The sequence below is a fragment of the Curvibacter fontanus genome (assembly GCF_054780335.1).
Window position 1 is genome coordinate 1 of sequence record NZ_BAAGWN010000039.1, and the last position, 43,384, is coordinate 43,384.

The 43,384-nt window shown below is 67.3% G+C and carries 40 protein-coding genes; 18 read left to right on the top strand and 22 right to left on the bottom strand.

From position 1 onward, the window contains the following. Positions 1 to 133: 133 nt before the first annotated feature. Positions 134 to 511, top strand: coding sequence for a hypothetical protein (locus tag ACYVH8_RS13710; RefSeq protein ID WP_460489368.1), 378 nt, complete (start codon positions 134 to 136; stop codon positions 509 to 511). Positions 512 to 880: 369 nt separating this feature from the next. Here the strand turns inward: ACYVH8_RS13710 and ACYVH8_RS13715 are convergent, their stop codons facing one another. The 6 genes from ACYVH8_RS13715 to msrA all read right to left on the bottom strand — a co-directional run bounded on the left by ACYVH8_RS13715 (position 881) and on the right by msrA (position 6,294). Beyond that, positions 881 to 2,896: a TonB-dependent receptor gene (locus tag ACYVH8_RS13715; protein WP_460489369.1), complete on the bottom strand. Its 2,016-nt coding sequence runs from the start codon at positions 2,894 to 2,896 to the stop codon at positions 881 to 883. Between the two features lie 72 nt (positions 2,897 to 2,968). Continuing rightward, on the bottom strand, positions 2,969 to 3,346 hold the full coding sequence (locus ACYVH8_RS13720; RefSeq protein WP_460489370.1) for a hypothetical protein: 378 nt from the start codon (positions 3,344 to 3,346) through the stop codon (positions 2,969 to 2,971). Positions 3,347 to 3,371: 25 nt separating this feature from the next. Continuing rightward, a complete protein-coding gene (locus ACYVH8_RS13725; protein ID WP_460489371.1) occupies positions 3,372 to 3,875 on the bottom strand; it encodes a DUF3299 domain-containing protein in 504 nt (167 codons plus the stop codon). Positions 3,876 to 3,878: 3 nt separating this feature from the next. After that, positions 3,879 to 5,090 carry an ABC transporter permease gene (locus tag ACYVH8_RS13730; protein WP_460489372.1) on the bottom strand — a complete coding sequence of 404 codons (1,212 nt, stop codon included), beginning with the start codon at positions 5,088 to 5,090 and terminating at the stop codon, positions 3,879 to 3,881. Beyond that, on the bottom strand, positions 5,087 to 5,743 hold the full coding sequence (locus ACYVH8_RS13735) for an ABC transporter ATP-binding protein (protein WP_460489373.1): 657 nt from the start codon (positions 5,741 to 5,743) through the stop codon (positions 5,087 to 5,089). The genes ACYVH8_RS13730 and ACYVH8_RS13735 overlap by 4 nt, the downstream gene beginning before the upstream one ends. Continuing rightward, entirely contained in the window at positions 5,740 to 6,294 is a 555-nt protein-coding gene (gene msrA, locus ACYVH8_RS13740) for a peptide-methionine (S)-S-oxide reductase MsrA (protein WP_460489374.1), read from the bottom strand. The genes ACYVH8_RS13735 and msrA overlap by 4 nt, the downstream gene beginning before the upstream one ends. A 186-nt stretch (positions 6,295 to 6,480) precedes the next feature. Between msrA and ACYVH8_RS13745 the strand changes: the two genes are divergently transcribed. From ACYVH8_RS13745 to ACYVH8_RS13770, 6 genes are read left to right on the top strand one after another with little or no spacing between them, the layout of a single operon-like run. After that, positions 6,481 to 7,173 carry a TetR/AcrR family transcriptional regulator gene (locus tag ACYVH8_RS13745; RefSeq protein ID WP_460489375.1) on the top strand — a complete coding sequence of 231 codons (693 nt, stop codon included), beginning with the start codon at positions 6,481 to 6,483 and terminating at the stop codon, positions 7,171 to 7,173. A 5-nt stretch (positions 7,174 to 7,178) separates the two neighbouring features. Beyond that, a complete protein-coding gene (locus ACYVH8_RS13750; protein WP_460489376.1) occupies positions 7,179 to 8,324 on the top strand; it encodes an efflux RND transporter periplasmic adaptor subunit in 1,146 nt (381 codons plus the stop codon). Between the two features lie 3 nt (positions 8,325 to 8,327). Further along, positions 8,328 to 11,588 (top strand): efflux RND transporter permease subunit, encoded by a 3,261-nt coding sequence (locus ACYVH8_RS13755; protein ID WP_460489377.1) that lies wholly within the window; start codon positions 8,328 to 8,330, stop codon positions 11,586 to 11,588. Positions 11,589 to 11,630: 42 nt separating this feature from the next. Then, positions 11,631 to 12,296, top strand: coding sequence for a protein-L-isoaspartate O-methyltransferase family protein (locus ACYVH8_RS13760; protein ID WP_460489378.1), 666 nt, complete (start codon positions 11,631 to 11,633; stop codon positions 12,294 to 12,296). Positions 12,297 to 12,318: 22 nt separating this feature from the next. Continuing rightward, positions 12,319 to 12,663 carry a rhodanese-like domain-containing protein gene (locus ACYVH8_RS13765; RefSeq protein ID WP_460489379.1) on the top strand — a complete coding sequence of 115 codons (345 nt, stop codon included), beginning with the start codon at positions 12,319 to 12,321 and terminating at the stop codon, positions 12,661 to 12,663. 42 nt (positions 12,664 to 12,705) lie between these two features. Further along, positions 12,706 to 14,103: a TolC family outer membrane protein gene (locus tag ACYVH8_RS13770; RefSeq protein WP_460489380.1), complete on the top strand. Its 1,398-nt coding sequence runs from the start codon at positions 12,706 to 12,708 to the stop codon at positions 14,101 to 14,103. A gap of 121 nt (positions 14,104 to 14,224) precedes the next feature. On the opposite strand, the gene ACYVH8_RS13775 is transcribed toward ACYVH8_RS13770, so the two are convergent. From ACYVH8_RS13775 to ACYVH8_RS13785, 3 genes are read right to left on the bottom strand one after another with little or no spacing between them, the layout of a single operon-like run. Then, the gene (locus ACYVH8_RS13775; RefSeq protein WP_460489381.1) at positions 14,225 to 15,499 is read right to left on the bottom strand and encodes a 3-deoxy-D-manno-octulosonic acid transferase; all 1,275 of its coding nucleotides are present in this window, start codon (positions 15,497 to 15,499) and stop codon (positions 14,225 to 14,227) included. Then, positions 15,499 to 16,512: a lipopolysaccharide heptosyltransferase I gene (gene waaC / locus ACYVH8_RS13780; protein WP_460489382.1), complete on the bottom strand. Its 1,014-nt coding sequence runs from the start codon at positions 16,510 to 16,512 to the stop codon at positions 15,499 to 15,501. Before waaC ends, ACYVH8_RS13775 begins: the two co-directional genes overlap by 1 nt. A gap of 19 nt (positions 16,513 to 16,531) precedes the next feature. Further along, positions 16,532 to 17,914, bottom strand: a complete 1,383-nt coding sequence (locus ACYVH8_RS13785) for a phosphomannomutase/phosphoglucomutase (protein ID WP_460489383.1) — start codon at positions 17,912 to 17,914, stop codon at positions 16,532 to 16,534. Positions 17,915 to 18,017: 103 nt separating this feature from the next. Here ACYVH8_RS13785 and ACYVH8_RS13790 point away from each other — a divergent pair, with 103 nt between their 5' ends. Continuing rightward, a complete protein-coding gene (locus ACYVH8_RS13790; RefSeq protein WP_460489384.1) occupies positions 18,018 to 18,188 on the top strand; it encodes a hypothetical protein in 171 nt (56 codons plus the stop codon). Between the two features lie 4 nt (positions 18,189 to 18,192). Here the strand turns inward: ACYVH8_RS13790 and ACYVH8_RS13795 are convergent, their stop codons facing one another. From ACYVH8_RS13795 to ACYVH8_RS13815, 5 genes are all read right to left on the bottom strand, one after another. Beyond that, on the bottom strand, positions 18,193 to 19,044 hold the full coding sequence (locus tag ACYVH8_RS13795; RefSeq protein WP_460489385.1) for a GIDE domain-containing protein: 852 nt from the start codon (positions 19,042 to 19,044) through the stop codon (positions 18,193 to 18,195). An 84-nt stretch (positions 19,045 to 19,128) separates the two neighbouring features. Next, complete coding sequence (locus tag ACYVH8_RS13800) at positions 19,129 to 19,704, bottom strand: LemA family protein (protein WP_460489386.1); 576 nt, start codon at positions 19,702 to 19,704, stop codon at positions 19,129 to 19,131. 122 nt (positions 19,705 to 19,826) lie between these two features. Further along, positions 19,827 to 21,404, bottom strand: coding sequence for an alkyl hydroperoxide reductase subunit F (gene ahpF, locus ACYVH8_RS13805; protein WP_460489387.1), 1,578 nt, complete (start codon positions 21,402 to 21,404; stop codon positions 19,827 to 19,829). Positions 21,405 to 21,575: 171 nt separating this feature from the next. Further along, positions 21,576 to 22,139, bottom strand: coding sequence for an alkyl hydroperoxide reductase subunit C (gene ahpC, locus ACYVH8_RS13810; RefSeq protein ID WP_460489388.1), 564 nt, complete (start codon positions 22,137 to 22,139; stop codon positions 21,576 to 21,578). A 313-nt stretch (positions 22,140 to 22,452) separates the two neighbouring features. Then, positions 22,453 to 23,184, bottom strand: a complete 732-nt coding sequence (locus tag ACYVH8_RS13815; RefSeq protein WP_460489389.1) for a hypothetical protein — start codon at positions 23,182 to 23,184, stop codon at positions 22,453 to 22,455. A 129-nt stretch (positions 23,185 to 23,313) separates the two neighbouring features. On the opposite strand from ACYVH8_RS13815, the gene ACYVH8_RS13820 reads away from it, so the two are divergent. The 3 genes from ACYVH8_RS13820 (at position 23,314) to ACYVH8_RS13830 (ending at position 26,362) form a co-directional block, all read left to right on the top strand. Continuing rightward, the gene (locus ACYVH8_RS13820; RefSeq protein WP_460489390.1) at positions 23,314 to 24,081 is read left to right on the top strand and encodes a YdcF family protein; all 768 of its coding nucleotides are present in this window, start codon (positions 23,314 to 23,316) and stop codon (positions 24,079 to 24,081) included. Positions 24,082 to 24,140: 59 nt separating this feature from the next. Further along, the gene (locus ACYVH8_RS13825) at positions 24,141 to 24,602 is read left to right on the top strand and encodes a hypothetical protein (protein WP_460489391.1); all 462 of its coding nucleotides are present in this window, start codon (positions 24,141 to 24,143) and stop codon (positions 24,600 to 24,602) included. Positions 24,603 to 24,760: 158 nt separating this feature from the next. Beyond that, positions 24,761 to 26,362: a GGDEF domain-containing protein gene (locus ACYVH8_RS13830; RefSeq protein ID WP_460489392.1), complete on the top strand. Its 1,602-nt coding sequence runs from the start codon at positions 24,761 to 24,763 to the stop codon at positions 26,360 to 26,362. 15 nt (positions 26,363 to 26,377) lie between these two features. On the opposite strand, the gene ACYVH8_RS13835 is transcribed toward ACYVH8_RS13830, so the two are convergent. Beyond that, positions 26,378 to 27,685: a hemolysin family protein gene (locus ACYVH8_RS13835; protein WP_460489393.1), complete on the bottom strand. Its 1,308-nt coding sequence runs from the start codon at positions 27,683 to 27,685 to the stop codon at positions 26,378 to 26,380. A 226-nt stretch (positions 27,686 to 27,911) separates the two neighbouring features. Next, on the bottom strand, positions 27,912 to 30,521 hold the full coding sequence (locus ACYVH8_RS13840; RefSeq protein WP_460489394.1) for a CHASE2 domain-containing serine/threonine-protein kinase: 2,610 nt from the start codon (positions 30,519 to 30,521) through the stop codon (positions 27,912 to 27,914). A 154-nt stretch (positions 30,522 to 30,675) separates the two neighbouring features. Here ACYVH8_RS13840 and ACYVH8_RS13845 point away from each other — a divergent pair, with 154 nt between their 5' ends. Continuing rightward, complete coding sequence (locus tag ACYVH8_RS13845; protein WP_460489395.1) at positions 30,676 to 31,527, top strand: symmetrical bis(5'-nucleosyl)-tetraphosphatase; 852 nt, start codon at positions 30,676 to 30,678, stop codon at positions 31,525 to 31,527. A gap of 90 nt (positions 31,528 to 31,617) precedes the next feature. Here ACYVH8_RS13845 and ACYVH8_RS13850 read toward each other — a convergent pair whose 3' ends face one another. After that, positions 31,618 to 33,042 (bottom strand): DEAD/DEAH box helicase, encoded by a 1,425-nt coding sequence (locus ACYVH8_RS13850; protein WP_460489407.1) that lies wholly within the window; start codon positions 33,040 to 33,042, stop codon positions 31,618 to 31,620. 181 nt (positions 33,043 to 33,223) lie between these two features. On the opposite strand from ACYVH8_RS13850, the gene ACYVH8_RS13855 reads away from it, so the two are divergent. Both ACYVH8_RS13855 and ACYVH8_RS13860 read left to right on the top strand, forming a co-directional pair. Then, positions 33,224 to 34,138: a delta(1)-pyrroline-2-carboxylate reductase family protein gene (locus tag ACYVH8_RS13855; RefSeq protein WP_460489396.1), complete on the top strand. Its 915-nt coding sequence runs from the start codon at positions 33,224 to 33,226 to the stop codon at positions 34,136 to 34,138. A gap of 133 nt (positions 34,139 to 34,271) precedes the next feature. Beyond that, a complete protein-coding gene (locus tag ACYVH8_RS13860; RefSeq protein ID WP_460489397.1) occupies positions 34,272 to 34,466 on the top strand; it encodes a HigA family addiction module antitoxin in 195 nt (64 codons plus the stop codon). Between the two features lie 9 nt (positions 34,467 to 34,475). Here ACYVH8_RS13860 and yfcF read toward each other — a convergent pair whose 3' ends face one another. From yfcF to ACYVH8_RS13885, 5 genes are read right to left on the bottom strand one after another with little or no spacing between them, the layout of a single operon-like run. After that, on the bottom strand, positions 34,476 to 35,108 hold the full coding sequence (gene yfcF, locus ACYVH8_RS13865; protein WP_460489398.1) for a glutathione transferase: 633 nt from the start codon (positions 35,106 to 35,108) through the stop codon (positions 34,476 to 34,478). Between the two features lie 41 nt (positions 35,109 to 35,149). Then, complete coding sequence (locus ACYVH8_RS13870; protein ID WP_460489399.1) at positions 35,150 to 35,647, bottom strand: GNAT family N-acetyltransferase; 498 nt, start codon at positions 35,645 to 35,647, stop codon at positions 35,150 to 35,152. Next, on the bottom strand, positions 35,644 to 35,934 hold the full coding sequence (locus ACYVH8_RS13875) for a type II toxin-antitoxin system TacA family antitoxin (protein ID WP_460489400.1): 291 nt from the start codon (positions 35,932 to 35,934) through the stop codon (positions 35,644 to 35,646). Before ACYVH8_RS13875 ends, ACYVH8_RS13870 begins: the two co-directional genes overlap by 4 nt. 47 nt (positions 35,935 to 35,981) lie before the next feature. Beyond that, positions 35,982 to 36,557, bottom strand: coding sequence for a dCTP deaminase (gene dcd / locus ACYVH8_RS13880; protein WP_460489401.1), 576 nt, complete (start codon positions 36,555 to 36,557; stop codon positions 35,982 to 35,984). 43 nt (positions 36,558 to 36,600) lie between these two features. After that, complete coding sequence (locus ACYVH8_RS13885) at positions 36,601 to 37,509, bottom strand: LysR family transcriptional regulator (protein WP_460489402.1); 909 nt, start codon at positions 37,507 to 37,509, stop codon at positions 36,601 to 36,603. A 93-nt stretch (positions 37,510 to 37,602) separates the two neighbouring features. On the opposite strand from ACYVH8_RS13885, the gene ACYVH8_RS13890 reads away from it, so the two are divergent. The 4 genes from ACYVH8_RS13890 (at position 37,603) to ACYVH8_RS13905 (ending at position 43,155) form a co-directional block, all read left to right on the top strand. Then, positions 37,603 to 39,852 carry a thiamine pyrophosphate-dependent enzyme gene (locus ACYVH8_RS13890; protein WP_460489403.1) on the top strand — a complete coding sequence of 750 codons (2,250 nt, stop codon included), beginning with the start codon at positions 37,603 to 37,605 and terminating at the stop codon, positions 39,850 to 39,852. Between the two features lie 102 nt (positions 39,853 to 39,954). Then, the gene (locus ACYVH8_RS13895; RefSeq protein WP_460489404.1) at positions 39,955 to 41,646 is read left to right on the top strand and encodes an indolepyruvate oxidoreductase subunit beta family protein; all 1,692 of its coding nucleotides are present in this window, start codon (positions 39,955 to 39,957) and stop codon (positions 41,644 to 41,646) included. 20 nt (positions 41,647 to 41,666) lie between these two features. Continuing rightward, positions 41,667 to 42,656, top strand: a complete 990-nt coding sequence (locus tag ACYVH8_RS13900; protein ID WP_460489405.1) for a Bug family tripartite tricarboxylate transporter substrate binding protein — start codon at positions 41,667 to 41,669, stop codon at positions 42,654 to 42,656. 52 nt (positions 42,657 to 42,708) lie between these two features. Next, on the top strand, positions 42,709 to 43,155 hold the full coding sequence (locus tag ACYVH8_RS13905) for an acyl-CoA thioesterase (RefSeq protein ID WP_460489406.1): 447 nt from the start codon (positions 42,709 to 42,711) through the stop codon (positions 43,153 to 43,155). Positions 43,156 to 43,384: the final 229 nt, after the last annotated feature.

Genomic DNA, 43,384 nt, shown 5'->3' on the forward strand with positions numbered 1-43,384 from the left:
GGCTGACGTTGCCGCGCTGCACGGGGAAGCAGTGTTCGATGCGTTTGAATTGCTCGGGTGTGATCTCCATGCCTGCAGTTTCGCATTCGATGACTCTCGACACAATTAGTGTTAACACGCCCTAGCGTACGCAATGCACGAGCATTCCGTCGTTCGAATGGTCGGTTACGTCATGGGCTACTTCGCTGAGAACGGCAAACCGGTTCCTCCTTGGAGCTTGGTCCTCAATTTCAACCACTCTCACCGCACCCTTCCACTCCGACCAGAGCATTTCACACCCGACGGTAACAATGTCACACCCACCCTCATCCGCGAAGTAGAGGAAATCGATCCGGGTTGGCACGTCAAGAGCGGAGAGCCCGTGTTTGAAGAAGCAGCCACAAAGAAGCGCCTGAAGATCAGCGATCACATACCAGGACACATCGACATACAAGCCATGCTCGATAGCATCGATAAACGACGTGAGCCTACCTTCTATTCGGTTATGGATGAAGTGTTTGGAAAAGACTGATGCTGTGCGCAGCAAGAGAGCTAACTCCGACGGTGAAGCGCAAAACTCCACAACTCAAGAACAAGGGCACGCGATAGCGTGCCCTTGTTGTATCTGTATTCGGTTTCCGGCATTCCCCCACCCTTGTGTCTGTGCCGAGAAGCGCAGCGGCAGGCGGATCAAGAGACGCGCATGTTTGAGCGCAGCGAGTTTGCGCGGATCCCGCCTGGCGCGAGCATCGCAGGTTGCCCCGGCATAGCCGGGGTCACAGACACCAGGGTCGCCTTTCTTTCGGTTACCTTGCTTTGGCGAAGCAAAGAAAGGTGACTCGCCCGCCGGGGCGAGTCCCGGCTTGCCTCGAAAGCCAGGCGAGCCTCAAAGCAGAAAAGCTCAGAAGCTCAACTGCAACCCCACCTTCAAACTCCGCCCCGGCAACGGCACCCTCCCCGGCGCCGTCTGCGTCAGGATGGACGAGGACGAGTAAGCCAGGGTATCGCCGATATTGTCCAGGCGCGCGTACCAAAGGGCCGGCAAGCCACTGACCTTGTCACGCAAACTCAGCGCCGCGTTCCACAGCGTGTAGCCCCCGGTGGCCAGCTGGCCCTCGGGCACGCGGTCCTGCGCGGCGTAGCGGTCCACCCCCAGGCGCGCCCCCCAGGCGGCACGGCTCCACTGCAACGTGGCGCCCACGCGGTGCGGGGCGATGCGCGGCAGGGGCTGGCCGGTGCTGGTGTTGTCGGCCCGCACGGTGTCGGCGCGCAGGGCCAGGTCCAGCTTGTGCTGCGCATCCAGCAGGCGCAGGCTGCCGCTGGCCTCGGCGCCGATGAACCGCGCCTGCACCTGGGTGTAGGTGTATTGCGGCGGTGTGGTCGTGAGATCGGTCCCTTCGAGCGAGATGTAGTTGCTGAACTGGTGCTGGAACAGCTGCAGCTGCGCACGGTGGGCGCCGCGCTTCCAGGCCACCCCCATATCGACGTTGGTCGAGCGCTCCTTGCCCAGATCAGGGTTGCCGATCTCCCGGGCCTTGGTGGCCACGTGCTCGCCGTTGGCGTAGAGCTCGTAATGCTTGGGGGCGCGCTCGTTCCACGACAGGTTGGACGTGAGCTGCCACTCCGACGCCACGCTCCACAGCGCGCCCAGGGCATAACTGCCCGGGTTGAAGCTGCGTGTTGCGGGCGTGAAACGCGCCACGCCGGGCGTGCCGAAGGACTCGACCTGCACCGACTCCAGCCGCGCCCCGGCACTGAGCTTGCCCCAGGCGGTGGCCAACTCCTCGTGCGTGAAGGCTGCGCCGCTGCGCGTGCGGCTGTAGGGCGCGTAGGCCTCCGTGCCGTCGGCCGAGAACTCGCTGTCCTCCAACTGCAGACCGATCACACCGTCGAGCGCCCCCAGACGGGCGTGGCGGGCCTGCAGGCGCAGATCGTTGCCCTGGGTCTTGAACAGGGTGCCGGGCACACCGGCGTTAAATTCGGTGTGCTGGTAGTCGTTGCGGCTGAACTGGGCCTTGACGCTCTGCAGCCACCCACCCAGATCACGCAGTTCGCCTTCCAGGGCCAGGCGGCCGGAGCGCATGCGGATGTCCACCTCGTCCTCGGCCACCGAACCGTAGTGGGTGGTGTAGGTGGAGAGCGAGGCGCCCAGGTAACCCCGGTCGAAGAACAGCGTGCCCCCCAGCGCCCCACCCGCGCTCTCGCTGGCCGAGTTGCAGATACGGCGCGCCGTGCTCGTGACACCACCGCGCGTGCAGGACAGATCGATGGGCACGGCCACGTCCTCCGTCTTGCGCGACATGGCGTCGACGTGCAGGGTGTAACGATCGGTCCCCCCGTCCAGCAGCACCGTGCCGCCCCGCTCCCGGTTGCCGCTGACCAGGCCGGCGTCGATCTTGCCGGTCACGCCGCCGGCCGCGTCGAACAGGGGCTCGCGCTGGATACGCCCGTCGATCACATTGACCACGCCACCCACGGCGCTGCCGCCGTACTGCAGCGCGCCCGGGCCGCGCAGCACTTCGACGCGTTCGATCAGCAGCGGGTCCAGCGTGACCGCGTGGTCGTAGCTCAGGCTGGACAGGTCTTCGCTGGCCCCGCCGTTGTTGAGGATGCGGATGCGGTCGCCATCCAGACCGCGGATCACGGGCCGGCTGGCATTGGGGCCGAAATAGGTGCTGCTCACGCCGGGCAGGCCGTTGAGGGTCTCGCCCAGGGTGGGCTGGCTGCGCAGCAGCAGCTCGGTGCCCGAGAGCTGTTCGGTCGGTGTGATCAGCTCGGTGGCGCCCAGCGGGTTGCCGGTCACCACCACGGGCGCCAGCATGGCGCCCTCCTGGGCCCAGGCACTGCAGGCCAGGAGCGTCAGCGTCGCCAGCGTGCTGCGGCGGAAAAAATCAGGGGTCTTGTGTTCGTGTTTCATCGTCGTCTCGTTGAATTCAACAGGAAGCACCGCGCGGCCTTGAAGCCGGCGCGGCGGATCAGCTACGTGGATTCAGCGGGACGTGGGGGGTGCGCGCGCCGCGAAGGCGGCGCAGGGGCGCGGCTGCAGGGTTTGCAGGACGACCCAGGCCGGCACCAGCGGCAGGGCCAGGGCCGGCGCCGCCAGCACCGGCAGCAGCGGGCCGCCCTGACCCAGCTGGTCATAGAGGCGGCACTTGCTCTCGTCACTGGCGGGGGCCAGCAGGTGGGACAGCAGATCCTGCGCGGGCTGGGCCTGCGCCAGGACGGCCGGGCTGTTGTGCGCCACATGGGCATGCAGCACACCGTGCGCCAGCCCCAGCAACTGGGCCCACAGCAGCGCCAGCACGAGCAGCACCACGCCCGGCAGATGCCGGAGCGGGGGGCGATGCAGAGGACGGGCGCGTGACATGGGAAGGATGGGCAAGGGGCTGTGATTATTTCACCGCCACGGCGTCGGTGATGCGGTAGTACAGGCCGTAGGGATCGTCACGCAGCACGGCCAGGCGGCCCTGCACCACCAGAGGCTCCATGCCGTACCTGATGGGCGTCTTGCTCTTCACCTCGATCATGCTCTCGGGTCCGCCGGGCAGGCAGAAGGAGCAGGACAGCGGCACCGAACTCAGCAGAAAGTGCGTCTGTTTCTCGCCCGGCTCCAGCGGCATCATGAAACCCTGCACGCGCTGCGGTTTGCCGTCCAGCGCCAGGATGGGCGCCGGGAAAACCGGCAGCACGCGGTTTTTCTCGACCTTGGTCTTCACTTGGGTCAGGAAGGCCCAGGACAGCACGTCGGCACGCTCTTTCAGGGGCGCAAAGGGGCTGTCGGGGCTGTGCACACCGGCGCCACTGCCGCTGGGGATGCCGCCCTGGACGGGCGCATCCAGCTGGGCCTGGGCCAGCGTGGCAGCGAACAGGGCGATGACAGTAAGCAGGTAGCGCATGGTTTATCTCGAATTCAGCCATTGTCCCGCTTCTGTGCGGTAAGCGCCCAGCGCGGGCAAAAGAGCGGCCAGGGTCGCCACGGTCAGTGCCAGGGCCGGCACCCAGAGTTCCACGGTCAGCCAGAGCCAGCCCGTCATGGACAAGGATTGCTCCAGCGCCAACAAATAGCCTAGCAGGCCTGTCAAGAGGTGGCCCCCCAGCAGGCCCAGCACCGTGGCCAGACCGGCCAGCCAGAAGGCCTCGCACAGCAGCAGCGCGGCCAGGCGCTGCGGTGGCGCGCCCAGCATGCGCAGCAGGGCCAGGTCCGCGCTGCGCTCGCGCACGGCGCTCCACAAGGCGATGAACACGCTCAGCCCCGCCGTCAGCAGCAGCACCGCTGCAAAGCCGCGCAGCACGTCGGCGCCCACCCCCACCAAACGCAGCAATCGCGTGATTTCCAGCGCGGGGGCGGCGGCCTGCAGATTGGTGCGGGTGTTCACGTAACGCGGGAAAGTCGCCGCGGCCAGGGGGCTGCGGTAGCGCACCAGGGCCAGGGTGATCTCGCGTTTTTCATCTTCGTCTGCCGCGTCGTGGTCCTCGTGTTGGCCGTGCGCGACGTCGTGCACCTCCCACACCGATTCGGTGGCGGTGAGCAGCAGGCGATCGAGCACGCAGCCGCAAGGCGCCAGCACACCGACCACCTGGTAGGGATGGCTCACATGGCCGGGCGCATCGCCACCGTCGACCAGGCCGTGCGCTCCCGCAAAAGCCTGGCCCGGCTGCAGGCCGGTCGCCTGCGCGGCCTGGTGGCCCAGCACCACCTCCATGGCCTGCCGCCAGAGCCGGCCCTGCGCGACCTGCGCGCCGTAGTGCGCGGGGTAGTCCTGCGTGGTGCCGACGATGCGAAAGCCGCGGTAACTGTCGCCCAGGCTCAAGGGGATCAGCTGCGCCACGCGGGTGTCCCGGGCCAGGGCCTGCGCCTCGCGCAGCGGGATATTGCCCGGCGGCACATCGAGATGGAAGACACCGGCAAGGATGAGCTGCAGCGGGCTGCCCTTGGCGCCGACCACGACGTCGATGCCGGCAAGATCCCTCTCGAAGGCCCGGTCCAGCTGCGCACGCGTCAGCAGCACCAGGGTGATGGCGGCCAGGCCCAGCGTGAGCAGCAGCAGATTGAGCACCGTGGCCAGGGGCCGGGCCCACAGATAGCGCCAGGAGAGGGCCAGGGTTTTCATGCGACAGCCCCCCGGGCCGCGTCCAGATCCAGCAGTTGCGCCTGCGGCAGCGCCTGGACCACACGGGCATCGTGCGTGGCGATCACCAGCGTGGCGCCGCAACGCTGTGCCGTGACCTGCAGCAGGGCCAGGGCTTCACGCGCGGCCGCATCGTCCAGGCTGGCCGTGGGCTCGTCCGCCAGGATGACCTGGGGATGCAACAGCACGGCGCGCGCCAGCGCCACACGCTGCGCCTGCCCGCCCGAGAGCTGCTGCGGTCGCCGTGCCGCCAGCTCGGCCACACCGAGGGCCTGCAAGGCAGAGGCCATGGCAGGCGCATCGAGCTTCAGGCCCGCCGCGAAATACACCAGCTCCAGGTTGCCGGCAACGGTGAGCGCCGGACTCAGGTGCAGCTTCTGCGGCAGGAAACCGATGTGGCGCGCGCGCCAGGCATCCCCCTGCGGCGGCGTCAGGGCAGCCAGCCCCTGGCCGGCCATCTCGATCTCGCCCTGCGCGGGCCGCATCAGGCCGGCGGCCAGCGCCAGCCAGCTCGACTTGCCGCTGCCCGAGCGCCCGCGCAGCAGCAGCACGCCGCCCTGCGGCACCGTGGTGTCGGGAAATGTGAGCCGCCCGCCGCCCGGGTACTGGCAGGCCAGCCCCCGGCTGACGATCACGCGCCGGCCTCCGGCTTGAGCAGTTCCTTGAACTGCTTGCGGAACTTGGCCACCTTGGGGCCGACGACGAAGGAGCAGTAGCCCTGGTCCGGGTGCTGCTTGAAATAGTCCTGGTGGTAGGCCTCGGCCGGCCAGTAGTTGGCCAGCGGCAGCACCTCGGTGACGAGGGGCGCGCCGAAAGTGCCGGCCTGCGCCAGCTCGGCCATCAAGGCCCTGGCCTCGCGCTCCTGCTCGGGCGCCGTGAAATAGACGCCGCTGCGGTACTGCGTGCCCACGTCGTTGCCCTGGCGATTGAGCGTGGTCGGGTCATGGGTGGCAAAAAAGACGCCCAACAGCTGTCGCACACTGACCTGTGTTGGGTCGTAGCCCAGACGCACCACCTCGTTGTGTCCGGTCTGCCCGCCGCAGACCTGCTCGTAGCTGGGCCGCTGCACATGGCCGTTGCTGTAGCCGCTTTCGACATCGATCACGCCGCGCACCCGGTCGAACACGGCCTCGGTGCACCAGAAACAGCCGCCGCCAAGGACGAGGATGGGATGGTCATGGGACATGATGTAGTTCGCAGGTGGCAGGAGACTGCATCTTAATCAGGACGCCCCGACCCGCCCTTTACTCCGGCTTTACCGTTTCCGGACCGGCTTCTCACATCGGGCAGGCAGGATGCGACTTGACGGCCCCGGGGCTGCCGGATTACATTAATAACCCGTCAGTCATTAGTACCTGCTCAGGCCCTCGCCATGATCGCCAGAATCTTCTCCGATACCTGCGCCAAGGTGCAGGCCAAACGCGAACGCCGCAAGGAAGCCCGCCCGGGCGAGTTGCTGGCCGCCGCGCTGGAACTCTTTGTCGAGAAGGGTTATGCCGCGACGCGCTCGGAGGAAGTGGCGCGCCGCGCCGGCGTCTCCAAGGGCACGCTTTTTCTCTACTTCGCCAGCAAGGAAGAACTGTTCAAGGCCGTGGTGCGCGAGAACATCGCCGGGCGCTTTGCCGAGTGGAACGCCGAGTTCGAGGTCTACCCGGGCAGCACGGCCGAGATGCTGCGCTACGCCATGATGATGTGGTGGGAACGCGTGGGCAACACCCCGGCGGCCGGCATCACCAAGCTCATGATGAGCGAGGCCAGCAACTTCCCCGAACTGGCCGCCTTCTACCAGCAGGAAGTCATCGAGCCCGGCCACGAGTTGATCCGCCGCATCCTGCAACGCGGCATAGACCGCGGCGAATTTCGCCCCATCGACACCGAGCTCGCCATCTACACGGTGCTGGCACCCATGATCTTCCTGATGTCCTGGAAGCACTCCTTTGGCGCCTGCGCCTGCCCTTCCACGATACTGCATCCCGAAAAATACCTCGAACTGCAGGTGCAGACTCTGCTGTACGGCCTGTGCGCGCCGGCCAGCAAGGGCACGCCCTTGGCCCAAGGAAAGTGAAGAAGATGAAACGCTGGATCAAATGGGGCCTGATGGGCCTGGTCGTCGCTCTGCTGGCCCTGGCCGTCCTGCGCGCCCTGGGCGCACGCAAGACCCAGCAGGCCGCGCTGGCCGAGCAGACCGCACGCGGCACGCAGACCGTGATCGAACTTGGCGCCGGTGACCTGCTGCCGCTGCAGATGCAGGACATGCTGCGCGGCCTGCCGGTCTCGGGCACGCTCAAGGCGGCCAACTCGGCTTTTGTGAAGGCGCGCGTGCCGGGCGAGTTGCAGGGCCTGCGCGTGCGCGAAGGGGACGCCGTCAAGGCCGGCCAGGTGATCGCACGCATCGACCCCGCCGAATACGAGGCTCGCCTGCGCCAGGCCCGGTTGCAGGCCGACGCGGCCAAGGCGCAGATCGACATCGCGCAGCGCCAGTACGACAACAACAAGGCCCTGGTCGACCGGGGTTTCATCTCCAAGACCGCGCTGGACACCTCGCTGGCCAATCTGAACGCGGCCCGCGCCAGCTACGAGGCCGCCGTGGCCGCCGCCGACGTGGCGCAAAAGAGCGCTGCCGACACCGTGCTGCGTGCGCCCATGGGCGGCCTGATCTCGCAGCGCCTGGCCCAGCCCGGCGAGCGCGTGGCGGTGGACACGCGCATCGTCGAGATCGTGGACCTCTCTCGCATGGAGATCGAGGCGGCGCTCAGCGCGGCCGACACGGTCGGCGTGCGCGTGGGCCAGCAGGCCCTGCTGCAGGTCGAAGGCTACGCGCAGGCGGTGCCGGCGCGCGTGGCCCGCATCAACCCCAGCACCCAGGCCGGCAGCCGCAGCGTGCTGGTCTACCTGCAGCTCAAGTCGGTGCCCGGCCTGCGCCAGGGCCTGTTTGTGCAGGGCACGCTGGGCACGGAAAAGCTCAAGGCCCTGGCCGTGCCGCTGCAGCTCGTGCGCACCGACAAGCCCCGGCCCTATGTGCAGGTGGTCGAGAACCAGCAGGTGCGCCACGCCAGCGTCAGCCTGGGCGCGCGCGGCCAGGCCAGTGGGCAGGACATGGTGGTCGTGAGCGGCCTGCCCGAAGGCAGCCTGGTGCTGGCCGGCACGGTCGGTCCGCTGCGCGAGGGCACGGCCGTGCGCAGCGCCGCCGCGGCGCCGGCTGCACAGGGTCGCTGAGGCATGTGGTTCACCCGCGTCAGCCTCAAGAACCCGGTCTTCGCCACCATGGTCATGCTGGCCTTTGTGGTGCTGGGCCTGTTCTCCTACCAGCGCCTGCAGGTCGACCAGTTTCCCAATGTGGACTTCCCCGTGGTGGTGGTCAGCACCGAATACCCGGGCGCCGCCCCCGAGATCGTCGAGAGCGAAGTCACCAAGAAGATCGAGGAAGGCGTCAACTCCATCGCCGGCATCAACGCGCTGACCTCGCGCAGCTACGAGAACCAGTCGGTGGTGATCATCGAGTTCCAGCTGCACATCGACGGCCGCAAGGCCGCCGAGGACGTGCGCGAGAAGGTGGCCGCCATCCGCCCCAGTCTGCGCACCGAGGTCAAGGAACCGCGTGTGCTGCGCTTCGACCCGGCCAGCCGCGCCATCTGGTCGCTGGCCGTGCTGCCTGAACCGACAGCCCCCACGCTCGCCACTGCGTGTGCTTCGCTGCCCCCCGAGGGGGCGCGCGCTTGCTTGGAGCGGTCCGGCGCGGCGCGCCAGCCAGGCCCCCGACCCAGCGCGGTGGAGCTCACGAGCTGGGCCGACCAGGTGCTCAAGAAGCGGCTGGAGAACGTGCGCGGCGTCGGCGCCGTGACCCTGGTGGGCGCGACCAAGCGCGAGATCAACATCTACATGCGCCCCGCGGCGCTCGAAGCCTACGGCATCACGCCCGATCAGGTCGTGGCCGCCGTGAAGAGCGAAAACCAGGAACTGCCGGTGGGCGCCGTGCGCTCCAGCACGCAGGAACTGGCGGTGCAGGTCGACGCGCGCATGCAGCGCCCCGAGGACTTCGGCCGCATCATCGTGGCGCGCAAGGGCGGAACCCCGATCCGCCTGGCCCAGCTGGCCACCGTACAGGACGGCCCGCAGGAGGTCGAGACCCTGGCCCTGCACAACGGCCAGCGCACCCTGCTGATGTCGGTGCAGAAGGCGCAGGACGAGAACACCATCGCCGTGATCGACGGCCTGACGCGCACCGTGGCCGAGATGAAGAGCCAGCTGCCCCCGGGTGTGCGCCTGGAGCCCATCCAGGACGGCTCGCGCCCGATCCGCGTCGCGGTGGACAACGTGCGCCGCACCCTGATCGAAGGCGCCCTGCTGACGGTGCTGATCGTCTTCCTCTTCCTGAACTCCTGGCGTTCCACCGTCATCACCGGCCTGACGCTGCCGATCGCGCTGATCGGCACCTTCCTCTTCATGTACTGGTTCGGCTTCACCATCAACATGATCACGCTGATGGCGCTGTCGCTGTGCGTGGGCCTGTTGATCGACGACGCCATCGTGGTGCGCGAGAACATCGTGCGCCATGTGCAGATGGGCAAGACGCCCTACGAGGCCTCGCTGGACGGCACGCAGGAGATCGGTCTGGCCGTGCTGGCCACCACCTTCTCCATCGTCGCGGTGTTCATGCCCATCGGCTTCATGGGCGGCATCATCGGCAAGTTCTTCCACGAGTTCGGCATCACCATCGTGGCGGCGGTGCTGATCTCGATGTTCGTGAGTTTCACGCTGGACCCCATGCTGTCCTCGCTCTGGCACGACCCGAGCATCGACGGGCACGGCAAGCACCGCGAGCCCGTGACCTTCTACGACAGGACCATCGGCCGTGTCACCGGCTGGTTCGACCGCGCCACCGAAAGCCTGGCCGAGGGCTACCAGAGCATCCTGCGCTGGTCACTGGTGCACAAGCTGGCCACGCTGGGCATCGCCTTCGCCATCTTCGTGCTCAGCATCGTCATGGTGCCGCTGCTGGGGACCGAGTTCGTGCCCAAGGCCGACTTCTCCGAAACCACGGTCAGCTTCTACACACCGGTGGGTTCGTCCATCGAGGTCACCGAGACCAAGGCCCGCCAGGTGCAGGACATCCTGCGCGAGTTCCCCGAGGTGCGCTACTCGCTGGCCACGATCAACACCGGCAATGCGCTCGGCAAGAACTACGCCAGTGTCTATGTGCGCCTGATCGACCGCAAGGAACGCACGCGCAATGTGGACCAGATCTCGGCGCTGCTGCGCGAGCGCCTCAAACGGGTGCCGGGCATCACGGTCACACACGCCGGCCTGCTCGATGCCGTGGGCGGCCAGAAGCAGATCGAGTTCTCCCTGCAGGGCAGCGACCTGCAGGAACTGGAACGCCTCAGCCAGCTGGTCACGGACAAGATCCGCGACATCCCGGGCCTGGTGGATCTCGATTCCAGCGTCAAGCCGGGCAAGCCCACCATTGCCGTGCAAGTGCGGCGCGAGGCCGCGTCCGACCTGGGCCTGAACGTGAACCAGATCGCCGGCGCCCTGCGCATCCTGGTGGCCGGCCAGACCGTGGGCAACTGGCGCGCCAGCGACGACCAGACCTATGACGTCAACGTGCGCCTGGCCCCTGAATCGCGCAACAGCATGGCCGATCTGGAGCGCCTGCCCTTTGCCATGGGCAGCAACAGCGACGGCAGCTCGCGCGTGGTGCGCCTGAACCAGGTCGCCGCGCTGGCCGCGGACACCGGCTCCAACCAGATCAACCGGCGTGACCTGATGCGCGAGGTGGCCATCAACGCCAACGTCTACAACCGCTCGGCCGGCGAGATCTCGGCCGACATCCGCAAGGCGCTGGACGGCATCAGCTTCCCGCCGGGTTACCGCTACCAGTTCGGCGGCTCGACCAAGAACATGCAGGAGTCCTTCGGTTACGCGATCTCCGCCCTGGCCATGGCCATCATCTTCATCTACATGATCCTGGCCAGCCAGTTCAAGAGTTTCTTCCAGCCCCTGGCGCTGATGACCTCGCTGCCGCTCACGCTGATCGGCGTGGTGCTGGCCCTGCTGATGTTCGGCTCCACCCTGTCCATGTTCTCCATCATCGGCGTGGTCATGCTCATGGGCCTGGTGACCAAGAACGCCATCCTGCTGGTGGACTTCGCGATCCGCGCGCGTGAAGACCAGGTGGACGCGGACGGCCGCCGCGTCCCGGGCATGGAGCGCGCCGAAGCCCTCCTGATGGCGGCCCGGGTGCGGCTGCGTCCCATCCTGATGACCACCCTGGCCATGATCTTCGGCATGGTGCCGCTGGCCTTCGCCCTCACCGAGGGCTCCGAGCAGCGCGCCCCCATGGGCCAGGCCGTGATCGGCGGCGTCATCACCTCCTCCCTGCTCACGCTGGTGGTGGTGCCTGTGGTCTACTGCTATATGGACGACTTCAGCCAGTGGCTGGGCCGGCGTTGGCGCGGCGAAAAAGCACCTGCCAAGTAAAATTTTCCAGGATTCCTTACAATACCCCTTGGAGTATTCAACATGAACTTCGAACAAGCCCGCTTCAACATGATCGAGCAGCAGATCCGCCCCTGGAACGTGCTCGACGCCGCCGTGCTGGACATCCTCTCCGTGGTGCGCCGCGAGGACTTCGTGCCCACCGCCCACAGGTCCCTGGCTTTCGCCGACATGGAGCTGCCCCTGCGCGCCGGTGGCGACGCCGGCCAGTGCATGCTGGCGCCCAAGGTCGAGGCCCGCATGCTGCAGGACCTGGCCGTTCAGAAACACGAGAAGGTGCTGGAGATCGGCGCCGGCTCCGGCTACATGGCCGCCCTGCTGGCGCAGCGCGCCCAGCGCGTGATCTCGCTGGAGATCGACCCCGCGCTCGCCACACTGGCGCGCACCCATCTGCAGAAGGCCGGCATCTCCAACGTGGAAGTGCGCCAGGCCGACGGCGCCAAGGGCGCGCCGGTCGAAGGCCCCTTCGACGTCATCGTGCTCAGCGGCTCGGTGGCCGAAGTGCCGCACCAGCTGCTGGAACAGCTCAAGACCGGCGGCCGCCTGATGGCCATCGTTGGCGAAGCGCCGGTGATGCGCGCCACCCTGATCCAGCGCACCAGCGCCGTCGAATACCTGACCAGCCAGGGCTGGGACACGGTGGCGCCGCGCCTGCTGGGCTTCCCCGAGCATTCGCGCTTCAACTTCTGAGGCCACTGCGGGCGACACCACCATGATCGAACACGTCCATCCCGGTGACCTCAAGGACTGGGCAGCGAAAGCCCAGGCGCATGGCCGCCCGCTCATCCTCGATGTGCGCGAGCCGTCCGAGCTGCAGCAGGCCAGCATCCAGCCGGATGCCGCCTACGATCTGGTGGCCATCCCCATGGGGGTGATACCGCCGCGGCTCCATGAACTCGACCCCACGCGCCCGGTGGCCTGCATGTGCCACCACGGTGGGCGCAGCATGCGCGTGGCGCAGTTCCTGGAGCACCAGGGCTTCAAGCACGTGGCCAACATCAGCGGTGGCATCAATGCCTGGTCTCTGCAGGTGGATCCGGCCGTCCCGCGCTACTGAGACACCCCGCATTTCCCGCCTACCCCCCGGAGTAACCGCCCCATGAAAACCTGCCGTCTGCTGCCCCTGACCCTGGCCATCGGCGCCGCGCTGGCCCTGCCCGTGCGCGCCCAGAGCCTGCTGGCGCTCTACGATGCGGCCCGCGGCCATGATGCGGCCTACCAGTCCGCCAAGTCGCAGTACGAGGCCAATCTCTACAAGGCCGACCAGGCCAAGTCCGCGCTGCTGCCCACGGTCACCCTCAACGCCAGTGCGTCCAACACCCAGTTGCGCACCGAAGCCGGTGGCACCACCAGCGACCGCGGCTTCGACACCCAGAGCGCCAGCGTGAACGCCACGCAGCCCCTGTACCGCCCCGGCAATCTGGCCACCTACCAGCAGGGCACGCGCCAGACCGATCTGGCCGAAGCCCAGCTGCTGGCCGCCGAGCAGGATCTGATCGTGCGGGTCAGCCAGGCCTATTTCGATGTGCTGGCCTCGCAGGACAGCCTGACCTTCGTGCAGGCCCAGAAGACTGCCGTGGCCGAGCAGCTGGCTTCGGCCCGCCGCAACTTCGAGGTCGGCACCGCCACCATCACCGACACCCGCGAGGCGCAGGCCCGCTACGACCTGGTCATCGCCCAGGAAATCGCCGCCGACAACGACCTGCGCGTCAAGAAGCTGGCCTTGAATCTGCTGGTCGGCAAGGCCGAAACGGCGCCCTACCCGCTGGCGCCGGCCACCACCCTGCCGGCGCTGCTGCCCGAGGACATCAATACCTGGGTGCAGCAGGGCCAGGACCAGCACCCGGCGATCCGCCAGGCCCGCACCGCGCTGGAAGTGGCCACGCTCGAAACCGACAAGGCCACGGCCGGCCACAAGCCCACGCTGGACCTCACCGGCAGCGTCGGCGTGAACCGCAACATCAACGGAACCACCGTCTCGTCGGTGGACTCCCGCACCACCTCGACCACCGTGGGGGTGCAGTTCGTCATGCCCCTGTTCGCCGGCTTCGCCACGCAGAACCGCCTGCGCGAAACCCTGGCCCTGGAAGACAAGGCCCGCTCCGATCTGGAGGCCGCCCGGCGCACCGTGGCGCAGAGCACGCGCACGGCCTACTTCGGTGTGGTCTCGGGCCTGGGCCAGGTCAAGGCGCTGGAAGCCGCCGAGGCCTCCAGCCAGAGCGCGCTGGACGCCAACAAGCTGGGTTACCAGGTGGGCGTGCGCATCAACATCGATGTGCTGAACTCGCAAAGCCAGCTCTACCAGACCAAACGCGATCTGGCCAAGGCACGTTACGACGTGCTGATGGGCGGCCTCAAGCTGCGCCAGGCCAATGGCAGCCTCAAGAGTGAGGACCTGCAGGGCGTGAACAGCCTACTGGCGCCGCCGGCCGCTCCGACACCTGAGCCGGCACCGGCTCAGCCCCGCAGCCCTTCGGAACCGGTGAAGAAATCGTAGCGAGCGGCTCGAGCGCAAGGCGGACGGAGCGCAGTCACCGGAACGTACTCAAGGTACGTGAGGATGACGAGCACCGCCCAACGCGGCGATCGGGCCGCGCAGTAGATTTATTCACTGGTTCTCAGCACAGGTAAGCGGCCAGCGCCTCGCGCGTGCGCTGGGCCGCACCGCGGTGCGCCTTTGCGAAACGGCTGGCCTCACGGGCCATGGCCTGCTGGCGCAGCGGCTGCTGCACCAGGCGCTGCGCCGCCGCCACGGCGGCGGCCAGGTCGCTGCAGCGCTGGGCCGCCCCGGCCTCCTGCGCCAGGCTGGCCGCCTCGTCGAAATTGAAGGTGTGCGGCCCCATGAACACCGGGCAGCCGCAGGCCGCCGCCTCGATCAGGTTCTGCCCGCCCAGCCGCGCGAAGCTGCCGCCCAGCAGGGCCGCGTCGCTCAGGCCGTAGTACAGGGCCATCTCACCCAGGCTGTCCCCCAGCCACACATCGGCCGACATCTCGACCAGGGTGGGAGCGTGGTCCCACTGGCTGCGGCGTGCCATGCGGAAACCGTGGCGGGCGATCAGTTCGGCCACCTCGCCGAAACGCTGCGGGTGACGCGGCACGATCAGCCACTGGATCTCGCGCGCGGCCGCACCGGCCTGGCGCAGGCAGGCCAGCAGCTCGGCCTCCTCGCCTTCGCGCGAACTGGCAAACATGATCACCGGACGGCCCAGGGCCGTGCGCCAGGCCTGGCCGCGGGCCACCTGCTCGGCGTCAGGCGTAGCGTCGAACTTCAGATTGCCGAACACACCGCGCACCGGCGCGCCAATAGCCGTCAGCCGCGTGGCATCGTCCTGCGTCTGCGCCCACACCGCCGCCAGGCTGCGGTAGGTGGGTATGGAGAGCCAGGCCAGTCTTTGCGCCTGGTGCAGCGACTTCTCGCTCAGGCGCGCATTGGCCAGCACCAGCGGCACGCCGGCGCGCGCGCAGCCAGCCGCCAGATTCGGCCAGACCTCGGTCTCCAGCAGGATGCCCAGGCGCGGATGGAAATGACCGAGAAAGCGCTGCACGGCCTCGGGCGTGTCCCAGGGCTGCCAGGCCTGCAAGTCGCCCTCGCGCAGCAGGCCCGCGCCTTCGGCGCGGCCGGTGGCCGTGCCATGCGTGAGCAGCAGGCGGTAGCCGGGCCACTGCGCGCGCAGCGCAGCCAGCAGCACGGCCGCGGCACGCGTCTCACCCAGGGAGACCGCATGCACCCAGAGCGTACGGCCGTCGTGCGGCAAAGCGGCTGTGTCATAACGGCCGAAACGCTCTTCCACCGCCACCAGATACCCGGGCTCCTGACGGCCACGGCGCATCAGCTTGCGCCGCACCAGGGGCTGGACCAGTCTGGCCAGCAGGGAATAAAGCTGCCGCACCATCAGGCCACACCGTGCGCGGTCTGCACCTGCGTCCAGGCCTGCCACACGGCATCGACCGCGGGCGCCGGCTGCGCATAGACGCTGCGCTGGCGCGCGCGATCGATGGGCCCCGTGCGCCAGGCGGTGTCGAAGTTGTAGATCTGCACATGCGGCAGGTCCAGGGCCACGGCGATGTGGCTCAGGCCGCTGTCCACGCCGATGACACCGGCGCAAACCGCCAGGGCATCGGTCAGCGCATCGAGCGCCAGGCGCGGCCAGACCACGGCATGGGGCATCTCACGCGCCAGGGCCTCGCTGCGCCGCTGCTCATCGTCCGTGCCGTGCAGCAGGGCCACGTCAAAACCAGCGGCATCCAACCTGTGGGCGAGTGCTGTCCAGCGGGACGCCGGCCACTGCTTGTCGGCGCGCGAACTGCCGTGCACCAGGGCCACGCAGGGGCGCGCCGACAGCATGCCGATGGCTATCTTTTCAGGAGCAATCGAATCTTGCCCCAGGTTCGGCTGCAGACCGAAGATTTCCTCGTCCGGCACCGCGTAGCCCAGGGCCCGGGCGCACAGCTCGCGCGAGCGCCGCACCGCATGCACGTGCGGCTCGATATGCACGGCCACATCGGCCACCCAACGCGTCGGCGCCTCGTAACCCGAACCCTCGGTGCGGTTGGCCAGGGCATAACGGCGACCGCCCGGTGCCAGCCGTGCCAGCCAGGCCACCAGCGCCGATTTGCTCAGGCCCTGCAGGTCGATCACGGCGTCATAGGCCTCGCGCTGCAGTTCGCTTTTGAAGGCCGCCCATTCGGCGCGCGTTTGCGCTGCAAAGGGCGTTTTACGCCAGCGCCGCAGTTCGCAGGGGATCACGCGGCGCACACCGGCACAGCGTTGCACCAGCGGCGCAAAGCTGCGCTCGACGACCCAGTCGATCTGGGCCTGCGGCAGCGCACGCCGGATGTCCTGCACCGCCGGCATGGTGTGCACCACATCGCCCAGGGAGGACAGCTTGACGATCAGGATCTTCAAACCAGGGGTCCCGGGACTCTCAGTGCGAGGCGTCGGCGAAAGACGCGTCGGGCTTGACGCTGCGCAGCAGGGCCAGCATCTCACCCTCGATGCGCTGCAGCGCCGCGGCGGTATGGCCTTCGAAGCGCAGCACCAGCACCGGCGTGGTGTTGGAAGCGCGGATCAGACCAAAGCCATCGGGCCAGTCCACGCGCACACCGTCGATGCTATTGACCGTGGCAGGTGCGGCAAAGCGGGCCTTCTTCTGCAATTCATCCACCAGCCGGTGCGGCTCGCCTTCGGCGCACTTGACGTTGAGTTCAGGGGTGGAGTGGCTGGTCGGCAAGGCGTTGAGCACGGCGCTGGCGTCGGCCGAACGGCTCAGGATCTCCAGCAGACGGCAGGCCGCGTAGGTGCCGTCGTCAAAGCCGAACCAGCGCTCCTTGAAGAAGATGTGGCCGCTCATCTCGCCGCCCAGCGGCGAGTCGATCTCCTTCATCCTGGCCTTGATCAGCGAGTGACCGGTCTTGAACATCAAAGGCTGGCCACCCGCGGCTTCAATCGCCGGGGCCAGGCGCTGCGAACACTTGACGTCATAGACAATGGTGCCGCCGGGCACGCGTGAGAGCACATCTTGCGCGAACAGCATCATCTGGCGGTCCGGATAGATGTTGCTGCCGTCTTTTGTGACGATGCCCAGGCGGTCGCCATCGCCGTCGAAAGCCAGGCCCAGTTCGGCATCACCGCTCTTGAGCGCCGCAATCACGTCCCGCAGGTTCTCGGGCTTGCTCGGGTCGGGGTGGTGGTTGGGGAAACGGCCGTCGACCGCGCTGTGCAGCTCGGTGACCACACAGCCCAGGGCACGCAGGATGACAGGTGCGGAGGCGCCGGCCACGCCGTTGCCCGAATCCACCACGATCTTCATGGGGCGCGCGAGCTTGACGTCGCCGATGATGCGGTCGCGGTAAGGCGCGAAAACATTGAGGTTGCGCACGGAGCCGCCCGCCTGCAGGTTCCAGGACTCGGTTTCCATGCAACGGCGCAGGGCCTGGATTTCCTCGCCGTAGATGGCGCGGCCGGCCAGCACCATCTTGAAACCGTTGTAATCGGCCGGGTTGTGGCTGCCCGTGACCTGGATGCCGCTGCTGCACACGGTGCTGGCCGCGAAGTAGAGCATGGGGGTGGTGACCATGCCCACATCGATGACTTCGATGCCGGCCTCCATCAGGCCGCGGATCAGCGCGGCGCTCAGGACCGGACCGCTGAGGCGGCCGTCACGTCCCACGGCCACGCGTGTCTCGCCGGCCTGGCGCGCGGCACTGCCGAAGGCGCGGCCCAGGGCCAGGGCCAGGTTTTCGTCGAGGGTGGACGGCACGATGCCGCGGATGTCGTAGGCCTTGAAGATCGAGGCGGAAACTTGCATGGTGCATGGGTCCCGGTGGTCGTGGCGGTGTTGCCTGCGGGGTGGCCCATTGTAGGGGTGGGCGGGACCGATAATGCCTGCCTGGACCGGACCGGGGTCGACCATGCAATCCGCCCGAAAAACCAGGCTCAAGCTGAAACAGCACAAGCCGCGCAACCCGCTGGTGGCGCCCGCCCTGCAGCGCAAGGCGGGATCGCACCGTGCTGCGCGCAAGACACAGCGGCAGGATCAGCAGCGGGCCTTGCAGCGCGAATTGGCACGCTCCGGGGGCTGAGCGCCTACAGACCTGGGCCCTGGCGCCACCAGGCGCCCAGAAAACCCAGGGCGCCGATGAACACCAGCAGTTGCACGCCCGCGACCCACAGGAAACGACGCGCCAGCTGGTCCGGATCGTGGTTGCTGATCAGGAAGAGCCGGGACGGCGCATCCTGCACCAGATGCAGTTCGGGCTGCTGGCGCAGTTCACGCTGCTTTTTCTCGACCCCGCGCTGGGCCAGGCGCCGTGCCAGCGCCCACTCCCGCTCGTCAAGCTGGCCGTCGTGGTTCAGATCGAAGCGGCGCAGCAGACCGGCCTGGTCCCGCTTCCATTCGGCCAGCTGGTCGCGCACATCGGCGCCGGCATCCAGGCCGTGATCAGGATGCCGGGTCAGGAAGTTGCCCAGCACGTAGATGCGGTCCTGCTGCAACAGCGTCCATTCCACATAACGACGACTGCCATCATTCCAGCGCCTGCAATGTCGCGTCAGGATCTCGGCCCCCTCGGGGTCCACCAGGCAGCGGCCGCTGCCATCGTCGAGCACGAAGCTGGTGTCGCTTTTCGCCTGCTCCAGCATCTCCCACTTGTCTTCGCTGTTTTTCTCTTCGACCTGGTAGCTGTACCAGAGGCAGGTCGCGCCGCTCACAGGCGAGCGCAGAGGATTCACGTCCAGCGGCATGCCACGGCCCTGCAACTCCACATACCCCTGGGCCGCGCTGGCGATGCGCGAAGTCGGCGTGCCGGCCATGGCGCGGCGGCGGCGCACCGCCGTCACCCAGGCCACGAAGGCCAGCGCGGCGATGGCAGCCAGACAGGCCAGCCACACATCCCGCTGAGCGGTCTTGAACGCCAGCAAGAGCAGGAACAGTTGCACTGCCGCCACTCCGGCATGCAGCGAAGCGCCGAGCAAACCCAAAGGCGTCGATACCACCATGGAGGCGCCAGTCAAGGCCGGCGGTCAGCTCTTGAACAGCTGGCGCACATCCACGTCGGTCTTTTCGTGGTCGGCGAACTCGAGCAGCGGGTGCGGCTGGAAACGGAAGAAACGCGCGATCAAGGCGTCGGGGAAAGAATCCACGCGCACATTGTTCAGATTGACCGACTCGTTGTAGAGCTCGCGTCGGTCGGAGATCAGGCTTTCCAGCGAACTGATGCGCTGCTGCAGCTGCATGAATTGCTCATTGGCCTTGAGCTCGGGGTAGGCCTCGGCCACCGCGTAGATCTGGCCCAGGCCCGTGCGCAAGGCACCTTCGGCGCGGCTCAGAGCCGGCACATCGTGCGCCTCACGCGCGCTCTGCACGCGGCTGCGCGCCTCGATCACGGATTGCAGCGTGGCCTGCTCGAACTGCTTGTACTGCTTGCAGACCTCGACCAGCTTGGGCAGTTCGTCATGACGCTGCTTGAGCGCCACGTCGATATTGGCCCAGGCCTTGGCCACGTTGTGCTTGAGCTGCACCAGGCCGTTGTAGAGCATGACGACGTAGACCAGCCCCACGGCCACCACGCCCCAGAAAATCGCAGTACCGGCTGACATGAGCTGCTCTCCTTGAGTTGTCGAGGGCCATCATACGAGCGACTGCGGCCCGTCGCCCCGGGCGGTCATGAAAAAAGGGACAGGCCTCTGGGCGCTGTCCCTTTTTGACGACGCGCTTGAGTTCAGGCGGCCACGGCCTCGGCCACCGGCGTGCGGATCAGGTGGTCGAAGGCGCTGAGCGCGGCCTTGGCGCCCTCCCCCGCGGCGATCACGATCTGCTTGTAGGGCACGGTCGTGCAGTCGCCGGCGGCGAACACGCCCGCCACATCGGTATGGCCCTTGGCGTCAACCACGATCTCGCCGTAGCGGCTGAGTTCCAGCGTGCCCTTGAGCCATTCGGTGTTGGGCACCAGGCCGATCTGCACGAACACGCCTTCGAGTTCCACGTGCTTCACCTCGCCGCTGACGCGGTCCTTGTAGCCCAGGCCGTTGACGCGTGCGCCGTCGCCCGTGATCTCGGTGGTCTGGGCATTGAGGTGGATGGTCACATTGGGCAGGCTCTTGAGCTTGCTGACCAGCACGGCATCGGCCTTGAGCGCGTCGGCGAACTCGATCAGCGTGACGTGCTGCACGATGCCGGCCAGATCAATGGCCGCTTCCACACCCGAATTGCCGCCGCCGATCACGGCCACGCGCTTGCCTTTGAACAGCGGGCCGTCGCAGTGCGGGCAGTAGGCCACGCCGCGGTTCTTGTACGCCTGTTCACCCGGCACATTGACATTGCGCCAGCGCGCGCCGGTGGACAGGATGACACTGCGCGCCTTGAGGCTGCCACCGTTGGCCATCTGCACTTCGACCAGGCCGCCCGGTTCTTCAGCGGGAATCAGTTTGTCGGCGCGCTGCAGGTTCATGATGTCCACCTCGTAGTGGCGCACCTGGGCCTCGAGCGCAGCGGCGAACCTGGGGCCGTCGGTCTCCAGCACCGAGATGTAGTTCTCGATGGCCATGGTGTCGTTGACCTGGCCACCGAAACGCTCGGCCGCCACGCCCACGCGGATGCCCTTGCGCGCCGCGTACACGGCCGCCGCCGCGCCGGCCGGGCCGCCGCCGATGACGAGCACGTCGTAGGGGTCCTTGGCGGACAGCTTGGCCGCCTCGCGCTCTTCCGACTTCACGTCAAGCTTGGCCACGATCTCCTCCACCGTCATGCGGCCCGAGGCGAAGACCTGACCGTTGAGGAAGGTCATGGGCACGGCCATGACCTGGCGCTCGTCCACTTCGGCCTGGTACAGGCCGCCATCGATCACCGTGGTCTGCACACGCGGGTTCAGAATCGCCATGAGGCTGGCCGCCTGCACCACGTCCGGGCAGTTGTGGCAGCTCAGGGACATGTAGACCTCGAACTTGAAGTCACCCTGCAGACCCTTGATCTGCTCGATCACCTCGGCCTCGACCTTGGGCGGGTGGCCGCCGGTCCACAGCAGGGCCAGCACCAGCGAGGTGAACTCGTGGCCCAGCGGAATCGCGGCAAAACGCACGCCTGTGCTCTCACCCTCACGGGCGATCACGAAGGAGGGCTTGCGCGCATCCGTGCCGCTCCCGTCAAAGCTCACCTGCTCCGACAGACCGGCAATTTCCTGCAGCAGGGCGCGCAACTCGGCTGATTTTTCGCCACCGTCGAGCGAGGCGATCAGGCGAATGGGGCGCTGAAGCTTTTGCAGGTAGGCCTGCAGCTGGGTCTTGAGGGTGTCGTCGAGCATGGTGGGCTCCAGAAAAGGTTGAGCGTTGGGCGTTCAGGGTTGAGCGTTCAGGGAGGGGCGCTGCGCCATGACGCGCAACGCCCAACTCTCAAAGCTCAAGGATGCAGCGTTCGGCGTTTTGCGTCGAGCGGAAAACCCGCTCAACCCTCAACGCCGGACACTCGACGAACCTTAGATCTTGCCGACCAGGTCCAGCGAGGGGGTCAGGGTCTTGGCGCCTTCGTTCCACTTGGCGGGGCAGACCTGGCCGGGGTTCTTGGCCACGTACTGGGCGGCCTTGAGCTTGCGCAGGGTTTCCTTGACGTCGCGGGCGATGGCGTTGTCATGCACTTCGACGGTCTTGATCCGGCCTTCGGGGTTGATGATGAAGGTGCCGCGCAGAGCCAGGCCCTCTTCCTCGATGTGCACGCCGAAAGCGCGGGTCAACTGGTGGGTCGGGTCGCCGATCAGGGGGAACTTGGCCTTGCCGACAGCCGGCGAGGTCTCGTGCCACACCTTGTGCGCGAAGTGGGTGTCGGTGGTGACGATGTAGACCTCGGCGCCGGCCTTCTGGAACTCGGCGTAGTTGTCGGCAGCGTCCTCGACTTCGGTCGGGCAGTTGAAGGTGAAAGCGGCCGGCATGAAGATCAGCACGGACCACTCGCCCTTGAGCGTCTCATTGCTGACCTGGACAAAACGGCCGTTGTGGAAAGCTTCGGCCTTGAAGGGCTGGACTTGGGTGTTGATCAGAGACATGAATGAACTCCTGGTTGATTGATTTGAGGGATTGATAAATCGACCGGTTTTGAACCGACAGCCAGATTGTAGCTATTACCTATCAGTATTATTTTTATGATTTATCAATACTAAATATAGAAAACTTTTATTGCAGCGCACAAAAAAGGGTCTGCCCTCACGAAAGTGGGGCGAGATCAGGGGGGTTTTACCGCACTGCACAAAGATGGACGCCCGCCTGGGCCGGGCAGCCCCGTGCGCAGACAGAGGCCTCCGGGCCCAACGCCCGGCGTTCTGCAGCGCACAGACGGCCCTTGGGGCCGCCTGGGGCAACTCACTTTTGCCGGATCCAGGCTTTGATTTTCCCGACCGTTTCTTGTTCGATGCCGTTGTAGCCATGGTGGGCAAAAGCCTCGCACGCGTCGCCTTGCGAAACGCCCCCCTCCATGGTGATCAAGTCGGTTCCGAACTGCTCATGGTTGTAGAGCGCAGAGCCGTAGCCTGTGACAGAACAGGCATCATTCTTGTGGTGAACGATCAGTTGCCGGCTCTTCAAGGGCCGGGTGTCAAAACGAGCGATGCCGCTCATCGACGAGGTATGCACGAAGCCGGCCACCTTGCCATCCATGCGCTCCGCCAGCTGCATGGTGGACAGGGTGCTGCGGCTGGTGCCGATCACATAGACCTTGGCCCCGGGGAAGCGTCTGCCCGCATCCTCCGTGATGGCGCCCATGCGTTCCGGGCTGCCGGTGCTGTCCGTGGCGATGACGATCATTGCGGCGTCTGCGAACAAGGCCCGTGAGCGGATCAGGAAGTTGCCCCTGGCTTTGAAGACCAGACGGCCATCGCGCATCTCAGGCTCCAGCCGACCCGAGCCCCCCGGCATCAAGATCAGCACGTACTGTGGAGGGGTAGCCCCCAGGCCCGTGAGCAGGTAAGGCACCGTCTCGCCACTCGGGTAATGGGCCGATGCGATGAGCCGGTCTCTCACCCTCTCATCCGCGCGAGCCTGCGCCACAAGGCAGCCCAGGCCGATCAACAAGGCAAGCGCAGGTTCTGGCCACATGATCAACTCCTGATCGGTTCATGAAGCGCACATCATCCTGCAGAAACGGTGCGCCGGACAAGCCTCCCGCACTGGCCTCGGCGCTGCGGGAACAGGGCATCGCCCATCGGGCCACGCCACAATAGGGACATGTTCGTTCTCGCCAAACTGCTCGCCTTCCTCACCCAGCCGCTGGCCTGGGTCGTCGCCCTGCTCGCGCTGGGCCTGCTCCTGCAGCAGCGCTGGCGCCGCACGGGCAGGGCCCTGCTGTGGGGCGCCCTGGCCCTGCTGCTGCTGCAAGGCTGGGAACCGCTGCCCGATGCGCTGCTGCGCCGTCTTGAACAACAGCACCCCGCGCCCGCGCAGATCGAGCTTCAACACTATGCCGGCGTCATCGTGCTCGGTGGCGCGCTCGAATCGTCCTACGTCTGGGAAGGTCACCAACAGCCCGCGCTCAATGGTGCGGCCGAACGCATGACGGCCGCCCTGCCCCTGCTGCAGCGCGCGCCGCAGCTCCAGCTGCTGTTCACCGGGGGCGAAGGCGAGCTGCTGGCCAGCGCCATGAGCGAGGCCGAACGCGCACGCCGCTTCTACGCCACCCAGGGTGTGGACCCGCGGCGGCTGGTCTTCGAATCGGCCTCGCGCACCACCTTTGAAAATGCCGTGCTCAGCGCCGCCCTGCCTGGCGTGGAGCCGACCCGGCCCTGGCTGCTGCTGACCTCGGCCTGGCACATGCCGCGCGCCATGGCGACCTTCGAAAAGGCCGGCTGGAACGTCACCCCCTGGCCCGCCGATTACCGCGCCGGCCTCGCCACACCCTGGCATGAATACTCGCTGGCGCGGGGGGCGGCCAAATGGCACACTGCCCTGCACGAGCACCTGGGCCTGCTGGTCTACCGCCTGAGGGGCCGCGCCTGATACAAATTTGCTACATCTGGTCCCTACAATCTCGCCGAACACACACGAGGAGCAATGAGATGAACAACAACACCGCCTGGTGGATCCGCTACCTGCTGGTCATCGTGGTCACCCTGGTCCTGGGAGCCGCCCTGGGAGAGCTGGCCTTCTTCCAGAAGACCAGCATCAGCGCGCTCAAACTCACCGCCGCCAACCTGGTGCGCTTTCTCGGCTACGGCAGCGCCCTGATGCTGCTGTGGCTGCTCGCCCAGCGCGCCGCGCAGGAGCTGAACAAGCACGCTGGCTGGCAGCCCCAGGCCAGCCACTTCGTGCTGCCGCTGGCGACCGTCATCATCGTGCCGGCCGCCCACCCGGTGCTGTTGCTGGTGCTGGGCGGGCTGCTGGGCCCGGAGTTGCGCAAGATCTACGACTGGCTCTTCATCCTGGGAACGCTGGCGGCGGCCATCTGGCTCGTGCTGTCCCTGTACCAGCACCTGGAAGCGTTGCTGGTGAGCCTGCGCGGCGCCCGGTCTTCCGACTGAGTCGCACGCGCGGCGTGCGCGCGGACGCGACGCGGGCAGCGTCATATACTTTGCCCCATGCATGCGTCTGCCGCCCCGGCCTCCTCCAGACATCCTGGTCAAGCGGGCATGGACGCATCCACCAAGGCCATGGCGCCGGTCTGACTGCGACCCGCGCCATGCCCTGCCCCCCCGAAGAACTTCTGAAACGCAGCGCGGCACTGGCCGCCGGTTGGCAGGCCTTCCTGGCCGCGCCCGGGACCGATCCCCTGCTTGAATTTGCCGTCTCGCTCTCCAGCTTCACCGAGTTCCTGCATGGCAAGGGGCTGTCGGGCCTGAACCAGATCTCGCGCAGTCTGGAGCAGCAGGCGCTGGCCCTGCTCGACGGCGGCGCCGACGCCCCGATCCCGCCAGCCACCTTGGCCGAACTGGGCCTGCGCGTGCAGGAGCTGGTCACGCGGGTGAGCGATTTCATCGACGGTCAGCGCCGCCCGGTCATGGAGCGCCGCGCCAGCCCTGTTGACGCCCCCGCGCCGGACGTGACGCCACGCCATCGCGTCTGGCTGGTGGGCAGCAGCGGTCCGGCCTGGCAGGCGCTGGCGCTGCAGCTGGGCTACTTCAACATCGATGCCGAATTCCACCAGGTCCGCCACCTGCCCGGCCAGGGTGACGAGCCGGCCATCGTCCTGCTCAGCGCCGGCGGGCTGGGCAGCCGGCAGACGGTCGAGCAGGTCCAGCAACTGCGCGCGCGCTTTGCCGCCAGCACGCTGCTGGTGCACGAACTGGCGGGTGATTTCGACAGCCTGCGCGCCGCGCTGTCGGCGGGCAGCGACTTCTGCTTCCCCACGGGCACCGCCCAGCCTGTCATCATGGCCAAGCTCATCGAGCTGTGCAGCGGCAAGGTGGAGGCGCCCTTGCGGGCACTGGTGGTGGAAGACTCCATCACAGCCAGCAAGTCGATCCAGCGCACCCTGGCCATGTGCGACATCGAGACCCACGCCATCACCCAGCCCCACGAGGTGCTGAACTGCCTGGCGCAGTTCCAGCCCGATCTGATCCTGATGGACATGTTCATGCCGGGCTGCACCGGCGTGGAGGCGGCGCGGGTGATCCGCCAGCATCCGGAGTTCCTCTCCATCCCCATCGTCTACCTGTCCGGGGACAGCAACGTGCCCCTGCAGATCGAGGCGCTGCGCCTGGGCGGCGACGCCTTCCTGACCAAGCCCTACAACCCGGTGGTGCTCAACGCCATCGTGCAGAGCAAGATCGAACGCTACCGCGCCCTGCGCCGCGCCATGCTGCACGACGGCCTGACCGGCCTGCTGAACCACAAGGCCTCCAAGGAGCAGCTGGCCGCGGCCATCCGCCAGGCCGTGGCTGGGCAGCAGCCCCTGGCGGTGGCAATGATCGACATCGACCACTTCAAGAAGATCAACGACAGCCACGGCCATCCCATGGGCGACCAGGTGATCCGCAGCCTGGCCTGGTTCCTGGGCCAGCGCCTGCGCAAGACCGACCTCGTCGGCCGCTACGGGGGCGAGGAGTTTCTGGTGGCGCTGCCCGGGGCAGACCGCGCGCGCGCGCTGGAGGTGCTGGACCGCATCCGACACGACTTCAGCCAGATCCAGCACCCCCTGAACGAAACCTGGTGCGCGGCCACGCTTTCCGTGGGCCTGACCCAGCTGGGGGACAGCCCCGATGCGCAGACCCTGATCAAGCAGGCCGACGAAGCGCTCTACGCCGCCAAGCGCGCGGGACGCAACCGCACCGTCAGCGACTGAGGCCCGGGGGGCGCCTCACAGGCCCGGCAAGGCCGCCGGCAGGGCGTGCGCCAGCACCTTGTCGATGCGGCGGCCATCCAGGTCCACCACCTCGAACTCCCAGCCGGCACAGACGATGCGCTCGCCCACCTTGGGCAGGTGGCCGCTGACCGACAGCAACAGCCCGGCCACGGTGTTGTAGCGCCCGCGCTCCTCGTCGGGCAGCTCGCGGATCTCCAGGCGGCTCTTGAGCTCGTCGACCGGGATCATGCCGTCGAGCAGCCAGCTGCCGTCATCACGTTCGGTGGCCCAGGCATCGACCTGCGCCACCGGCTGCAGCTCGCCCGTGATGGCCTCCAGCAGGTCACCCGGCGTCAACAGGCCCTGCACCACGCCGTACTCGTCGACCACAAAGACCATGCGCCCCGAGCGCGCACGGAACTGTTCGAGCAGCTCCATGCCCGTGAGCGTCTCGGGCACGAAGACAGCGGGCAGCGCATGGGGCTCGATGGCCCCCTCGGTCGTCAGCCTCAAGGCCAGCAGCTGGCCCACGCTGACCACGCCCACCACGTCCTCGAGCGAGCCGCGGCAGACCGGGTACCAGGAATGCGCGCCGGTCTGGCCAGCCGCGCCCACATGCTGCAGGCATTGGGCCACGCTCAGGCCCGCGTCCAGCCAGTCGATGGCGGCGCGCGGCACCATCAGCGAGGTCAGCGGCCGGTCGTCCAGGCGGAACACATTGCGCACCATCTGGTGCTCCTGCTGCTCGATCACGCCGGCATCCACCCCCTCTTCCAGGCTGTGGCGTATCTCCTCTTCGGTCATGCTGCGCGTGACGTCGGTGGGGATGCGCAGCAGCGTGAGCACGCCCTGGGTGCAGGCCGCCAGCAGCTTGACGAAGGGCTTGGCCGCAATCGCCAGCCAGTGCATGGGGCGTGACATCCAGCGCGCCACGGTCTCGGGATACAGCTGGCCGATGCGCTTGGGCACCAGCTCGCCGAAGATGATGGTGAGGAAGGTGATGATGGCCACCACCAGGGCCGTGGCCGTGATGCCGGCCGCGCGCTCGGTGACCCCCATCTCCTCCAGCCAGACCGCCAGGTCGATGCTGAAGGCGGCTTCGCCGACAATGCCGTTGAGCACACCGATGGAGGTGATGCCCACCTGCACCGTGGACAGGAACTGGTTGGGCTTGTCCAGCAGCTCCAGGGCTGTCTGGGCGCCACCGTCACCGGCCTCGGCCATGGCCAGCAGGCGCGCCTTGCGGCTGGCGGCCAGCGCCAGCTCGGACATGGCAAACAGGCCGTTGAGAAAGATCAGCAGGGCGATCAGCAGGAAGTCCATGGATCCCGTTACACAGTGAGGTTCACGGGACTGTACCCTGCCCGGACCGGCGCCGGCTCAACCCTAGTACTGCGACCCGGAAGTATCGAAACATGAAAGCGCGTCTTCGCACGCATGGCGGCGTTGCAAATCCTCGCCATAGCAAGGGCTATGGCTGTGGTTTGCGCCTTGCCCTGCGCACGAATCCATCACTTTCATTTAGTTCCTCTACTTCCGGGTCGCAGTACTAGGGCGATCCCGGTACGGTGTCCGCCCAGGTAGCCCCCGCGCCGCCCGCCGGCACTGTCGCCTCCCAGCCCGCCTTCGGCAGGCTGGCGGCGCAGTCGCGCAGGGCCTGCGCCAGCTCGGCCCCGCTGGCGTAACGCCCCTCGGGTGTCTTGGCCAGGGTCTTGCCCAGGATGGCCACCAGGCAGGGTGGCAGATCGGAGCGCACGGTCAGGATGTCCACCGGCGCCTCGTTGGCGATGCGGTACATCAGTTGCGCCATGGAGTCCCCGTCGAAAGGCAGGCGCCCGCTGACGAGCTGGTAGAGCGTGACCCCCAGCGAGAAGAGATCGGAGGCTCCTCCCACCTTCTGCCCGGCCAGCTGCTCGGGCGACATATAGGAGGGCGTGCCCATGACCATACCGGTGCGGGTCTTGCTTGAATCGGTGATGCGCGCGATGCCGAAGTCGGCCACCTTGACCGTGTCGGTCCCGGGGTCGTACATGATGTTGCCCGGTTTGATGTCGCGGTGCACCACGTTCAGCCTGTGCGCGTAGTCCAGCGCCTCGGCCACACGCGCCACGATGCCCATCACCACCGGCAGCGGCAGCAGGGCGCCGGGCTTGATGCAGCCCACCAGATCCTTGCCCTTGAGGTACTCCATGGCGATGTAGGCCAGATCGTGCTCCTCACCCGCGTCGTACATGGTCACGATGTTCGGGTGGCTCAGGCGCCCGGCGGATTCGGCCTCGCTGAAAAAGCGCTGCTTGACCTCCTGCAGCACGTCCGCATCGAACTCCTGGGCCAGGGCCAGGGTCTTGATGGCCACCAGGCGGCCGATCTTCGGGTCCCTGCCCAGGTAGACCACCCCCATGGCGCCCTTGCCCAGTTCCTTCTCCACCTCGTAGCGGCCCAGCATGGGCTTGGCCACGCCGGGGCGGTCCAGCACCAGGGTGCTGTCGTTGCCGCGGCCGCCCGAGGGTGTGAACATCACGGTCTCGGCCAGGGCCTTGGACTGGGCCAGCCGCGCTTCCAGGTCACGGAACTTGCGGTTGAACTCGGCCATGCGCCGGAACACGGCCTCGGCCTTGTTGAACTGGCGCTTGCGCTCGAAATCGAGCGCCAGGTTGTAGAGCAGCTCCATCAGACTGTTGTCCATCGGCGCCTTGCTGAACTTCTCGAAAGCCATGTCCAGCTGGCCCTGCCCCTGGAAGGCCAGGCCCAGCATGCGATTGCTTTCGGCGGACTCGGCATCGGACTTCTGCCTGCCCTCCTCGGCCATCAGGAAGTGCTTGGTCGTCAGCAGCAGGTGCCCCACCAGCAGCAGCACGGCCGGCAGCATCAGCGGCAGCCAGGTGGCGTACAGCGTCATCAGACCGAAGTGCGCCAACAGCAGGGCCACGAAGACCACGCCGGTCACCAGGGCGCCGGTGGCGGCGCTCAGGCGCGGCAGCAGCAGGATGAGGTAGAGCGCCACGGCCAGGAAGATGCCCAGCTGCGCCAGCGCGCTCCAGGTCGGGCTGAGGAAGTAGTCGCCATTGAGGATGCTGGAAACCGTGTGCGCCAGCGTCACCACCGAGGGCATGCTGGACGCGATGGGCGTGACCTGCAAGGTGCCCACCCCCGCGGCCGAGGCGCCGATCAGCACGATCTTGTCGCGGTACTTGGTGGCGGGGATCTTGCCGCTGAGCACGTCGTAGAAGGAATCGACGGGAAAGGCCGGCCGGCCGGCAGCGTCCTTGTAGAAGAAGGTCTGCATGCGCAGGGTCGGGTCGGTGCCGATGAAACGCTGGCCCAGCTGCACGCCGCTGCCCAGCTGCACCTGGATGTCTTCGGCCTTCAGGTTCAGGCTGCGCGCCGCCAGCATGAGCGACAGCGAAGGGTAGTACTCGCCGTAATGAGCCATGACCAGCGGCTCGCTGCGCACGGCGCCGTCGACATCGCGCGAGACGTTCAGATGGCCGACGCCCAAGGCCTGGCTGCCCAGCACGGGGATGGGCAGCAGGACACCCTGCGAGGGATCGGGCTGGGCACCGGAGGCGGCGGCCTGCACCTGGGTCAGGCGGTTGCGCGTCACGTAGTCGGGCAGGGGCTGGTCGGGCTTGCCCTGGGGCTCGCCGGGTTCGAAATACATGGCCAGCTGCACCCGGCCAGCGCGGCCCAGGCTCTCACCGAGCTTGCGGTCGTTGTCGAGCTTGCGGCTGGCCTCCTCCAGCAGCGCCTCCAGGCGCGCCACGTCGGCGCGGTGTGCCGGGTTGCCGGAGCTGCGGATCGAAGAGGCATCGAGCCAGCCGCTGACCTGGCCGACATAAGCCAGGCCGGCCTCGACCTGGGGTTCGGTGAACAGCACGGTATGGCCCACGACCTTGGCGCCGCCCTGCGCCAGAAGATCGATCAAACGCGCGTGGATTTCGCGCGGCCAGGGCCAGCGGCCCAGATTGGCGATGCTCTGGTCGTCGATCGCGATGATGGCGATCTTGTCGCTGGGCGCGCGCGTGCTGGCCAGGACACCCAGGTCATAGGCCTTGCGCTCCAGGCTTTGCATCAGGTCTGTGCCCGCGGCCAGAAAAAGCAGCACCGAGACCAGCAGCCCGACCAGCCAGTCCTGACGCCAAAACGCCGCGTGTTTCATGTCGCCCTCTGTGTTGTGGTCACTCTGCGGGCGCACGGCCGGCCTGAGGCCCAGGCAGCAGCGCACACCCTTGCCAGTCTAATGCAGCCGTCGGGCCCGAAACAGGGGCAGCAGACGGAATGCGAAAATTCCTGTAACTCCCCGGAAACACCCCATGGCCCAATACCTGATCGGCGACGTGCAGGGCTGCGACGCCGCCCTGCAGCGCCTGCTGGAGGAGATCGCCTTCTCACCCAGCCGCGACACCCTCTATCTGCTGGGCGATCTGGTCAACCGCGGGCCGGATTCGGCCGGCGTCTTGCGCCGCCTCATGGGCCATGGCGGGGCCGCGCGTTGCCTGCTGGGCAACCACGACCTGCACCTGCTGGCCATCGCCCACGGCGTGCGGCCGCCGCACCGCAGCGACACGATCACCGACGTGCTGAACGCGCCGGACCGCCCCGCCCTGCTGGGCTGGTTACGCCATCAGCATCTGGCCATGCGGGAAACTTTCGATGGGGAAGAGGTTCTGATGGTGCACGCCGGTGTGCTGCCCTCCTGGGATGCTACAAAAACAATAGCTTTGGCGCATGATCTGGAAAACGTCTTGCGCGGCCCGGACCTGCCGGACTTCCTGCGTCGCATGTACGGCAACGAGCCGGCGCGCTGGGACGACAGCCTGCAGGGCGATGCGCGACTGCGTGTGATCGTCAATGCGCTGACGCGGCTGCGCTTCTGCACCGCTGAAGGGGAGATGGAGTTCGCCACCAAGGAGGGTGCGAACGCCGCGCCGCCAGGCTACATGCCCTGGTTCGAGGCGCCAGGGCGGCAGACGGCCGATATCACCGTGGCCTTCGGCCACTGGTCCACGCTGGGCTGGCTGAACCGGCCCGATGTGCTGGCGCTGGACACGGGCTGCGTCTGGGGCGGTTGTCTCAGTGCGGTGCGCCTGGGACCGGCCCGCGCGCACGAACTGATCCAGGTGAAATGCGAGGCCGCGCAAACGCCCGGCTTGCATGCGGCTTGAGGTCCCGTCGCCGCAGGGCCGCCCCAAGGCGACGACGGCCCCCTCGGGGGGCAGCGAGCTACACGCAGTGAGGGAGCGTGGGGGCCCGCCTTATTCGGTCTTGTTGAACAGCGCCGCCACCTTGCGCTTGGGCCGGATATTGGCCGACACCACACGGCCGGCCGGCTTGGCCACGGCCTCCCACGGCGCCGGTTCGGCCGCAGCCTGCGTGCTTTCGTAGGGCTGGTTGAAGAAGGGGTCCTGCGGCGGTGCGGACGGGCGACGGCTCTCGCGCGGGGCGGTGCGACGCTCACCGCGGGGCTCGCTGCGCTCTTCGCTCTGCTCGTACAGGCGCCGGCCTTCGTTGAAACGGCCCTGGCGGCGGATATCGGGTTTGTCCTCGTCGTACTCGACGGGCTCCAGCTCGATCCTGGTCTTGATCAGCTTCTCGATGTCGGCCACCAGGCGGGCGTCCTTGGGCGAGACGAAACTCACCGCCAGGCCCGAGGCGCCGGCGCGGCCGGTGCGGCCGATGCGGTGCACATAGTCTTCGGCGTTGAAGGGCACGTCGAAGTTGAACACCGCCGGCACGTCCTTGATGTCCAGGCCGCGCGCGGCCACGTCGGTGCAGACCAGCAGATCGACTTCGCCCTTCTTGAAGGCGTCCAGCGCTTTCAGGCGCTCGTCCTGGCTCTTGTCGCCGTGCAGCGCCGTGGTCTTGAGACCCTCGCGCTCCAGCGAGCGCGCCAGACGGGCGCAGCCCAGCTTGCTGTTGACGAAGACGAAGGCCTGCTTCATGCCGCGTGTCCGCAGGATCTGGTGCAGGGCGTGACGCTTGTCGTCATCACCCACGCTGTAGAAATGCTGCTCCACGGTGGAGGCCGTGGCGTTGGAGCGCGCGACCTCGATGGTCACCGGGTCCTGCAGGTAGCTGTTGGCCAGGCGCTTGATCTCGGGCGAGAAGGTGGCGCTGAACAGCAGCGTGGTGCGTTGTTTGGGCAGGTAGGACAGGATGCGCTGCAGGTCCGGCAGGAAACCGATGTCCAGCATGCGGTCGGCCTCGTCCAGCACCACGTACTCGACCTGGTTGAGCACGGCGTTCTTGGCCTCGATGTGGTCCAGCAGGCGGCCGGGCGTGGCCACCAGCACTTCCACACCCTTTTTCAGCTCCAGGGTCTGGGGTTTCATGTCCATGCCACCGAACACCACGGCGCTGCGCAGATGGGTGTACTTGGCGTAGAGCTTGACCTGCTGCGCGACCTGGTCGGCCAGCTCGCGCGTGGGCAGCAGCACCAGGGCACGCACGGGATGGCGGGCGGGCGAGGTGGAGGCATTTTCATGCTTCAGCATGCGCTGCAGCAGGGGCAACGAGAAGGCGGCGGTCTTGCCGGTGCCGGTCTGGGCGGCGCCCATGACGTCACGGCCCTGCAGCACCACGGGGATGGCCTGGGCCTGGATTGGCGTCATGGACTCGTAACCCATCTCGGCGACCGCGCGGGCCAGCGGGGCGGCCAGTTGCAGCTGGGCAAAGGCCATGAGGGGGGTGTCACTGGTGAGTTCGTTCGAAGTCACGGGAGCGGTGGGCAGTTCAGTATTCAAATCGGTCTGGCATAGCCATCTGGTTGCTATCTAGGGCCACCCCTGCATCCAAGGGCAAACTTCGATTATCCCCGATATCCCGTTTCCGGGCCATCCGCCCCGGCTACAGTGCCTGTCTATGCCCGAGACCCTGCTCAGCCCGGCCCAGACCGCCGAACGCCTGCCCTACCCGGCCCTGGCGGCCGAAATCGCCGCGCTCTTGCAGGATCCGGCGGTCCAGGTCCCCGCCCGCCTGGTCCAGCCCCTGCCCGGGGGCGGCAGCCTGTTCGTGATGCCGGCCCTGGACGGGCGCCTGGCCATCACCAAACTCATCACCTACACCCCCGCCAACGCCGGCACGGGCCGTCCCGCCATCCAGGGCAACGTGGTAGTGTTCGACATCGCCACCGGCGAGCGCCGTCTGGTGCTGGACGGCCCCACGGTCACGGCGCGGCGCACGGCCGCCGTCTCGCTGCTGGCGGCCCAGACCCTGGCACCGAATCCGGACGGGCCGCTGCTCATCGTCGGGGCCGGCGTGCAAGGCCGCGCGCACCTGGAAGCTTTTGCCGCCGGCCTGGGCGTGAAGCACGTGCGCATCGCCTCGCGCAGTGTTGCCAGCGCCCAGGCACTGGCTGCACACGCCATCGCACTGGGACTTCGGGCCGAAGTGGTCACCAACCCCAACGCCGCGCTGGCCGATTGCCCGCTGGTCGTCACCTGCACCCCGGCCAGCAGCGTGGTGCTGCGGGCCGAGCCGCGGGCCGACACTTTCATCGCAGCGGTCGGCGCCTTCACGCCGCGTATGGTGGAACTGGCGCCGGAGCTGTGCCGCCACATGGCGGAGCTCGGAACGGTGGTGGTGGACACCCGCGACGCCGACCACGAAGCGGGCGACCTGCTGCAGGCCAGGCTGGACGTGAGCCGCTTTGCCACCCTGCAGGACATGCTGAGGCCAAAGAAAAACCGGCCGCCAGGGCCGGTCCTGTTCAAGAGCTGCGGCTGGGCCGGCTGGGATCTGGCAGCGGCACGGCTGGCGCTGAGCCGAAATCATTGAGAGAATTTCAGATCCATGAAGATCAAAGCCCCCGCCAACGGCATGCGGCCGGTGCATCCCGGCGAGATCCTGCGCGAGGGAGGAATACCTCAAGCCGGACATAAGCGCCAACGCCCTGGCCAAGGCCCTCAAGGTGCCGGCCTCGCGCATCAACGATATCGTGCTGGAGCGGCGCGGCGTCACCGTGGACACAGCCATGCGCCTGGTGCGCTATTTCGGCGGTGATGTACAGAGCTGGCTGGACCTGCAGACCACCTACGACATCAAGGTGGCGCAAAAAGAGCTGTCCAAGCGGGTGGAGCGGGAAGTGGTGCCGCTGGCGGCTTGATCGCCTGATCTACAGCGGCGGCCGCTCGCGCTGGACCCACGACTGGACCGATGACCGTTGCCACTGCTGCCGGGCATAGGCGGCAAGCCGGGCGGGAACCGGATCGCCGTTGAGGACGAGCCGGTTGAGCATCAACGCGAGATCGGTGTCGGCAATGCACCAGTCACCGAACAAGTTCGCCGCACCGGCCGGGAGCAAGGCATCGGTAGCGGCGAAAAGTTTCTCGACCGCTGCCTGGGCCTCGATGGAGAGGGGCACCGAGGTCGGGCGGTAAAATACGACTTCCGTCGAACGCTCCTGCCGAATGGACATCAGGTCGCTCCGCAGCCAGGCTTGGATCTGCCGTGCTCGCGCCCGCAGCCGTGGGGCGTGAGGATAGACCGGCACTTGCGGAAACAATTCGTCCAGGTACTCCGAGATGGCGGACGATTCGGACAGCGCGAAGTCCCCGTGCGACAAGGTGGGAACACGCTGCGTCATCGAGGTGGCTGCGAAGTTTGCCGCCTTGTTCTCGCGGGCCGCCAGATTCAGCGTCTTGATGTCGAAGAAAAGCCCCTTCTCGTGCAGCGTCACAAACGCCGACATGGCGTAGGGGCTGACGAATTGCGCATCAACGTACAGAAGAAAACTTGCTGATGACATGGGCGTTTCCCTGGGCGTTATTCGCATCTTGTTTTTCAGGTTTAAATGCCGCGCACCGTCGCCAGCGGTAGGTACAGCGTCAGCGCCTGCTGCTCGAACGCCATGAATCCATGGTGCCGGTAGAAGGCGGCAGCGGCTTCATCCTTGGCATCGACCAGCAGGGCATAGGCAGCGATGTCGGAGCGGGCGGTGCGGGACAGGGCGTCGAACAGCAAGGCGGCACCCAGGCCCAGCCCCTTGAAGCGCCGGTCCACCGCCAGACGCCCCATGCGCACGACCGGAACGCTGGGGTAGCGCGGCAGTTTCTTGACCACCAGCGCCGGCAACTGCGTGAGCATGACGCTGGCCGCCGACAGGGTGTAGTAGCCGGCGATTTCTCCCGCCTCGCCACGGGCCACGAAGCAGGTGGCCATGCGGCGCTTGATGTCCTGCATCACCTGGGCATGGAAATAGTGGTCCAGCGCGGGCGTGCCGCAATCGAAACCGGAGCGATCCAGGGAGCCGTCCAGCCATTCGACCCGAAACCGGGGCGAATTCATTCAGCCTTGAGCAGTTTGCGGTAACGCGCCGCGGCACGCTTGAGCGCGGCCTTCGGGGAAGGCGGCGCGAGCAGCGCCTGCGCAAAGGCGGCCTGGTCGGCGGCCGACAGGCGGATGACGTCAGCCTGCTCGATGGCCTGGCGCGCGGCCTCCTGCACGGCGTCCACGACGAAGTCGGTCATCGTGCGCCCCTGGATTTCCGCCGCCCGTTTGAGTGCGGCATGCAGGTCAGCGCTGATGCGCGCCTCCAGACGGGCCGTGGGCGCGGAAGATGCAATGGCGGACATGGGAACCTCCTTGCTCCAATTGTACGGCAAATTGCCGTAAATATCGATCAGGTCTTGGGCAGGGTCACACCCCGCTGGCCCTGGTACTTGCCGCCACGGTCCTTGTAGCTGGTCTCGCAGACATCGTCCTTGTCGCTCTCGAAGAACAGCACCTGGGCGCAGCCCTCGCCGGCGTAGATCTTGGCCGGCAGCGGTGTGGTGTTGGAGAACTCCAGCGTCACATAACCTTCCCACTCGGGCTCGAAGGGCGTGACGTTCACGATGATGCCGCAGCGCGCGTAGGTGCTCTTGCCCAGGCAGATGGTCAGCACGTTGCGCGGGATGCGGAAGTACTCCATGGTGCGCGCCAGCGCGAAGCTGTTGGGCGGAATGACGCAGACGTCGCTCTCGATGTCCACGAAGCTCTTTTCGTCGAAGTTCTTCGGATCCACCACCGTGCTGTAGATGTTGGTGAAGACCTTGAACTCGGGCGCGCAGCGGATGTCATAGCCGTAGCTGCTGGTGCCGTAGCTCACTATTCTGTGGCCGGCGGCGTCCTGCCGGATCTGGCCCGGCTCGAAGGGCTCGATCATGCCGTGCTGCTCCGCCATGCGGCGTATCCATTTGTCGCTCTTGATGCTCATGGTGGTGTTTTTCCTGGGGATCGGGAGATTGTAGGTAGTCGGTTCAGGGGCTGGAAAACAGCTCCACCAGGGTATCCCGCAGCCAGCGGTTGCCGGGATCGGTCTCGAAACGGCGGCTCCAGTGCAGCGAGACCGTGAAATCGCGCAGGGGAAAGGGCGGCTCGATCAGGGTGTAGGCGCCGCTGGCCGCGAAACCCTGGGCGATGTTGCGCGGCATCACCAGGGCCAGATCGGTGGCGCCCACGATGGCCGGCAGCACCATGAAGTGCTCGGCCGTCAGGCGCACGCGGTCTTCGAGCTTGAGCAGTTGCAGGATGCGCAGGGTGTCCGAATGGGTGCGCCCGGCCACGAACTCCAGCTCGTGCAGGGCGGCCAGCAGGCCGGCCCCCTTGCGCCGGCGCGCGGCCGCCGCAAAGGGATGGCCGGCGCGCAGCATGACGATGTAGCGGTCCTTCAGCAGTTGCACGCGCTGCGTGTCCTTGACGGTGGGCAGGAAACCGAAGGCAAAGTCGACCTGCCCGCTGTCCAGCGCATCGGCCATGCCGGCCGCCGGCACGGGCAGGGTCTCGATGCGCACACCGGGCGCGCGCTCGCGCAGGGCCACCATGAGGCCGGGCAGGAAACGGCCCTCGCCGATATCGCTCATGTGGATGCGGAAGGTCTTGTTGGAACGCTGCGGGTCGAACTGCGCGGCCTCGCCCAGGGCCTGCTCCAGCATGGCCAGCGCGCTGCGCACGGCCGGCGCCAGGCGCGCGGCGCGCGGCGTGGGCTGCACGCCCCCGCCCGCGCGCATGAACAACGGGTCCTGCAGCAGGAGGCGCAAACGGGTCAGGCCCTGGCTCACGGCCGGCTGGGTCAGGTCCAGCATCTCGGCGGCCCGGCCCACCTTGCGCGCGCGGTAGACCGCGTCGAACACGCGCAGAAGGTTGAGGTCCAGGTCCTTGATATGCATATTTCGAATAACCGATAGTCACGTTATTTTATTGATTAATGAAACCCGGGCGTGAACACTTGCTCGCTGCTCTCAGAACACCGAGGAAGACACATGGAAGTTTCATTCGGCCAGGAAATCAAGTCGCTGGCGCTGGGCCAGGGCCAGACCTTTCATGGCGAAGGCATTCTGGCCATCACCAAGGGCCTGCTGCAGTCCGGCGTGGCCTATGTGGGCGGTTACCAGGGCGCCCCGGTCTCGCACCTGCTCGACGTCATGGTGCAGGCCAGGCCCTATATGGACGAACTCGGCGTGCACGTCGAAGCCTGCTCCAACGAAGCCTCGGCCGCCGCCATGCTGGGCGCCTCCATCCATTACCCGCTGCGCGGCGCCGTGACCTGGAAGTCCATCGTCGGCACCAACGTCGCGGCCGACGCCCTGTCCAATCTGGCTTCGCCCGGCGTCACGGGCGGCGTGCTGATCGTCGTGGGCGAGGACTACGGCGAGGGCGCCAGCGTGATCCAGGAGCGCACCCACGCCTACGCGCTCAAGTCCGGCATGGTGCTGCTCGATCCGCGGCCCGATCTGGGCCGCATGGTCGACATGGTGGAACATGGTTTTGCCCTGTCCGAGGCCTCCAATATGCCGGCCATCCTGGAGCTGCGCATCCGCGCCTGCCATGTGCGCGGCAGCTTCCAGGCCAAGGACAACCGCATCTCCAGGGTGTCCACGCGCGACCTGATGGAGGAGCCGGCCAGCTTCAACTACGAGCGCCTGGCCCACCCGCCCGTGACCTTCCGCCACGAGAAGCTCAAGAGCGAACAACGCGTGCCCGCCGCGCGCCAGTACATCCGCGAGCACCAGCTCAACGAGCTCTATGCGGGCAAGCACAGCGATCTGGGCATCGTGGTGCAGGGCGGCCTGTACAACACGCTCATTCGCACCCTGCAGCAGTTCGGCCTGGCCGACGCGTTCGGCAACGCCGACATCCCGCTGCTGGTGCTCAACGTGACCTACCCCCTGGTGCCCGAGGAACTGAGCGAGTTCTGCATCGGCAAACGGGCCGTGCTGATGGTGGAAGAGGGCCAGCCCGAGTACATCGAACAGGAACTCGCCACCCTGCTGCGCCGCGCCGACATCCAGACGCCTCTGCACGGCAAGGACATGCTGGCCCTGGCCGGCGAGTACTCGGCCGAGGTCATGGCCGGCGGCCTGGAGAAATTCCTGCGCCGCTACCGCTCCGAGCTGTTGCCGAGCTCCGTGACCCAGTGGCTGCAGGGCAACCGCGACCGCCGCAGCGCCATCGCCGCCGAGATCAGCCAGCATGGCGGCCAGCCCCTGCCGGCCCGCCCGCCGGGCATGTGCACAGGCTGCCCGGAGCGGCCGGTGTTCTCCGCCCTCAAGCTGGCGCAGGAACAGGTGGGCCAGGTGCACATCGCGGGCGACATCGGCTGCCACGCCCTGGCCACCTTCGAGCCCTTCTCCTTCGGCCACTCCATCCTGGGTTACGGCATGTCGCTGGCCAGCCGCGCGGGCGTCTCGCCCATGATGAACCGGCGCGTGCTCTCGGTCATGGGCGACGGCGGCTTCTGGCACAACGGCCTGCTGACCGGCGTGCAGAGCGCGCTGTTCAACGGTGACGATGCCGTGCTGCTGATCTTCAAGAACGGCTACACCTCGGCCACCGGCACACAGGACATCATTTCCTCGCCGGGTCACTCCGCCGGGCCGCTCCCAAGAAGTGACGGCCCCCTTGGGGGGCAGCGCAGTACACGAAGTGACAAGCGTGGGGACCTTGCTGCTCAGGCCAAGAACGGCGCCGTCGACAAGCGCGACAGCGTGGTGCACACCAACCAGACCATCGAGACCACGCTCAAGGGCCTGGGCGTGCAGTGGCTGCGCACTGTCACCACCTACGAGGTAGAGAACGTGCGCCGCACGCTGATCGACGCCTTCACCTCCGACTTCAACGGCCTCAAGGTCATCATTGCCGAGGGCGAATGCCAGCTGGAACGCCAGCGTCGCATCAAGCCCTGGCTGGCCAGCCTGCTGAAAAAGGGCCAGCGCGTGGAGCGCGTGAAGTACGGCGTGGACGAGGACGTCTGCAACGGCGACCACGCCTGCATCCGCCTCTCGGGCTGCCCCACGCTCACGCTCAAGGACAACCCCGACCCGCTCAAGGTGGACCCGGTGGCCACCGTGATCGACGGCTGTGTGGGCTGCGGCCTGTGCGGCGCCAACGCGCACGCGGCCACGCTCTGCCCTTCCTTCTACCGCGCCGAAGTCGTGCAGAACCCGAGCTGGCACGAACGCCTGCTGGCAGGTGTGCGCCAGTCCTTCGTCAAGATGCTGCAACCCGCATGAACATGGCCCCCACGCCTGCCACTCCGTGTGCTGCGCTGCCCCCCGAGGGGGCCGCGTTTTGCCTTGGGACGGCCCGGCGGCAAAACCCCATGTCATAAAAACATGTCTCAGAAACATCCCATTTCCCTCCTCCTCTGCGCCCTGGGCGGCGAAGGCGGCGGCGTGCTCACCGAATGGCTGGTCGAAACCGCGCGCCATGCCGGCTACCCCGTACAAGCCACCTCCATCCCCGGCGTGGCCCAGCGCACCGGCGCCACCACCTACTACCTCGAAGTCTTTCCCGTCCCGGTGGCAGAACTCGGCGGCAAACGCCCGGTGCTGGGCCTCTACCCCATGCCCGGGCGGCTTGATGCCCTGGTCTCCAGCGAGCTGCTGGAGACCGTGCGCCAGATCAGCCTGGGCCACGCCAGCAGCGACCGCACCCTGGTGCTGAGCTCCACGGCGCGCGCGCTCACCACGATGGAAAAGATGCAGATGGGCGACGGCCGGCGCGAGGCGCAGGGGCTGCTGAACCTCATCGCCACCCACAGCCGCGCCCACCACGTGCTGGACATGGCCGAACTCACGCGCCAGGCCGGCACCGTGGTCAGCGCCGTGATGCTGGGCTGCATCGCCGCCAGCGGCCTGCTGCCCATGGGCCGCGCCGACTACGAAGTCATCCTCAAGGACAGCGGCGGCGGCGCCCAGGCCAGCCTGCGCGGCTTCGCCCTGGGCTTCGACGCCGTGCAGGCGCAGCGCACCCAGGCCCGGTTCATAGAGGATGTTCTCGACGCGGGCACGGCTTCGAGCGCTTCCGTTCGCGTTGAGCCTGTCGAAACGCAGCGCCGGCCAAGCCTGGGGCTCCGACCCTTCGACACGCCCGGGACAGGCCAAGCTCGGCCCGAGCGGAAACAACCCGCCCTGCCCGCTGCCGTGGCCGCGCTCTTCCCAGGTGTGCTGCACGAGATCATCGCCCTGGGCCATGCGCGCCTGGTCGAGTACCAGAACACCGCCTACGCGCAACGCTATGTCGAGCGCCTGCGGCAGGTGCTGGCTGCCGAACGCGCCAGCGACCCGCAGGGTACACGCGGCTGGGCCGTCACGCGCGAGATGGCGCGCTGGCTCGCGCTGTGGATGGCCTTCGACGACATCATCCGTGTCGCCGACCTCAAGAGCCGCGCCAGCCGCTGGTCGCGCGTGCAGGGCGAGGTCAAGGCCGGCGAGGCCGACCTGCTCAAGCTCTACGACCACTTCAAGCCCGGCGCGCCCGAGTTCGCCGCCCTGCTGCCCTCGGGCCTGGCGCAGCGTGTGCTGGCCTGGGACCGCAAGCGCGTGCTGGCCGGCAAGACCCCCTGGGCGCTGCCGCTCAAGATCGGCACCCACTCGGTCTTCGGCATGCTGGCCCTGCGCGGCCTGGCCATGATGCGTACGCTGCGCCCCCTGGGCAGCCGTTTTGTCACCGAACAGGCACTGATCGAGCAGTGGCTGGCCGCCGTGGTGGGCAGCACGCGGCGCCACTGGGCCAGCGGCCATGAAGTGGCGCAATGCGGCCGCCTGATCAAGGGCTACGGCAGCACCAACGAACGCGGCAAGGACAACCTGCTGCACGTGGTGCAGCACCTGGCCACGGGCGCAAGCTTCGACAGTGACGAGGCACGCGCCGCCGCGATCGCTGCGGCACGCCAGGCCGCGCTGGCCGACGACGCCGGGAAAACCCTGGACCAGACTTTGGTAAAACACGGTGCACCGGCCCGCCCTCTCAAGGCGCAGCCGATACGCTGGGTGCGCAGGCCGCCATTGAAGAAGACCAGTTGACACAAAGAAGGAGACCTCCCATGCCCATCCATGCTCCCACCCAAGTGCTGCGACGCATCCTGCTCGCTGCCATGGTCGCCGCCTGCGGCCTCCTGCCGCTGGCGCAGGCCCAGAGCTACCCGACCAAGCCGGTCAAGCTGATCGTGAGTTTCCCGCCCGGCGGCGTGGCCGACGTGCTGGCCCGCATGGTGGCCGCTCCGCTGCAGGACGTCCTGGGCCAGCCCGTGGTGGTGGAGAACCGCGCGGGCTCGGGCGGCAATATCGGCGCCGACGCGGTTGCCAAGTCGCCGGCCGACGGCTACACCCTGCTCATGAGCTCGGGCGGCACCGTCTCGGTGAACCCGCACATCTACCCCAAGATGCCCTTCGACCCGAACAAGGACATCGTGCCGGTGGCCTCGGTCGCGCGCGTGGCCGTTTTCCTGGTGGCCAAGGCCAAGCTGCCGGTGAACAGCGCCAAGGAGTTCGTCAGCTACCTCAAGGCCAATCCGGGCAAGCTGTCCTACGGCTCGCCGGGCAACGGCAGTTCGCCGCATCTGGCCGGTGAGATGTTCAAGAGCATGACCGGCACCTTCGCCGTGCACGTGCCCTACCGCGGCGCGGCGCCGGCCCTCAACGACCTGCTGGCCGGCCAGATCGACTTCGCCTTCGACCCGGGCATCGGCCTCTCGCACGTGCGCGCCGGCCGCCTCAAGCTGCTGGCCGTGGGCAGCCCCAAGCGTTCCCCCATGTTCCCCGACACCCCCACCGTGGAGGAAGCCGGCCTCAAGGGCTTTGACGCCGACACCTACTTCGGTTTCTACGCCCCGGCCGGCACGCCCGGGCCAATAGTCTCGCGCCTGAACACCGAGATCAACAAGATCCTCAACACGCCGGCCACCCGAGAACGCATCGCCGGCCTGGGCGGCGAGGCCGCCCCCATGAGCCCGCAGCAGTTTGCCGCCAAGGCCGCCGAGGATTCCAAACGCTTCGGCGCCCTGATCCGCGAGCGCAAGATCACGGGCGACTGAACCCCTGCGACCGGCCCCTCCCTGCGCGGAGGGGCTTTTTTCATTCCCCGCCATGACCGACACCCCCTCCCCCCGCACCATCGTCTACACCCAGCGCGTCGAGTTCGGCGACTGCGACCCCGCGCGCATCGTCTGGTTTCCCAATTTCTTCCGCTGGATCGACGCGGCCTCGCGCCACTTCTTCCTGCAGTGCGGCGTGCCCCCCTGGCACGAGACCGAAAAAACCAGCGGCCTGATCGGCACGCCGCTGGTGGACACCCACGCGCGCTTCGTCAAGACCGCGAGTTATGGCGACACCCTGCAGATCCATGCGCAGGTGGCCGAATGGCGCGAGAAGAGTTTTGTGCAGCGTTACCAGATCAAGCGCGAGAACGCCGACGGCTCCGCCGACCTGATCATGGAATGCGACGAGGTGCGCATCTTTGCCGCGCACCGCCAGGACGGCAAAGGCATACGCGCCATCGCGATCCCGGCCGACATCAAGGCGCTCTGCGCCTGATCCTCGCGCTCCGGCGGACCGGCCTACGCCCGCCCCCACAAGGCCAGGCCCTGGGGGGGCCTGGCCTTGAGCTGCAGGTTCAGTTTCTGCCGCCTCGGTCGTCCGACTTGTGGTCCTTGTCGTTCGGCTTGAACGGGTTGTGGTGGCCGGAGCGTGGCTTATCGCAATCACGGTCGTGTTTGTCGCCGTCGCGGTCACAGCCCTTGTGGCCCTTGTGGCCCTTGTCCCC

Excerpts from the sequence above, each read along its gene's own strand:
- ACYVH8_RS13825 (WP_460489391.1), top strand. The coding sequence starts at position 24,141 with ATGAACAACAACACCGCCTGGTGGATCCGCTACCTGCTGGTCATCGTG.
- ACYVH8_RS13775 (WP_460489381.1), bottom strand. The coding sequence starts at position 15,499 with ATGGTGCGGCAGCTTTATTCCCTGCTGGCCAGACTGGTCCAGCCCCTG.
- ACYVH8_RS13845 (WP_460489395.1), top strand. The coding sequence starts at position 30,676 with ATGGCCCAATACCTGATCGGCGACGTGCAGGGCTGCGACGCCGCCCTG.
- ACYVH8_RS13730 (WP_460489372.1), bottom strand. The coding sequence starts at position 5,090 with ATGAAAACCCTGGCCCTCTCCTGGCGCTATCTGTGGGCCCGGCCCCTG.
- msrA (WP_460489374.1), bottom strand. The coding sequence starts at position 6,294 with ATGTCCCATGACCATCCCATCCTCGTCCTTGGCGGCGGCTGTTTCTGG.
- ACYVH8_RS13770 (WP_460489380.1), top strand. The coding sequence starts at position 12,706 with ATGAAAACCTGCCGTCTGCTGCCCCTGACCCTGGCCATCGGCGCCGCG.
- ACYVH8_RS13800 (WP_460489386.1), bottom strand. The coding sequence starts at position 19,704 with ATGTCAGCCGGTACTGCGATTTTCTGGGGCGTGGTGGCCGTGGGGCTG.
- ACYVH8_RS13720 (WP_460489370.1), bottom strand. The coding sequence starts at position 3,346 with ATGTCACGCGCCCGTCCTCTGCATCGCCCCCCGCTCCGGCATCTGCCG.
- ACYVH8_RS13875 (WP_460489400.1), bottom strand. The coding sequence starts at position 35,934 with ATGTCCGCCATTGCATCTTCCGCGCCCACGGCCCGTCTGGAGGCGCGC.
- ACYVH8_RS13835 (WP_460489393.1), bottom strand. The coding sequence starts at position 27,685 with ATGGACTTCCTGCTGATCGCCCTGCTGATCTTTCTCAACGGCCTGTTT.
- ACYVH8_RS13895 (WP_460489404.1), top strand. The coding sequence starts at position 39,955 with ATGTCTCAGAAACATCCCATTTCCCTCCTCCTCTGCGCCCTGGGCGGC.
- ACYVH8_RS13785 (WP_460489383.1), bottom strand. The coding sequence starts at position 17,914 with ATGCAAGTTTCCGCCTCGATCTTCAAGGCCTACGACATCCGCGGCATC.
- ACYVH8_RS13855 (WP_460489396.1), top strand. The coding sequence starts at position 33,224 with ATGCCCGAGACCCTGCTCAGCCCGGCCCAGACCGCCGAACGCCTGCCC.
- ACYVH8_RS13750 (WP_460489376.1), top strand. The coding sequence starts at position 7,179 with ATGAAACGCTGGATCAAATGGGGCCTGATGGGCCTGGTCGTCGCTCTG.
- ACYVH8_RS13905 (WP_460489406.1), top strand. The coding sequence starts at position 42,709 with ATGACCGACACCCCCTCCCCCCGCACCATCGTCTACACCCAGCGCGTC.
- ACYVH8_RS13745 (WP_460489375.1), top strand. The coding sequence starts at position 6,481 with ATGATCGCCAGAATCTTCTCCGATACCTGCGCCAAGGTGCAGGCCAAA.
- ACYVH8_RS13765 (WP_460489379.1), top strand. The coding sequence starts at position 12,319 with ATGATCGAACACGTCCATCCCGGTGACCTCAAGGACTGGGCAGCGAAA.
- ACYVH8_RS13790 (WP_460489384.1), top strand. The coding sequence starts at position 18,018 with ATGCAATCCGCCCGAAAAACCAGGCTCAAGCTGAAACAGCACAAGCCG.
- ACYVH8_RS13840 (WP_460489394.1), bottom strand. The coding sequence starts at position 30,521 with ATGAAACACGCGGCGTTTTGGCGTCAGGACTGGCTGGTCGGGCTGCTG.
- ACYVH8_RS13815 (WP_460489389.1), bottom strand. The coding sequence starts at position 23,184 with ATGTGGCCAGAACCTGCGCTTGCCTTGTTGATCGGCCTGGGCTGCCTT.
- ACYVH8_RS13755 (WP_460489377.1), top strand. The coding sequence starts at position 8,328 with ATGTGGTTCACCCGCGTCAGCCTCAAGAACCCGGTCTTCGCCACCATG.
- ACYVH8_RS13870 (WP_460489399.1), bottom strand. The coding sequence starts at position 35,647 with ATGAATTCGCCCCGGTTTCGGGTCGAATGGCTGGACGGCTCCCTGGAT.
- ACYVH8_RS13715 (WP_460489369.1), bottom strand. The coding sequence starts at position 2,896 with ATGAAACACGAACACAAGACCCCTGATTTTTTCCGCCGCAGCACGCTG.
- yfcF (WP_460489398.1), bottom strand. The coding sequence starts at position 35,108 with ATGTCATCAGCAAGTTTTCTTCTGTACGTTGATGCGCAATTCGTCAGC.
- ACYVH8_RS13830 (WP_460489392.1), top strand. The coding sequence starts at position 24,761 with ATGCCCTGCCCCCCCGAAGAACTTCTGAAACGCAGCGCGGCACTGGCC.
- ACYVH8_RS13820 (WP_460489390.1), top strand. The coding sequence starts at position 23,314 with ATGTTCGTTCTCGCCAAACTGCTCGCCTTCCTCACCCAGCCGCTGGCC.
- ACYVH8_RS13850 (WP_460489407.1), bottom strand. The coding sequence starts at position 33,042 with ATGGCCTTTGCCCAGCTGCAACTGGCCGCCCCGCTGGCCCGCGCGGTC.
- ACYVH8_RS13900 (WP_460489405.1), top strand. The coding sequence starts at position 41,667 with ATGCCCATCCATGCTCCCACCCAAGTGCTGCGACGCATCCTGCTCGCT.
- ACYVH8_RS13725 (WP_460489371.1), bottom strand. The coding sequence starts at position 3,875 with ATGCGCTACCTGCTTACTGTCATCGCCCTGTTCGCTGCCACGCTGGCC.
- ACYVH8_RS13710 (WP_460489368.1), top strand. The coding sequence starts at position 134 with ATGCACGAGCATTCCGTCGTTCGAATGGTCGGTTACGTCATGGGCTAC.
- ahpC (WP_460489388.1), bottom strand. The coding sequence starts at position 22,139 with ATGTCTCTGATCAACACCCAAGTCCAGCCCTTCAAGGCCGAAGCTTTC.
- ACYVH8_RS13760 (WP_460489378.1), top strand. The coding sequence starts at position 11,631 with ATGAACTTCGAACAAGCCCGCTTCAACATGATCGAGCAGCAGATCCGC.
- dcd (WP_460489401.1), bottom strand. The coding sequence starts at position 36,557 with ATGAGCATCAAGAGCGACAAATGGATACGCCGCATGGCGGAGCAGCAC.
- ACYVH8_RS13890 (WP_460489403.1), top strand. The coding sequence starts at position 37,603 with ATGGAAGTTTCATTCGGCCAGGAAATCAAGTCGCTGGCGCTGGGCCAG.
- ahpF (WP_460489387.1), bottom strand. The coding sequence starts at position 21,404 with ATGCTCGACGACACCCTCAAGACCCAGCTGCAGGCCTACCTGCAAAAG.
- ACYVH8_RS13885 (WP_460489402.1), bottom strand. The coding sequence starts at position 37,509 with ATGCATATCAAGGACCTGGACCTCAACCTTCTGCGCGTGTTCGACGCG.